The 55564-nt window shown below is 65.0% G+C and carries 57 protein-coding genes, 1 pseudogene and 1 riboswitch (1 of these 59 cut by a window edge); of the genes and pseudogenes, 36 read left to right on the plus strand and 22 right to left on the minus strand.

Annotated features, from left to right (window positions below; all coding sequences use genetic code 11):
* The 5 genes and pseudogenes from BI327_RS43795 to BI327_RS29795 all read right to left on the minus strand — a co-directional run.
* Positions 1 to 345 (minus strand): annotated as a pseudogene (locus tag BI327_RS43795) (transposase); the annotation flags it as partial.
* A 181-nt stretch (positions 346 to 526) separates the two neighbouring features.
* A complete protein-coding gene (ychF, locus tag BI327_RS29780) occupies positions 527 to 1624 on the minus strand; it encodes a redox-regulated ATPase YchF (protein WP_076864865.1) in 1098 nt (365 codons plus the stop codon).
* Between the two features lie 129 nt (positions 1625 to 1753).
* Entirely contained in the window at positions 1754 to 2359 is a 606-nt protein-coding gene (pth, locus tag BI327_RS29785; protein ID WP_076864866.1) for an aminoacyl-tRNA hydrolase, read from the minus strand.
* A 55-nt stretch (positions 2360 to 2414) separates the two neighbouring features.
* On the minus strand, positions 2415 to 3140 hold the full coding sequence (locus BI327_RS29790; RefSeq protein ID WP_076864867.1) for a 50S ribosomal protein L25/general stress protein Ctc: 726 nt from the start codon (positions 3138 to 3140) through the stop codon (positions 2415 to 2417).
* A 302-nt stretch (positions 3141 to 3442) separates the two neighbouring features.
* Complete coding sequence (locus BI327_RS29795) at positions 3443 to 3706, minus strand: accessory factor UbiK family protein (RefSeq protein ID WP_076864868.1); 264 nt, start codon at positions 3704 to 3706, stop codon at positions 3443 to 3445.
* Between the two features lie 177 nt (positions 3707 to 3883).
* On the opposite strand from BI327_RS29795, the gene BI327_RS29800 reads away from it, so the two are divergent.
* The 7 genes from BI327_RS29800 (at position 3884) to BI327_RS29830 (ending at position 10260) form a co-directional block, all read left to right on the plus strand.
* Positions 3884 to 4618 (plus strand): dienelactone hydrolase family protein, encoded by a 735-nt coding sequence (locus BI327_RS29800; protein WP_076864869.1) that lies wholly within the window; start codon positions 3884 to 3886, stop codon positions 4616 to 4618.
* A 17-nt stretch (positions 4619 to 4635) separates the two neighbouring features.
* Positions 4636 to 5478 (plus strand): prolipoprotein diacylglyceryl transferase, encoded by an 843-nt coding sequence (lgt, locus tag BI327_RS29805; RefSeq protein WP_076864870.1) that lies wholly within the window; start codon positions 4636 to 4638, stop codon positions 5476 to 5478.
* Positions 5479 to 5562: 84 nt separating this feature from the next.
* Positions 5563 to 6621, plus strand: a complete 1059-nt coding sequence (locus BI327_RS29810) for a class I SAM-dependent methyltransferase (protein WP_076865452.1) — start codon at positions 5563 to 5565, stop codon at positions 6619 to 6621.
* Positions 6618 to 7385 carry a peptidoglycan editing factor PgeF gene (gene pgeF, locus BI327_RS29815; protein WP_076864871.1) on the plus strand — a complete coding sequence of 256 codons (768 nt, stop codon included), beginning with the start codon at positions 6618 to 6620 and terminating at the stop codon, positions 7383 to 7385. Before BI327_RS29810 ends, pgeF begins: the two co-directional genes overlap by 4 nt.
* A gap of 72 nt (positions 7386 to 7457) precedes the next feature.
* Positions 7458 to 8387, plus strand: a complete 930-nt coding sequence (locus BI327_RS29820; RefSeq protein WP_076864872.1) for a MerR family transcriptional regulator — start codon at positions 7458 to 7460, stop codon at positions 8385 to 8387.
* Between the two features lie 118 nt (positions 8388 to 8505).
* On the plus strand, positions 8506 to 9126 hold the full coding sequence (locus tag BI327_RS29825) for a hypothetical protein (protein ID WP_076864873.1): 621 nt from the start codon (positions 8506 to 8508) through the stop codon (positions 9124 to 9126).
* Positions 9127 to 9306: 180 nt separating this feature from the next.
* Complete coding sequence (locus tag BI327_RS29830) at positions 9307 to 10260, plus strand: ribose-phosphate pyrophosphokinase (protein ID WP_076865453.1); 954 nt, start codon at positions 9307 to 9309, stop codon at positions 10258 to 10260.
* A 154-nt stretch (positions 10261 to 10414) separates the two neighbouring features.
* Here BI327_RS29830 and BI327_RS29835 read toward each other — a convergent pair whose 3' ends face one another.
* From BI327_RS29835 to BI327_RS29845, 3 genes are all read right to left on the minus strand, one after another.
* Positions 10415 to 11221 carry an SDR family NAD(P)-dependent oxidoreductase gene (locus BI327_RS29835; protein ID WP_076864874.1) on the minus strand — a complete coding sequence of 269 codons (807 nt, stop codon included), beginning with the start codon at positions 11219 to 11221 and terminating at the stop codon, positions 10415 to 10417.
* Positions 11222 to 11320: 99 nt separating this feature from the next.
* Positions 11321 to 12007, minus strand: coding sequence for a hypothetical protein (locus BI327_RS29840; protein WP_076864875.1), 687 nt, complete (start codon positions 12005 to 12007; stop codon positions 11321 to 11323).
* A 152-nt stretch (positions 12008 to 12159) separates the two neighbouring features.
* Positions 12160 to 12726, minus strand: coding sequence for a 6,7-dimethyl-8-ribityllumazine synthase (locus BI327_RS29845; RefSeq protein WP_076864876.1), 567 nt, complete (start codon positions 12724 to 12726; stop codon positions 12160 to 12162).
* A gap of 78 nt (positions 12727 to 12804) precedes the next feature.
* Positions 12805 to 12958: riboswitch (FMN riboswitch) on the minus strand.
* A gap of 443 nt (positions 12959 to 13401) precedes the next feature.
* On the opposite strand from BI327_RS29845, the gene BI327_RS29850 reads away from it, so the two are divergent.
* Complete coding sequence (locus BI327_RS29850) at positions 13402 to 13902, plus strand: type III secretion system chaperone family protein (protein ID WP_076864877.1); 501 nt, start codon at positions 13402 to 13404, stop codon at positions 13900 to 13902.
* 166 nt (positions 13903 to 14068) lie between these two features.
* Positions 14069 to 14899, plus strand: a complete 831-nt coding sequence (proC, locus tag BI327_RS29855) for a pyrroline-5-carboxylate reductase (protein ID WP_076864878.1) — start codon at positions 14069 to 14071, stop codon at positions 14897 to 14899.
* 176 nt (positions 14900 to 15075) lie between these two features.
* On the opposite strand, the gene BI327_RS29860 is transcribed toward proC, so the two are convergent.
* From BI327_RS29860 to BI327_RS29880, 5 genes are all read right to left on the minus strand, one after another.
* On the minus strand, positions 15076 to 15486 hold the full coding sequence (locus tag BI327_RS29860; RefSeq protein WP_076864879.1) for a thioesterase family protein: 411 nt from the start codon (positions 15484 to 15486) through the stop codon (positions 15076 to 15078).
* A 155-nt stretch (positions 15487 to 15641) separates the two neighbouring features.
* The gene (locus BI327_RS29865; RefSeq protein ID WP_018269806.1) at positions 15642 to 15845 is read right to left on the minus strand and encodes a tautomerase family protein; all 204 of its coding nucleotides are present in this window, start codon (positions 15843 to 15845) and stop codon (positions 15642 to 15644) included.
* 113 nt (positions 15846 to 15958) lie between these two features.
* Positions 15959 to 17473: a histidine--tRNA ligase gene (hisS, locus tag BI327_RS29870; protein WP_089025638.1), complete on the minus strand. Its 1515-nt coding sequence runs from the start codon at positions 17471 to 17473 to the stop codon at positions 15959 to 15961.
* Positions 17474 to 17546: 73 nt separating this feature from the next.
* Positions 17547 to 18053, minus strand: a complete 507-nt coding sequence (locus tag BI327_RS29875) for a YegJ family protein (RefSeq protein WP_083742265.1) — start codon at positions 18051 to 18053, stop codon at positions 17547 to 17549.
* A gap of 218 nt (positions 18054 to 18271) precedes the next feature.
* A complete protein-coding gene (locus BI327_RS29880) occupies positions 18272 to 19351 on the minus strand; it encodes a branched-chain amino acid aminotransferase (RefSeq protein ID WP_076864882.1) in 1080 nt (359 codons plus the stop codon).
* A gap of 331 nt (positions 19352 to 19682) precedes the next feature.
* On the opposite strand from BI327_RS29880, the gene BI327_RS29885 reads away from it, so the two are divergent.
* The 3 genes from BI327_RS29885 to BI327_RS29895 all read left to right on the plus strand — a co-directional run bounded on the left by BI327_RS29885 (position 19683) and on the right by BI327_RS29895 (position 22452).
* Positions 19683 to 20228, plus strand: a complete 546-nt coding sequence (locus BI327_RS29885; RefSeq protein WP_076864883.1) for a MarR family winged helix-turn-helix transcriptional regulator — start codon at positions 19683 to 19685, stop codon at positions 20226 to 20228.
* Positions 20229 to 20248: 20 nt separating this feature from the next.
* The gene (locus BI327_RS29890; RefSeq protein ID WP_076865454.1) at positions 20249 to 20953 is read left to right on the plus strand and encodes a response regulator; all 705 of its coding nucleotides are present in this window, start codon (positions 20249 to 20251) and stop codon (positions 20951 to 20953) included.
* 113 nt (positions 20954 to 21066) lie between these two features.
* Positions 21067 to 22452, plus strand: coding sequence for an ATP-binding protein (locus BI327_RS29895; RefSeq protein WP_076864884.1), 1386 nt, complete (start codon positions 21067 to 21069; stop codon positions 22450 to 22452).
* 28 nt (positions 22453 to 22480) lie between these two features.
* On the opposite strand, the gene BI327_RS29900 is transcribed toward BI327_RS29895, so the two are convergent.
* The 3 genes from BI327_RS29900 to BI327_RS29910 form a co-directional block, all read right to left on the minus strand.
* Complete coding sequence (locus BI327_RS29900) at positions 22481 to 24706, minus strand: TonB-dependent siderophore receptor (protein WP_076865455.1); 2226 nt, start codon at positions 24704 to 24706, stop codon at positions 22481 to 22483.
* A gap of 673 nt (positions 24707 to 25379) precedes the next feature.
* Positions 25380 to 25910, minus strand: coding sequence for a DUF3617 domain-containing protein (locus BI327_RS29905; protein WP_076864885.1), 531 nt, complete (start codon positions 25908 to 25910; stop codon positions 25380 to 25382).
* Positions 25911 to 25951: 41 nt separating this feature from the next.
* On the minus strand, positions 25952 to 26251 hold the full coding sequence (locus tag BI327_RS29910; protein WP_076864886.1) for a hypothetical protein: 300 nt from the start codon (positions 26249 to 26251) through the stop codon (positions 25952 to 25954).
* A gap of 164 nt (positions 26252 to 26415) precedes the next feature.
* Between BI327_RS29910 and BI327_RS29915 the strand changes: the two genes are divergently transcribed.
* From BI327_RS29915 to BI327_RS29930, 4 genes are all read left to right on the plus strand, one after another.
* Positions 26416 to 26898, plus strand: a complete 483-nt coding sequence (locus tag BI327_RS29915) for a hypothetical protein (protein WP_076865456.1) — start codon at positions 26416 to 26418, stop codon at positions 26896 to 26898.
* Between the two features lie 114 nt (positions 26899 to 27012).
* The gene (locus BI327_RS29920) at positions 27013 to 27699 is read left to right on the plus strand and encodes a ribonuclease T2 family protein (RefSeq protein ID WP_076864887.1); all 687 of its coding nucleotides are present in this window, start codon (positions 27013 to 27015) and stop codon (positions 27697 to 27699) included.
* A gap of 240 nt (positions 27700 to 27939) precedes the next feature.
* A complete protein-coding gene (locus tag BI327_RS29925) occupies positions 27940 to 28800 on the plus strand; it encodes a 23S rRNA (adenine(2030)-N(6))-methyltransferase RlmJ (protein ID WP_076864888.1) in 861 nt (286 codons plus the stop codon).
* Positions 28801 to 29061: 261 nt separating this feature from the next.
* The gene (locus tag BI327_RS29930) at positions 29062 to 29274 is read left to right on the plus strand and encodes a cold-shock protein (protein ID WP_016844477.1); all 213 of its coding nucleotides are present in this window, start codon (positions 29062 to 29064) and stop codon (positions 29272 to 29274) included.
* Between the two features lie 273 nt (positions 29275 to 29547).
* Here the strand turns inward: BI327_RS29930 and BI327_RS29935 are convergent, their stop codons facing one another.
* Positions 29548 to 30174, minus strand: coding sequence for an outer membrane protein (locus tag BI327_RS29935; protein WP_076864889.1), 627 nt, complete (start codon positions 30172 to 30174; stop codon positions 29548 to 29550).
* A 268-nt stretch (positions 30175 to 30442) separates the two neighbouring features.
* On the opposite strand from BI327_RS29935, the gene uvrC reads away from it, so the two are divergent.
* From uvrC to BI327_RS29970, 7 genes are all read left to right on the plus strand, one after another.
* On the plus strand, positions 30443 to 32536 hold the full coding sequence (gene uvrC / locus BI327_RS29940; RefSeq protein ID WP_076864890.1) for an excinuclease ABC subunit UvrC: 2094 nt from the start codon (positions 30443 to 30445) through the stop codon (positions 32534 to 32536).
* A gap of 191 nt (positions 32537 to 32727) precedes the next feature.
* Positions 32728 to 33342 carry a CDP-diacylglycerol--glycerol-3-phosphate 3-phosphatidyltransferase gene (gene pgsA / locus BI327_RS29945; RefSeq protein WP_016844474.1) on the plus strand — a complete coding sequence of 205 codons (615 nt, stop codon included), beginning with the start codon at positions 32728 to 32730 and terminating at the stop codon, positions 33340 to 33342.
* On the plus strand, positions 33339 to 33590 hold the full coding sequence (gene moaD / locus BI327_RS29950) for a molybdopterin converting factor subunit 1 (RefSeq protein WP_076864891.1): 252 nt from the start codon (positions 33339 to 33341) through the stop codon (positions 33588 to 33590). Before pgsA ends, moaD begins: the two co-directional genes overlap by 4 nt.
* 8 nt (positions 33591 to 33598) lie before the next feature.
* Positions 33599 to 34066: a molybdenum cofactor biosynthesis protein MoaE gene (locus tag BI327_RS29955; RefSeq protein ID WP_076864892.1), complete on the plus strand. Its 468-nt coding sequence runs from the start codon at positions 33599 to 33601 to the stop codon at positions 34064 to 34066.
* Positions 34066 to 35025, plus strand: coding sequence for a 50S ribosomal protein L3 N(5)-glutamine methyltransferase (prmB, locus tag BI327_RS29960; protein WP_076864893.1), 960 nt, complete (start codon positions 34066 to 34068; stop codon positions 35023 to 35025). The genes BI327_RS29955 and prmB overlap by 1 nt, the downstream gene beginning before the upstream one ends.
* A gap of 153 nt (positions 35026 to 35178) precedes the next feature.
* Positions 35179 to 36591: an EAL domain-containing protein gene (locus BI327_RS29965; RefSeq protein WP_076864894.1), complete on the plus strand. Its 1413-nt coding sequence runs from the start codon at positions 35179 to 35181 to the stop codon at positions 36589 to 36591.
* A 15-nt stretch (positions 36592 to 36606) separates the two neighbouring features.
* Positions 36607 to 37461 (plus strand): TIGR01459 family HAD-type hydrolase, encoded by an 855-nt coding sequence (locus tag BI327_RS29970; RefSeq protein ID WP_076864895.1) that lies wholly within the window; start codon positions 36607 to 36609, stop codon positions 37459 to 37461.
* Positions 37462 to 37694: 233 nt separating this feature from the next.
* Here the strand turns inward: BI327_RS29970 and BI327_RS29975 are convergent, their stop codons facing one another.
* Entirely contained in the window at positions 37695 to 38090 is a 396-nt protein-coding gene (locus BI327_RS29975) for a response regulator (protein WP_016844467.1), read from the minus strand.
* Positions 38091 to 38302: 212 nt separating this feature from the next.
* Between BI327_RS29975 and BI327_RS29980 the strand changes: the two genes are divergently transcribed.
* The 8 genes from BI327_RS29980 (at position 38303) to arfB (ending at position 48254) form a co-directional block, all read left to right on the plus strand.
* Positions 38303 to 39286 carry a bifunctional riboflavin kinase/FAD synthetase gene (locus BI327_RS29980; protein ID WP_076864896.1) on the plus strand — a complete coding sequence of 328 codons (984 nt, stop codon included), beginning with the start codon at positions 38303 to 38305 and terminating at the stop codon, positions 39284 to 39286.
* Entirely contained in the window at positions 39283 to 39843 is a 561-nt protein-coding gene (locus BI327_RS29985; protein WP_167386917.1) for a sugar O-acetyltransferase, read from the plus strand. The genes BI327_RS29980 and BI327_RS29985 overlap by 4 nt, the downstream gene beginning before the upstream one ends.
* Before the next feature lie 412 nt (positions 39844 to 40255).
* Positions 40256 to 43255, plus strand: a complete 3000-nt coding sequence (gene ileS / locus BI327_RS29990) for an isoleucine--tRNA ligase (RefSeq protein ID WP_076864897.1) — start codon at positions 40256 to 40258, stop codon at positions 43253 to 43255.
* On the plus strand, positions 43228 to 43749 hold the full coding sequence (lspA, locus tag BI327_RS29995; RefSeq protein WP_076864898.1) for a signal peptidase II: 522 nt from the start codon (positions 43228 to 43230) through the stop codon (positions 43747 to 43749). The genes ileS and lspA overlap by 28 nt, the downstream gene beginning before the upstream one ends.
* A 102-nt stretch (positions 43750 to 43851) precedes the next feature.
* A complete protein-coding gene (locus tag BI327_RS30000; protein WP_076864899.1) occupies positions 43852 to 44583 on the plus strand; it encodes a hypothetical protein in 732 nt (243 codons plus the stop codon).
* 168 nt (positions 44584 to 44751) lie between these two features.
* Positions 44752 to 46140: a M16 family metallopeptidase gene (locus BI327_RS30005; protein ID WP_076864900.1), complete on the plus strand. Its 1389-nt coding sequence runs from the start codon at positions 44752 to 44754 to the stop codon at positions 46138 to 46140.
* Positions 46137 to 47501 carry a M16 family metallopeptidase gene (locus BI327_RS30010; RefSeq protein ID WP_167386918.1) on the plus strand — a complete coding sequence of 455 codons (1365 nt, stop codon included), beginning with the start codon at positions 46137 to 46139 and terminating at the stop codon, positions 47499 to 47501. Before BI327_RS30005 ends, BI327_RS30010 begins: the two co-directional genes overlap by 4 nt.
* Positions 47502 to 47834: 333 nt before the next feature.
* The gene (gene arfB, locus BI327_RS30015) at positions 47835 to 48254 is read left to right on the plus strand and encodes an alternative ribosome rescue aminoacyl-tRNA hydrolase ArfB (RefSeq protein ID WP_076864901.1); all 420 of its coding nucleotides are present in this window, start codon (positions 47835 to 47837) and stop codon (positions 48252 to 48254) included.
* Positions 48255 to 48420: 166 nt separating this feature from the next.
* Here the strand turns inward: arfB and BI327_RS30020 are convergent, their stop codons facing one another.
* Positions 48421 to 48744 (minus strand): hypothetical protein, encoded by a 324-nt coding sequence (locus BI327_RS30020; RefSeq protein WP_076864902.1) that lies wholly within the window; start codon positions 48742 to 48744, stop codon positions 48421 to 48423.
* Positions 48745 to 49125: 381 nt separating this feature from the next.
* Here BI327_RS30020 and BI327_RS30025 point away from each other — a divergent pair, with 381 nt between their 5' ends.
* The 4 genes from BI327_RS30025 to BI327_RS30040 are packed head-to-tail and all read left to right on the plus strand — an operon-like array spanning position 49126 to position 52016.
* Positions 49126 to 49446, plus strand: a complete 321-nt coding sequence (locus BI327_RS30025; protein ID WP_076865459.1) for a c-type cytochrome — start codon at positions 49126 to 49128, stop codon at positions 49444 to 49446.
* Positions 49447 to 49842: a VOC family protein gene (locus BI327_RS30030; RefSeq protein WP_076864903.1), complete on the plus strand. Its 396-nt coding sequence runs from the start codon at positions 49447 to 49449 to the stop codon at positions 49840 to 49842.
* A 32-nt stretch (positions 49843 to 49874) separates the two neighbouring features.
* Complete coding sequence (locus BI327_RS30035; protein WP_076864904.1) at positions 49875 to 50423, plus strand: Twin-arginine translocation pathway signal; 549 nt, start codon at positions 49875 to 49877, stop codon at positions 50421 to 50423.
* A gap of 24 nt (positions 50424 to 50447) precedes the next feature.
* Positions 50448 to 52016 carry a GMC family oxidoreductase gene (locus BI327_RS30040; RefSeq protein WP_076864905.1) on the plus strand — a complete coding sequence of 523 codons (1569 nt, stop codon included), beginning with the start codon at positions 50448 to 50450 and terminating at the stop codon, positions 52014 to 52016.
* 88 nt (positions 52017 to 52104) lie between these two features.
* Here the strand turns inward: BI327_RS30040 and BI327_RS30045 are convergent, their stop codons facing one another.
* The gene (locus BI327_RS30045; protein ID WP_076864906.1) at positions 52105 to 52428 is read right to left on the minus strand and encodes a ribbon-helix-helix domain-containing protein; all 324 of its coding nucleotides are present in this window, start codon (positions 52426 to 52428) and stop codon (positions 52105 to 52107) included.
* A gap of 232 nt (positions 52429 to 52660) precedes the next feature.
* Between BI327_RS30045 and mutL the strand changes: the two genes are divergently transcribed.
* Positions 52661 to 54481, plus strand: a complete 1821-nt coding sequence (gene mutL / locus BI327_RS30050; protein WP_076864907.1) for a DNA mismatch repair endonuclease MutL — start codon at positions 52661 to 52663, stop codon at positions 54479 to 54481.
* Between the two features lie 211 nt (positions 54482 to 54692).
* Here the strand turns inward: mutL and BI327_RS30055 are convergent, their stop codons facing one another.
* Positions 54693 to 55307, minus strand: coding sequence for a hypothetical protein (locus BI327_RS30055; protein WP_076864908.1), 615 nt, complete (start codon positions 55305 to 55307; stop codon positions 54693 to 54695).
* 112 nt (positions 55308 to 55419) lie between these two features.
* Positions 55420 to 55564, minus strand: partial view of a 16S rRNA (guanine(966)-N(2))-methyltransferase RsmD gene (rsmD, locus tag BI327_RS30060; RefSeq protein ID WP_076864909.1) — the 3' end only. The gene runs 413 nt beyond the window's last position; 145 of the gene's 558 nt are visible here — the last part of the coding sequence; the start codon falls outside the window, past its right edge; the stop codon is at positions 55420 to 55422.

The following is a 55564-nucleotide window of genomic DNA, read 5'->3' on the forward strand; positions in this document are numbered from 1 at the left end:
TAGATGCTCTCATAGGAGATCACCCTGCGGCCGTGCTCGCGAGCCAGCCGGCCGGCGACCTGCTCGGGCGACCAGCCGCGGCCAAGACGTTCCAACACCGCACGGCGCAGGCCGGGCTCCCGTTCGAGGCGAGAGCCCGTCCAGCGCCGCGCTCGCATCTGTTGCTGGGCATAGCTCGGCTTGTAGCCGACCTGAGCGCCGGAATTACGGTTCAGCTCCCGAGAGATCGTTGATGGCGGGCGATCCAGAGCTGCCGCGATTTGCCGGATCGAGCTGCCACTGGCCGAAAGCCGGGCAAATCTCGCATCGCTCCTCCAGGGAGAGCTGCGTGTAAGTCCGCCCCATGGCAACACCTCCTGTCGGAAATGTTGCACTTCGTTTGTGAACTCAGGGGACCCATAACCACAAGACGTCGGGATGGAACGAGCTGGGGCCACAAGCAACAACTGCGCCCTGTGGTTATGGGTCCCGGCTCGCGCTTCGCTTGGCCGGGACGACAAGTCGAGAAACCGAAGCTAGAACCTGGTCAGGTATTGAACCTGAAATGCATGACGTCGCCGTCGGCGACGACGTAGTCCTTGCCTTCAAGCCGCAGCTTGCCGGCATCGCGCGCGCCGGCTTCGCCGTTGCCGGCAATGTAGTCATCATACGCGATGGTCTCGGCGCGGATGAAACCCTTCTCGAAATCGGTATGGATCACGCCGGCGGCTGCCGGCGCCTTGGTGCCGCGGTCGATGGTCCAGGCGCGGGCTTCCTTGGGGCCGACGGTGAAATAGGTGATGAGATCGAGCAGCTGGTAGCCGGCACGGATCAGCCGATCGAGCCCGGCCTCTTCGAGACCGAGCGTCTCCAGGAAGTCGACACGCTCCTCGCGCGACAGCGTCGCGATCTCGGATTCGATCTTGGCCGAGATCACGACCGCGACCGCGCCCTCCTCCTTCGCACGCTGGAACACCGCCTTGGAGAAATCGTTGCCGTCCTTGGCCGAGCCTTCCTCGACGTTGCAGACATAGAGCACGGGCTTCGAGGTCAAGAGCCCGAGCATGCGGAACGCACGCTCCTCCTCCGGCTTGCGCTCCATCCCACGCACCGGCTTGCCATCCCGCAGCAGCACCAGCGCGCGGTTGACGAGCTCGAGCTGCTCCTTGGCTTCCTTGTCGTTGCCCTTGGCCTTCTTCGAGAGATTGTCGACGCGCTTCTCGAGGCTGTCGAGGTCGGACAGCATCAGCTCGGTCTCGATGGTCTCGATGTCGGCGAGCGGCGCGATCTTGCCTTCGACATGGGTGATGTCGGAATCCTCGAAGCAGCGCACCACATGGGCGATGGCGTCGACCTCGCGGATGTTGGCGAGGAACTGGTTGCCGAGGCCCTCGCCCTGCGAGGCGCCGCGGACCAGGCCCGCGATGTCGACGAAGGTCAGCCGGGTCGGGATGATCTGCGCCGACTTCGCGATCGCCGACAGCTTGTCCAGCCGCGGATCGGGCACCGCCACCTCGCCGACATTCGGCTCGATGGTGCAGAACGGATAGTTCGCCGCCTGGGCGGCCGCCGTCTCGGTCAGCGCATTGAACAACGTCGACTTGCCGACATTAGGCAGCCCGACGATCCCGCATTTGAATCCCATGTTCGTCCCGATCTCTCGCGCACACGCTGCGCGGCTGAACTGAGTGAGGTCGTCATACGCGGGCTTGACCCGCGTATCCATCCCACTTGAAAGATGGATCGCCGGGTCGAGCCCGGCGATGACGAGGGTCTACTTCGGCCCCTCGTCTTTGGTGTCGAAAAATCCCTTGGCCTGCATCGTCAGATGCACCTTGTTGGCGAACGACGCGTCGTGCCCCGCTGCCAGCAGGCCGGCATTGTCGGCGACGGCCTGGCACAAGGCCTCCACCCACGCCCGGTCGCTTTTGGCGAAGTCCGACAGCACGTGGCTGTGCACGAGCTCCTTGACGCCGGGATGACCGATCCCGAGCCGCACCCGCCGATATTCGTTGCCGATATGTGCGGAGATCGAGCGCAGCCCGTTATGGCCGGCGATCCCGCCGCCGATCTTGACCCGCACCTTGGCCGGCGGCAGTTCGAGCTCGTCCTGGAACACGGTGATGTCGGCGGGCGCGAGCTTGAAGAAGTTCGCCGCTTCCTGCACCGCGCGCCCGGACTCGTTCATGTAGGTGGTCGGCTTCAGCAGCACGACCTTCTCACGATCGACGACGCCTTCGGAGGTCTCGCCCTGAAAGCGACGGCGCCATGGTGCGAAACCATGACGCCGTGCAATCTCATCGACCGCCAGGAAACCGATATTGTGCCGGTTGCTGGCGTATTTCGCACCGGGATTACCGAGACCAACAAAAAGGCGCATGGCACGGCATCCCGCGTCGGCGCGCCATCAGAGGATCGCGCGCCGACCTGATCGATTACTTCTTCTTGTCGCCACCGCCGGCGGGAGCCTTGGCACCCGCGGCCGGAGCCGCAGCACCCGCAGCCGGAGCCGCCGCAGCGGCCGGAGCTGCAGCACCCGCAGCCGGAGCAGCGCCACCGGCAGCCGCCGCAGCCGCGGCCTTCTGCTCTTCGGCGTAGCCGGACGGCGGCACGATGGTGACGAGCGTCGCGTCCTCGCGGGTCAGCGACTTCACGCCCTTGGGCAGCTTCACATCGGAGAGATGCAGCGAATAGCTGATCTCGAGGCTGCCGACGTCGGCCTCAATGTATTGCGGAATGTTGTCGACCGCGCACTCGAGCTCGAGCGTGTGGGTGACGATGTTCACGGTGCCGCCGCGCTTGACGCCAGGCGAGGTTTCGCCGTTCACGATGTGCAGCGGCACGCTGACGCGGATGGTGGCGCCTTCGCCGAGCCGCATGAAGTCGACATGGAGCGGGAAGTCCTTCACCGGATCGAGGTGGTAGTCGCGCGGAATCACGCGGTGCTTCTTGCCCTCGAGTTCGATATCGAACAGCGTGGTGAGGAACCGGCCGGCCAGGATGCGCTGGCGCAGGTCACGATCGTCGACCGAGATGGTGACGGGGGGCTGGTTGTCTCCGTAGATCACTCCGGGAACTCTCCCGGCGCGACGCTCTGCCCGGGCGGCCCCCTTGCCGCTCTGCGGACGCGCGGTCGCCTTCAATTCCTTGACGGTCGCCATAGCGTTAAGTCCTTGTATTTAAAAAGTTAAAGGCCGCAACGCGGCCCATGCTCAGGTCCACAGCAAGCCTCCAGGGGTGCGGGGGCCGCGGACGTGGCGGGCTTTTAGCCCCAAAGGGCCGAAATGACAAGGAAATGAAGGGATTTTTCTGCGACGTTCTCAAACTCGTCATGCCCGGGCATAGCCGTCCGAAGGACGGCGTCGCTTCCGCTCGCCTATGACCCGGGCATCCATCAAAAAAGGGCTTTTTGCAAAGCGGATGGATGGCCGGGTCAAGCCCGGCCATGACAAGGGGACCAGGCTCAGCCAACTCCGCCGATGCCGAGCTTGGCCTCCAGCGCGGCGATCCGGGCCTTCAGCGCCTCGTTCTCCTCGCGGGCTAGGCGGGCCATGTCCTTGACCGCGTCGAATTCCTCGCGCTTGACCACGTCGAGGTCGCGCAGGATCCGTTCGGCCTGGTTGCGCATGACCGTGTCGACCTCGCGCTTGACGCCCTGGGCGGCGCCCGCGGCGTCGTTCATCAGACGGCCGATCTCATCGAAAAACCGGTTGCTGGTCTGGGTCATCTCGCAAAACTCTCCGCATGCACTGAATCGCGATAAGACAATGGCGATCCCCGCCATCGGGTTCAAGTCCGCCGCGAATGGCAGGCCTCCCGGTGGCTTGCCTTGTCATGCTCCGGTTTCCTTGCAATCGTATGAACTCACAACAGAAATCGCACACATAACGCGAGCAGAAACGCCATGATCGAACAGACCGTCGAGATCCCGACCAAGGACGGCAAGACCACCACCTTCATCACCCATCCCGAGCGCGGCGGCCCCTTCCCGGTCGTCATCTTCTACATGGACGCCCCGGCGATCCGCGAGGAGCTGCGCGACATGGCGCGCCGGCTCGGCACGTCCGGCTATTACGTGATGCTGCCCAACATGTATTACCGCGCCGGCGTGATGGAGCTCGGCCCGATCAATCCCGATCCGGAATCGCCCGAGCGCAAGCGCATGTTCGAGCTGATGCACTCGCTCAACATTCCGCTGGTCATGGAAGACACCAAGGGCCTGCTCGCCTATGCCGAAACGCAGAAGGCGGCCAACACGAACATCATCGGCACCGTCGGCTACTGCATGAGCGGCCGCTATGCGGTGAACGCCGCGACGCATTTTCCCGATCGCGTGAAGGCCGCCGCCTCGGTCTACGGCACCCATCTGGCGACCGACCAGGCGGACAGCCCGCACCTTGCCGCGCAAAAGACCAAGGCCGAACTCTATTTCGCCTGCGCCGAGACCGATATCTACGCACCACAGGAGATCATCGAGAAGGTGAAGGCCGGCATGAAGGGATCGAACAACGAGGTCGAGATCTATCCCGGCACGCATCACGGCTTTGCGTTCCCGAAGCGCCCGGTCTATGACCGCGACGCCGCCGAACGCCACTGGGAGCGGCTGCTGGCGCTCTACCGCCGCAACCTCGTGAGCTGAAGTCCTAAAGACGCACGATGCCGTTCCTGCTGATCGACTTTCCGGTATTCAACCCCGTCGCGCTCGCGCTCGGGCCGATCGTAATCCGCTGGTACGCGCTGGCTTACATCGTCGGCATCGTGCTGGGCTGGATCTACGCCCGCTCGCTGATCAAGAAGGAACGGCTGTGGCGCGGCGAGGTGCCGATCACGCTGCCGCAGCTCGATGATTTCATCCTCTGGGTGACGATCGGCATCATCGTCGGCGGCCGCACCGGCTATGTGCTGTTCTACAATCTGCCGTTCTTCATGGCGCATCCGTCCGAGATCCTCGAATTGTGGAAGGGCGGCATGTCGTTCCACGGCGGCTTCCTCGGCTGCGTCGCCGCGGTGATGCTGTTTGCCCGCCGCAACAACATCCCGATCCTGTCGCTCGGCGACATCACCACCGCGGTCGCGCCGATCGGGTTGTTCCTCGGCCGGCTCGCCAATTTCATCAACAGCGAATTATGGGGCCGCCACGCCGATCCGAGCCTGCCCTGGGCCATGATCTTCCCCAATGGCGGACCGCTGCCGCGGCATCCGAGCCAGCTCTACGAGGCCGGGCTCGAGGGCATCGTGCTGTTTACGGCGCTGGCGATCATGATCCGGATGGGCGCACTGAAGCGGCCCGGCCTGATCCTCGGCAGCTTCATTGCGATCTACGGCATCGCTCGAATCATCGGCGAGCATTTCAGGGAGCCCGACCCGCAGCTCGGATTCCTGTGGGGCGGATTAACCATGGGGATGCTGCTGTCGGTGCCAATGATCATCGTGGGCGCTATCATCATCACGGCTGCCGTTCGCCGCAAGGCGAACGGCACGGCGCCGACTTCAACCTAAAGCAAGTGCAATCCAAGGAAGGCCGTGAGCGAACCCTCCCCGCTGCTGGATGAGATCAGGAAGCTGATCAAGCTGTCCGGGCCGATGCCGGTCTGGCGCTATATGGAATTGTGCCTGGTGCATCCGCAGTATGGCTACTATCTGTCGCGCGATCCGCTCGGCCGCGAGGGCGATTTCACCACGGCGCCCGAGGTCAGCCAGATGTTCGGCGAACTGCTTGGGCTGTGGAGCGCCTCGATCTGGCGCGCGATCGGCTCGCCGGACACGCTGCGCCTGATCGAGCTCGGGCCCGGTCGCGGCACCATGATGGCCGACGCGCTGCGTGCGCTGCGCGTGCTGCCGCCGCTCTACCAGTCGCTCAGCATCCACCTCGTCGAGGTCAATCCGGTGCTGCGCGAGAAGCAGCGCGCCACGCTCACGGGCGTGCGCAACGTCACCTGGCACGACAGCATCGACGACGTGCCCGAGGGGCCGGCTGTGATCCTCGCCAACGAATATTTCGACGTGCTGCCGATCCATCAAATGGTCCGCCGCGAGACCGGCTGGCACGAGCGCATGGTCGGGATGGATGCCAACGGCAATTTGTATTTCGCGCCCGCGCCCGAGCCGACCCCGCACTTCGAGGTGCTGCTGCCGCCGCTGGTGCGTGCCGCCCCGCTCGGCGCGGTATTCGAGTGGCGGCCCGACAACGAGATCATGAAGCTCGCAACGCGCCTGCGCGACCAGGACGGCGCCGCGCTGATCATCGATTACGGCCATCTGCGCAGCGACGCCGGCGATACCTTCCAGGCGATCGCGCGCCACAGCTTCGCCGACCCGCTGAAGAACCCGGGCCAGGCCGACATCACCGCGCATGTCGATTTCCAGGCGCTGGCGCGGGCCGCCGAGGATGTCGGCGCGCGGGTCCACGGGCCGGCGACACAGGGCGACTTCCTCAAGCGTCTCGGCGTCGAGGCGCGGGCCGCCGGGCTGATGGCGAAAGCCAGCCCCGAGGTCTCCGCCGATGTTGCCGCCGCCCTGAAGCGCCTGACCGATTCCGGACGCGGCGGAATGGGCTCGATGTTCAAGGTCATGGCGATCTCCAACCCGCACCTCACCTCGATCGCCGGCCTCAGCGATCAGCCTGACGAGACCGAACAATGACATTGGGATCACCGCTGCTGTCGGCTATTCCGGGCCTGCGCCATGCCTTCTTCTCTCGCGAGGGCGGCGTCTCCGAAGGCATCTATGCCGGCCTCAATGGCGGGCTCGGCTCGCGCGACGATCCGGCCAGGGTCCTGGAGAACCGGCGGCGGATGGCCGAGCAGCTCGGCGTCGCGCCCGACCATCTGATCAGTGTGCATCAGGTCCACTCGCCCGACGTCGCGGCCGTGACCGGCCCGTGGAACGGCGCCGCGCGCCCGAAGGCGGATGCGCTGGTCACGCGCACCGAGGGCCTGGCCATCTCGGTCACCACCGCCGACTGCGGTCCGATCCTGTTGGTCGATCCCAACGCACGGGTGATCGGCGCGGCGCATGCCGGCTGGAAGGGCGCGCTGACCGGCGTGCTGGAATCGACCATCGATGCGATGGAGAAGCTCGGCGCCGAGCGCGGCGGCATCGTCGCCGCCATCGGCCCGCTGATCCGCACGGAGTCCTACGAGGTCGGAAACGAATTCGTCGAACGCTTCATCGAGGCCGATGCCGAGAACGGCATGTTCTTCATGCCCGCCGAACGCGACGGACATGCGATGTTCGATCTCGCCGGCTTCATCCGCATGCGGCTGGAGAATGCCGGCGTGCTGATGATCGACGATCTCGGCATCGACACCTATTCCGACGAGCGCTGTTACAGCTACCGCCGCTCCGTGCACCGCAAGGAGGCCGATTACGGCCGGCATGTCCACGCCATCGTGCTGGAAACCTGACGCCACCTCCTCTCGATTTTTGTGCGACAAGCGCCTTGACTCTCCACCTGCTGGAGACCGGACAAGCGGCGCATGACACAACGCACCTACAGCATCGGCGAGGCGGCGCGGCTCAGCGGCATCAGTGTCCGCAAGCTCCGCTTCTATTCGGACCAGGGGTTGCTGCCGGCCGGCCGCACCGCGAGCGGCTATCGCGTCTTCACCGACGACGAGCTGGTTCGCCTCGACCTGATCCGTTGCCTGCGCGAAGCGGGGCTCGGTCTCGACGCCATCCGTGAGGTCCTGACCAAGGAACTCTCGCTGGTCGAGGCGCTGAAGCTGCGCCTCGAGACGCTGGAAGCGGAGATCGCGGCGCAACGCCGCGTCGCCTCGGCCCTGCGGGCTGCGTTGCGCTCACCGCAACTCACCGAAGCAGATCTGAGGAGATTCCTGACCATGACGCAGCTGTCCCGCACCGAGCGCCGCAACGTCGTTGAACGCTTTTACGAGAAGGTGTCCGACGGCATCAACATCGACCGGCAGTGGATCCGGCAGATGATCGAGACCAGCGTTCCCGAATTGCCGGACGAGCCGACACCCGAGCAATGCGATGCCTGGATCGAGTTATCGGAGATGCTGGGGGATCCCACCCTCGTCGCCAACATCCGCGCCAACGCGGAGGACGTCTGGAATCATCACGTGCTAGATCTCGCCGCCTGGCAGGAGGCCAACGAAGCCGTGCTGGCCAGGGCGAAAGAGATCATCGCGCGCGATCTCGACCCGGCGTCGGAGGCCGGCCAGGCGCTGGCGCGCGACTGGCTGGAGACGTCGGCGCGGCTGCTGAAGCGTGAGCCCGACCTGGAATTCCGCGACTGGATCCGCGGCAAATATGCGCTGCACGACGCGCGTGCCGCCCGTTATTGGGAACTGGTCGCCATCATGCGCGGACAGAAGCCGGACGCGAGCCCGAACCGTGAATGGGCCTGGATCACCGAAGCCATGCGGCATCATCTGGCTGGCTGAGCCGGAAACATCGAGCAAGGAATTCGGTCCTCACCGGGGCGCCGCCGTCCGGATCGGTTAAGGGCTGTGGCCGTCCTGCCCTAGACGTTAAGCCGTTTTAACGATATCGCAGGACGCAATGAGGGAAGCGTCGAACCACCAGTTTCAAACTGGGACAGCCGTGCGTGCCGCGATCGGAGCCACCTGGCTCGCGATCGCCTGCGCGCTCGGCGGCTGCGCGGCCGGCGGCAATGTCGCCGACTCCTATGCCATGGCCACGCCGGCAGCGAGCGGCGCGACCGTCGCGTTCGAATCGATCGACGGCCCGCCGCCCCAGGTGTTCGACCGCATGGTCGGCGTGCTCGACAGCGAATCCAAGCTGCGCAGCCTGTCGATCGTGTCGCGCGAGGGCACCGCGGCGTATCGCGTGCGCAGCTATCTGTCGGCGCAGGTGGTGCGCGGCCGCACCATGATCGCGTGGGTGTGGGACGTCTACGACAGCAACCAGCAACGCGCGCTCCGCCTCTCCGGCGAGGAGCCCGCCGGCAAGGCCGGCCGCGATGCCTGGGCCGCCGCCGACGATCTGGTGCTGCGCAAGATCGCCCAGGCCGGCCTCAGCGGCCTGTCGAGCATGATCAATGGCGGCCCGGCCGATGGCCCGGCTCCCGCGCTCGCCCCCGACCTCCGCGGGCCGACGGTGGCGAGCGCCCCGGCCCCCACAGCGTCCGAGACCGTGGCGCTCGGCTATTCCGCCGAATAAAACCCCCGTTATCTCCCGGAGAAGGGGGATTTTTGCCCAGGAAAACCGCTGCAAGGGCAGCTAATGGGTTGCCAGCGGATGCGCCTGCCTGATATTCCCTCGCGCACCGAAAACCCGCCGGTTCTGTAAGGACTTGAGATGCTGAACGTCGTATCCAGCAAGGCGCGGGGGGAAGCATCGATGTCGGCAAAAAACGGATCAATCAAGCTCGTCGCCGGCAACTCCAATCCTGCGCTGGCGCAGGAAATCGCCAAGGGCCTCGGCATCGAACTGACCAAGGCCGTGGTCAGGCGTTTCGCCGACATGGAGATCTTCGTCGAGATCCAGGAGAACGTCCGCGGTTCGGACATGTTCATCCTGCAGTCGACGTCGTTTCCGGCCAACGACAATTTGATGGAGCTGTTGATCATCACCGACGCGCTGCGCCGCTCCTCGGCGCGCCGCATCACGGCAGTGATCCCCTATTTCGGCTATGCCAGGCAGGACCGCCGCTCCGGCTCGCGCACGCCGATCTCGGCCAAGCTCGTCGCCAACCTGATCGCCCATGCCGGCGTCGACCGCGTGATGACGCTCGACCTGCATGCCGGCCAGATCCAGGGCTTCTTCGATATCCCGACCGACAATCTGTTCGCGGCACCCCTGATGGTGCGCGATATCAGAGAGAAGTTCGACCTCGCCAAGGTGATGGTGGTGTCGCCCGACGTCGGCGGCGTGGCACGTGCCCGCGGCCTCGCCAAGCGCATCAACACCCCGCTTGCGATCGTCGACAAGCGCCGCGAGCGCCCCGGTGAGTCCGAGGTGATGAACGTGATCGGCGACGTCGCCGGCTACAATTGCATCCTGGTCGACGACATCGTCGATTCCGGCGGCACGCTGGTGAACGCGGCCGAGGCGCTGATCGCGCACGGCGCCAAGGAAGTCTCGGCCTACATCACCCACGGCGTGCTGTCCGGCGGCGCCGCCGCACGCATCGCCTCGTCGCGGCTGAAGGAACTGGTCATCACCGACTCGATCCTGCCGACCGAGGCCGTCAACAAGGCCCCGAACATCCGCCAGATCTCGATCGCCGGCCTGATCGCCGAAGCGATCGGCCGCACCGCGGCGGAAGAGTCGGTTTCGAGCCTGTTCGATTAACTCGCTGCTGTCGTCCCTGCGAAAGCAGGGACCCATAACCACCGGCCGTTCTTGTTGCGAAGGCTGTGGGTCCAGCATTGCAAATCAATTCGCACTTATGGCTATGGGTCCCGGCTTTCGCCGGGACGACACCGAGTGTGTGGATGCGGCGTCCTTAAAATCCCGGCCGCGGCACGTGGCTCATCAGCGTCCGTGCGTAGCCGCCATCGACGATGATCTCCTCACCATTGACGTAAGACGACCTGTCGCTCGCCAGGAACAGGGTCGCATCCGCCATGTCCTGCGGCGCGCCGATCCGGCGCATCGGCACCACGGCGGTGCGCCGCTCGGTGACCCCGGGCGTATCGTAGAACGCCTGGCTCATCGGCGTGACGACGAGGCCGGGGCTGACCACATTGCTGCGGATGCCGTGCGGTCCCCATTCGGCGGCGAGCTGCTGCGAGAGCATGACGACAGCGGCCTTGCTGACGCTGTAGGCGCCGCTCTGCCCCTGCGCGTTGCTGGCGGCGATCGAGGCGACGTGAATGAGGCTGCCGCGTCCAGTTTGGCGCATCTGCCGGCCGAACGCCTGCGCGCAGATGAAGTAGCCGGTGAGATTGATCGCGAGCACCGCGTTCCATTCGGCGAGCGGCAGCGTGTCGAGCCCGCCGGGGCGCAGCACCGCCGCGGCGTTGACGAGGATGTCGCAGGCACCGAGCGTGCGCATGACGGCGTCAGCGGCGGCCGCGACGTCGTCCTCGCTGGTCGTATCGCAGGTCGCGACGAGATGGCCGTCGCCGAACTTGCGAAGCTGGGCCTTGGTTTCCGCAAGCCCGCGCTCATCGCGATCGAGCGCGGCGACTTTGGCGCCGGCGCGCGCGAAACTGACCACAGTGGCGCGGCCGATGCCGCCGCCTCCGCCGGTCACGACGGCAACGCGGCCCGACAGGCCGAGCCAGTCGGAGGAATGTTGTTCGGTCATGGTCTGATCACTCTTATTCGGTGAATTGACACTGCGCACATTATCCGAATCCGCTGGAAGACCAATGACGTCTTGCCCTGATGTCGATCGCCTTCACGTTCAGTTGAGGGAGGGATCGTCGGCCGCGCGCCGGACAAACGGAACAACGTTGCCAGCGTCGCTTCGCCTAGTCATCCAACTATCCGCTCGTGCGCGAAATTCGGCTATCTCGCGCAACGCGCTGGCGCCCCAAGCTTCGGTCTCGCTACCTGAAATCAGTTCTGAGGCCTGCGCCAGAGCTTGCAGGTCATCGGCAGGATCATTGATGTAGGCATATGGCAATTCGTGCTGATTATAATCGACAGCGCCGAGTATCCACTCGATCAACGTTTGGCGCGCCAATATACAGGACGGGTCGAGTTCGAGAGCCCCTTCCAAGTGGTGCGCGGGATCGGCGCCGCTTCGAAGGACTCCTAGCCAAAGATGAGGCTCGGCCTCCTTGGGTGATATCTCACACCAACGGCGGAGCGTCGGGACGATTAGGCGTTCGCGGATCGGATGTGGCAGCACGACTCGGCCGTCATTGAATCGTCGACTGCCGGAAAGAACCCATTGTGAGAAAGCCCGCTGTCTTTCGAACGACCAAGAATCGGTGGTTCGAATAAATCGATCAAGTTGCTCCATCGCAGCCGCCCGGACACCTCGGGCTCTCAACCCGCAGAACTGCGAGAACTCAAGCCACGAATGCTCCTTCTTGGCCTCCTCGGCCAAGTAGAGCAACGCATCCATATCGCTGTGGTACGGCATGGATCAAGCTATGCTCTCCACCTGACCGCGAGGCAAGCATCAAAGCACCCGCTTGACGAGCAGCCCTCCCCCCTTGGTCGCGGAGGGAGGAGGACCTTGTGCCGAGGCATGGCGCTGCCAGACGCGATAAGCCGCAGCCCCTTGCCCGTCGCCTATCCGGGAATTCCCGCCGCGACCTGGCCGCGCAGACGTTCCAGGCTGAGCAACGTGTTGGCGCAGGCTTCCGCGACCTCGATTCCCTTGATCACGAAGTGCTTGCGGAAGAAGTCGTAATGCACCTCCGTCTCGTGGAATTGCTGCGGCGTCAACACCGCCGAGAACACCGGCACCTCGGTGCGCAATTGCACATCCATCAGCGCCTTGATCACGGTGTCGGCGACGAATTCGTGGCGGTAGATGCCGCCATCGACGACGAGCCCGGCCGCGACGATCGCGGTGTAGCGGCGCGTCTTCGCCAACAGCTGCGCATGCAGCGGGATCTCGAACGAGCCCGGCACCTCGAACACGTCGACATTGGTAATGTGACGCGCCTCGATCTCCTTCAGGAAGGAGATGCGGCACTCTTCCACCACGTCGCGATGCCAGGACGATTGCACGAAGGCAACGCGCTGCGGCTTGGCGAAGTGCGGATGCTCCGGCGCCGGCGGATGTGCCGGCGTATCGGGAGCATTTTCTGCTTGGGAGATTTGGACTTCGGCATCTTGCAACATCTGATTCATGGCTTTCCTCTTTCAGGACCAGAATCAGGGCACACGGACAACGACACGAGCCCACGCGAAAATTGCGTTGGCTGCCGCAACCGTTCTCTTTCATCCGGACTGTAACCGTCGGCTTCGGAATCACACCGAATCTGCTGACCCTTCTCCCGGCTTCGCGGAAGAAGGCGCTCGCGGGCTTGGGCTCATCACCCTTACCGCCGGTGGGGATTTTCACCCCGCCCTGAGAACATCGGCACGCCCGGAATGGACGTGCCTGAGATGAAATATGACCAAACCGCGACAGCCGGGCAAGGCCTTTGGCATGGGGAAACGGCATGTCCCCATGAGCACGCCGCGGCTCTTGCAGAGTGATTGGAGCGCCGAAAAGGCTGATTCACGCACGCGGCGAAGCGCCGGCAAATGGTTAACAAATCGTTTACCGACCACGAAGATTCCGATTTGTTCGCAAAATCACAAGTGTGGCGGAGATCAGCTGTGGACGATGCGCGCTTTGGCTGTGGACGGACTCGGCGTGCGGTTGCGCGGATTCCGCAAATCACATCACTTCATCGGCGTCAGGTCCAGGGGCATCCGGAAGCCCGGTCAGGGAACTGCACTCGGCCACGACGCAGTATGTCGCAAGTGCCGGCTTCCGTGTGCGTATCAAGCGATCATAAGAACAAGGTCCGAGACGGCATGTCCCTCCTCGAAAGCATTATCGATTCCCGGAACAACCCGCTTGCGGTGGTCGAAGATATCGCCACCGACAACAACTGGGCGTTCGAGCGTTCCGGCGAAGACGAGGTGACGATCGTCTCCAAGGGAGACTGGATCGACTATCAGCTCTCCTTCACCTGGATGGGCGAGATCGAAGCGCTGCATCTCGCCTGCGCCTTCGACATGAAGATGCCGCAAGCGCGGCGCGCCGAGGTGCAGCGACTGGTCGCCGCGATCAACGAGCAATTGTGGGTCGGCCATTTCGATCTGTGGACCCACACCGGCATGGTGATGCATCGCCAGGCGCTGGTGCTGCCCGGCGGCCTCACCGCCTCCACCGCGCAATGCGAGAGCATGGTGGTCAACGCGATCCACTCCTGCGAGCGCTACTACCCGGCATTCCAGTTCGTGGTGTGGGCCGGCAAGTCGACCGCCGAGGCGATGGCTGCTGCGATGTTCGATACCGAGGGCGAGGCGTAAGCACATCCGCATACTCAGCGTCGTCCCTGCGAAAGCAGGGACCCATACTCTGCGGCCCCAGTAGTTGAGCAAACTGCTTGTGGCTGGCGTCACGCTTCACTAGAACCGCCTGTGGTTATGGGTCCCGGCTCAAGGCCGGGACGACACAGAGTTTGCGGAGCCGCCTGTGAGCACATCCAGCAGCGCATTGACGAACACTTCCGGCACCATCGCGCTCGCGGGCGCGGGCAAGATGGGCGGCGCGATGCTGACCGGCTGGCTCGCGCAGGGTCTTGCCCCCACGCAGGTCGCGGTGATCGATCCGTATCTGTCGCCGGAGATCTCCGCACTCGCGGCGAAGGGCGTACGGCTCAATCCGCAGGCGAAGGATCTCGGCACCGTCGACACGCTGGTCGTCGCGGTGAAGCCGCAATCGTTCCGCGACGCCGGCGCTGCGCTGAAGGCATTGGTCGGCCCGTCCACTCTCGTGGTCTCGATCATGGCCGGCACGACCGTCGCAGCGCTCGAGGAAGTTGTTGGCGGCGCGGTGGTGCGCGCGATGCCGAATACGCCGGCGGCAATCGGCCGCGGCATCACGGTGGCGGTGCCGTCAAAGCGCGTCACTGCCGCGCAGCGCGCCATGACCGACGCGCTGCTGAAGGCAACCGGGCTCGTCGAATGGGTCGACGACGAGAGCCTGATGGACGCGGTGACCGCGGTCTCCGGCTCCGGACCGGCCTATGTCTTCCTGCTCGCCGAGGAACTGGCCCGCGCCGGCGTCGCGGCCGGCCTGCCGGAGCAGCTCGCGACCACGCTGGCGCGCGCGACCGTCGCCGGCTCGGGCGAATTGCTGCATCGCTCGGAGCTGCCGTCGGCAACGCTGCGGCAGAATGTCACCTCGCCCGGCGGCACCACGGCCGCGGCGCTGGAGGTGTTGATGGCCGATGACGGAATGCAGCCGCTGATGACCCGCGCGATCGCCGCCGCGACAAGGCGCTCGAAGGAATTGGCGAAGTAGTTCGCCCACCCGTTCACCGTCACCCCCGCGCATCGGCGTAGCCGATGTCGCTGGAGGCGCGAGCCCTTGCGAGCCTCGAAGGGTGCACGGCCCGCGGCCCATCCTTCGAGGCTCGCTTCGCGAGCACCTCAGGATGGCATTCGAGCAAGTGGATCCGGCCGCACGAACACCTTCAGCTACTGCCCCTGGCCCGACGTCCCGGCCAGCCGCTTATTAAAACTCTCGACATTGATCAGCCCACGCGCGTGGCGGCCTTCGCCGAGCTTGCGCGTGCCCTCAAAGGCCTCGACCTGGAAGCGGATCACGCGGCGTTCCACCGCGATCACCTTTGCGGTGGTCCGCACCGTGGCCCCGACGAGCGCGGCCGCGAGATGGCGGATGTCGACCTCGGTCCCGACCGTGACCCAGCCGGGCTGCAACGCGGCGCGGATCGCATCGCCCGACGCCATCTCCATTTCGAGGATCATCATCGGCGTCGCATAGACCATCGGCATGCCGGGCACGAAATGCCCGACCGTGCGCTCCGGCGGCACCACCAGCATACGCTCGGCGCTCATGCCGATCTTGATGAAGTCGCGTGCGTCCATGTGGCCTCGAAAACACTGTCGTCCCGGCCTTGAGCCGGGACCCATAACCACCAAAGCTTGACGTTGCAAAGGCTGGAGCCCCAGCGAGCGCAATGACCGGCATTAGTGGTTATGGGTCCCTGCTTGCGCAGGGACGACGCGTGGAGAGATAGGGGCTACTTCTTCGCGGCAGCGGCGCGCTCGACGAAGGACTTGCCGCCCTTCATCTTGTGATGCAGCGGCGCTTCGTTGATCTGGATCACGACCGCATCGGCATCGACGCCGAGATTCTTGACCAGCGCCTGGGTGATGTCGCGCATCATGCCGAGCTTCTGCTCGTCGGTGCGGCCGGCGGCCATGCTCACGGTGATCTCAGGCATTGGAATGTCTCCCTGGTTGTCGTTGACGCGCAAGCCGGTCATTTGCCGGTCTGGCGGGCGCTGCATCTTTTTGAAGATGGCTGCGCGGGTCAAGCCCGCGCATGACAAACCAGCTATCCCCAGTTCACGTCATGCCGCGCCAGCACCTCGCGGACCTTGGCGACCAGATCGGCCTCCGCGCAGGAGAACTGCGCAGGCCGCGTCTCGCGCCATTCCTGGTTGGACGCGATCGCAGCCGCCGCCTTGGCGCCCTCGATCAGATCCTTGATCTGCACCTCGCCGCGCGCCTTCTCGTCCGAGCCCTGGATGATCACGCAGGGCGAGTTGCGGCGGTCGGCATATTTGAGCTGGTTGCCCATGTTCTTCGGATTGCCGAGATAGAGCTCGGCGCGGATGCCGGCCTGGCGCAACTGCCCAACCATCTTCTGGTAATCGGCGACGCGGTCGCGATCGAACACGGTGACGACGACGGGGCCGAACTCGGCCTGGGTGTCGAGCTGACCGAGCATCGTCAGCGCGGCCTGCAGGCGCGACACGCCGATCGAGAAGCCGGTTGCCGGCACCGGCTCGCCGCGGAAGCGCGACACGAGGCCGTCATAGCGGCCACCGCCGCCGACCGAGCCGAACCGCACCGAGCGGCCCTTCTCGTCCTTGGTGTCGAGCAGCAGCTCAACCTCGTAGACGGGACCCGTGTAGTATTCGAGGCCGCGCACGACAGTGGGATCGATGCGGATGCGATCCGCGCCATAGCCGGACGCAGCGACCAGTTTTGCAATTTCTTCGAGCTCGCTCACGCCGGCCTGGCCAACTTCGCTTTTCGCCAAATAAGTCTCGGCCGCTGTGATCGCCTGTTTCCAATCGTCGCGCTGTTGCGTGACGGCGAGCACGATATCGGCGTCCGCCGGGCTCAGCTCGGCGCCCTTGGTGAAGTCGCCCTTGCCCTCTTCGCCGCCGTCCCATCGCCCGGGACCGAGCAGCTTGCGAACCTCGTCGGCGGGAAACTTGTCGAGCTTGTCGATCGCGCGCAGCACGGTGAGCCTGCGGCCGGCATTCTCTTCGCCGCCGAGGCCGATCGCCTCGAGCACGCCGTCGAGCACCTTGCGGTTGTTCACCTTCACCACATAGGAGCCGCGCGGAATACCCAGCGCTTCCATCGTGTCGGCCGCCATCATGCAGATCTCGGCGTCGGCCGCCGGCGTCGCCGAGCCGACCGTGTCGGCATCGAACTGCATGAACTGGCGGAAGCGGCCGGGGCCGGGCTTCTCGTTGCGGAAGACATAGCCGAACCGATAGGACCGATACGGCTTCGGCAACGCGTCGAAATTCTCAGCGACATAGCGCGCGAGCGGCGCGGTCAAATCGTAGCGCAGCGAGATCCACTGCTCGTCATCGTCCTGGAACGAGAACACGCCCTCGTTGGGCCGGTCCTGGTCCGGCAGGAACTTGCCGAGCGCGTCGGTGTATTCCATCGCCGGCGTCTCCACCGGCTCGAAGCCGTAGAGCTCGTAGACGGCGCGGATCTTCTCGACCATCGCCCGCGTGGCGTTGATCGCGGCCGGGCCGCGATCTTCCAGCCCGCGCGGCAGGCGCGCCTTCAGTTTCTGGGGTTTTTTGGGTTTTTCGGCCATCGCGGGCATTTACCAGCGGACACGCAAGGCGGCAACCTCGCTCTGCGCCTCCGCTGCGGCCGAACAACGGCCCTCAGGGCTGCTCCATCCGCGCGCGAAGCGCGTCGGCGTCGGCCTTCGGCATCGATTTCAGCAGCGGCTTGATGGTCTCGCCGCCGACGATCTTGCCGTTACGCATGAACATCCAGTCGGAGATGTCGGCCTCCTTGAATTCGACGAGATCGCCGGCCCGTTTGCCCGGCAGGTCGCGCGGCTGGTTGGCGAACCGGCCGGAATAGCCGCCGTTCGGCAGCTTCTTCACGTCGCTCATCCAGATGTGCTCGCCCTCGTTGCGATGGGTCGGAAAGCGGACCTTGAGGGAATGCTGGGTCTCGGACGGCTTCGGGGCCTCGTAGGAAGCCCAGAACGCCGGCTGCGTCTCGCGCGCATGGGTGATCGCGGCGTTCATGTCGGGGTCGGCCGTGCGCACATCGATCACCGGCGAGCGGTCCTCGGCGCGGAGCGTGCTCGTTCCACCGAGCACGGAGGCAGCCGCGATCAGCACGGCACAGGTGAGACGGGTTACGGAAGTTTTGGTCATGTGATCACGCAGGATGGGGGATGGTTTGAAGCGGGAGGCGAGACTTTGTCGCGCGCTCGCGGCAGCCCGTTCATGCGATGACGGCTGATCACACGGAAAAATGACAGAAGAGGCGGAGCGCCGGCGTGCTCGCCGCTGTTCCAAAAACGATGGCGCCTCTCCCTTGCACAGGAAGAGGCGCCCAATCGAAGCACGTCAGCTAAGGAACCCGCCCCGCGTCAGGCGACGTTTCTGATCCAGTTATGCGGGTCGTTGGTGCGACCGTACTGGATGTCGACCAGCTTCTTGCGCAGGCCCATGGCGACCGGGCCGGCGACACCGCCGCTGATCTGGAAATCGCCGCTCGCCGAGCACACCTTGCCGATCGGCGAGATCACGGCGGCGGTGCCGCAGGCGAACGCCTCCTTCAGCTTGCCGCTCGCGGCATCCGCACGCCACTGCTGGATCGTGTAGGGCTCCTCGCGCACGCGCGTGCCGGCATCCTTGGCGAGCGCGATGATCGAATCGCGGGTGATGCCGGGGAGGATGGTGCCGAGCGGCGGCGTCAGCAGCGAGCCGTCATCGAAGGCGAAGAAGACGTTCATGCCGCCGAGCTCCTCGATGTAGCGGCGCTCGACCGCGTCGAGGAACACGACCTGGTCGCAGCCGCGATCGATCGCCTCGGCCTGTGCGCGCAGGCTGGCGGCATAATTGCCGCCGCACTTCACCGCGCCGGTGCCGCCGATCGCGGCGCGCGTGTAATTCTCCGACACCCAGATCGACACCGGCGCAGGGCCGCCCTTGAAATAGGAGCCGACCGGAGAGGCGATGACCGAGAAGATGTATTCGGCCGACGGCTTCACGCCGAGGAAGATCTCGCTCGCGATCATGAACGGCCGCAGATAGAGACTGCCCTCGCCGCCCGGGATCCAGGCGCGATCGATCCGCACCAGCTGCTCGACCGCATCGATGAACACATCCTCGGGCAGCGGCGCCATTGCCATGCGCTCGGCCGAATCATGGAAGCGGCGGGCATTGGCATCCGGGCGGAACAGGTTCACGCCGCCATCGTCGCGCTTGTAGGCCTTGAGGCCTTCGAAGATTTCCTGGGCGTAGTGCAGCACCGCGCCGGCCGGATCGAGCGGAAAGTTCGCGCGGGCCTCGACGCGGGCGCTGTGCCAGCCCTTGCCCTGGCTGTAGCGGACGATCGCCATGTGATCGGTAAAGACGCGGCCGAAGCCCGGGTCCACGAGCTTCGCCGCGCGATCCTTGTCGGACGTCGCATTCGGAGAAGGCTGGATGTCGAATTTCAAAGTCATTTTTCTTGCTTTCCGCTGTCGGAACCGGCGCCATACCGGGCGCCGGCCTGTTTCCCCCGGAGCCGTCAGGCTCGGCTGGTCCGGACTTCACCACCGCCGGCAACCCGGCCGGTTTCCATCGCCAACATGCCCGTTCAGACATGCTTTTGCGGAATGCTGAAGTCCAGTATGTTTGCCGAAATGCCGCTCGACAATCGCACGGTAGTCCAATTTGCGGCCCAAACCGCCTCACAGGCTCTTTCAGGCCGCCTTAAACGCTGTCGAGGACAAAACGACCTAATGTTTCGTCGTGATAGGCAGTTTTGTAACATTGAACCCAAGATACGTCAATATGACTGACATAAATTTCTCAGGCATGGCTGCCAAGCCCGATTCGCAGGGAGATGACCACGCTCCCGCAGCGGGGCGCGATCTGCGCTGGGACATCATCGAGCTGTTGTTCTTCGCCTATCGCGACTTTGTCGGCGACGCCGACCAGGAGCTGGAGGCGTTCGGCTTCGGCCGGGCCCACCACCGCGTCATCCACTTCGTGACCCGCTATCCGGGCCTGAAGGTCGCCGACCTGCTCGACGTCCTGCGCATCACCAAGCAGTCGCTCGGGCGTGTGCTCAAGCAGCTGCTGGACGAGGGCTACATCGTGCAGAAGACCGGCAACAATGACCGCCGGCAGCGCCTGCTCTACGCCACGCCGAAGGGCGAGGCCCTGGTCGCCAAGCTCGCGGGGTTGCAGACCGACCGCATCAACCGCGCGGTCGCCGGCATTGATCCGGCCGGCGTCGAGACGGTTCGCCAATTCCTCCGCGCGATGATCGACCGCGACGATCCCGACAAGGTGCTCGAAGCGATCTTCGGCGGCGGCAGAAAAACAAGGGAGTGAACCCGGTGCAGGCTGCAACCATGATGCGCGCGCCGGTCGAACCGGCCGACGACGCGCCGCATCTCCTCCTGGTCGACGACGACCGCCGCATCCGCGACCTGCTGTCGCGCTTTCTGTCCAGCGAGGGCTATCGCGTCACGACGGCAATGAGCGCCACCGACGCGCGCGCCAAGCTGCTCGGGCTGCATTTCGACCTGCTGATCCTCGACGTGATGATGCCCGGCGAGAACGGCTTCGACCTCGCCCGCTTCATCCGGACGTCCTCGACGGTGCCGATCATCATGCTGACCGCGCGCCATGAGGCGGAGGCCCGCATCGAGGGCCTGCAAATCGGCGCCGACGATTATGTCGCCAAGCCGTTCGAGCCGCGCGAGCTGGTGCTGCGCATCGGCAATATCCTCAAGCGCACCGCGCCGCCGCAGGTCGTCACCGTCGAGCAGATCGCGTTCGGCCCCTACATTTTCCACATCGAGCGCAGCGAACTGCGCCAGGGCGAGGAGATCATCCATCTCACCGACCGCGAGCGCGAGATGCTGCGCATCCTTGCCAGCGCACCCGGCGAGACCGTGCCGCGCGCCGAGCTGACCTCTGGCGGCACCGTCAACGAGCGCGCGGTCGACGTGCAGATCAACCGCCTGCGCCGCAAGATCGAGCACGATCCCGCCAATCCGCTGTTCCTGCAGGCGGTGCGCGGCATCGGCTATCGCCTGGTGGCCTCGCCCTGAAGCGCGATGAGATTGATGAGATGAATCGTCATCGCGCTTCAGGTCCTTATTTGAGCATGATCTTGTCGGAAAACCGCTACGCACTTTTCCGGATCATGCTTTAGAGCATCCGCATGAGCACGCTCGACTCCGGCCTGACCCTGATCAAGAACGCCTCGCAGCGCGTCTCGAAGGCGAACGGCTGGATGGGCAATGCGTTCAAGAGCTGGATGCCGACCGGCCTCTACGCCCGCGCGCTCTTGATCATGATCGTGCCGATGGTGATCCTGCAGACCGTGGTCGCCTTTGTGTTCATGGAGCGGCACTGGAACACGGTGACGCGGCGCCTGTCGGCCGCGGTGGTGTCGGACATCGCCGCGCTGATCGACGTCTACAAGACCTATCCGCAGGACAAGGACCGCGCGCACCTGCGCGGCATCGCCCAGAAGCTGCAGCTGGTGGTCGATTTCCTCCCCGCCGGCGACATGCCGCCGCCGGGACCAAAGCCGTTCTTCTCGCTGCTCGACCAGACGCTCTCGGTGCAGCTCGGCCGCCAGATCAGCCGTCCGTTCTGGATCGACACCGTCGGCAAGTCCAACCTGGTCGAGATCCGCGTCCAGCTCGACGACTCGGTGATGCGGATCTTCGCCCAGCGCAGCGCGGCCTACGCCTCCAATTCGGAGATCTTCATCTTCTGGATGCTCGGCACCTCGACGATCCTCCTGATCGTCGCCGTGCTGTTCCTGCGCAACCAGATCAAGCCGATTCTGCGGCTGGCCGACGCCGCCGAAAGCTTCGGAAAGGGCCGCGAGGCGCCGAACTTCCGGCCGCGCGGCGCGCGTGAGGTGCGGCGCGCGGCGCAAGCCTTCATCGAGATGAAGGCGCGCGTCGAACGCTCGATCGAGCAGCGCACCGCGATGCTGGCCGGCGTGTCGCATGATCTGCGCACCATCCTGACCCGCTTCAAGCTCGAACTCGCCCTGATCGGCGAAGGCCCCGAGATCGACGCGATGCGCAAGGACGTCGACGAGATGTCGATGATGCTGGAAGATTATCTCGCCTTCGCGCGCGGCGATTCCGGCGAGGTCGCACAGCCGACCGACATGGCGGCCGCGCTGGAGGAGTTGCGCAGCGACGCCGAGCGCCACGGCCACACCGCGACCGTCGCATTCCACGGCCTGCCCGTCGTCACGGTCAAGCCGGCCTCATTCAAGCGCTGCCTCGCCAACCTCGTCTCCAACGCGGCGCGCCACGCCAACACGATCTCGATCACCGGCCATCGCGACCACCGCTATCTCAACATCACGGTCGACGACGACGGGCCCGGCATCCCGGCCAATATGCGCGAGGAAGTGTTCAAGCCGTTCCTGCGGCTCGATGATGCCCGCAACCAGGACGAAGGCGGCAGCGGCCTCGGGCTTGCGATCGCGCGCGACATCGCGCGCTCGCATGGCGGCGACATCATGCTCGGCGAAAGCCCGATGGGCGGCCTGCGCGCGCAGGTGCGGGTGCCGGTCTAGTGAAGGCCAATCCTTCGGCCGCCTTGAGCTACCAGCGGTAGGACAGCGTGCCGATCACCTGACGCCGCTCGCCGGCATAGCAATAGCCGGACTGGCAGGTCTGGTAGCGCGTGTCGAACAGATTGGTCGCGTTGACGCGCATGGTGGCGCCGAGCAAGCGGCGGTCGAACTTGCCCAGATCGTAATCGATCACCGCATCGAACAGCGTCGTCGCGGCGTTCTCGAACGTGTTCTGGTCGTTGCCGAAGTTGGTCCCGATATAGCGGACACCGAGACCGAGCCCGAGCCCTTCGACGGGGACGCCGGACTGGAAGGTGTATTTGCCGAAGGCGGCGAAGGAATTCCGCGGAATCCCGGAGAGCTGGTTGCCGGTCGTATCGGGATTGCCCTGCGTGATCACGACGTTGAGATGGGTGTAGGCGGCGGTGAGATCGAATCCCTGCTTGAGCGCCAGCTTCGCCTCGAGCTCGACGCCCTTGGATTCGACCTGCCCGGTTGCCGCCTGGAAGGCCATGTTGTTGGGATCGGTGCGCAGCACGTTGTCCTGCGTGATGTCGAACACCGCGGCGGTCAACAGCACCGGAAGCTGCGGCATCTGGTACTTGATGCCGACCTCCTTCTGCTCGCCGGTGGTCGGCTTGAATGGTGTCCCGGACACGTCGACACCGACCTGCGGAGCGAAGGACGTCGCGTAGCTGACATAGGGCGCAACGCCGCTGTCGAAGACGTAAGCGAGACCCGCGCGGCCCGTGAAGGCGTTGGCCTTCTGCGTTGCGGGCACGCCGTCGAGACCCGCCGTCGTCGTCTGCGACACCCAGCTCTGGCGCCCGTTGAGCGTCAGAACGAAGCCGCCGAGCCTGGCCTGCTCCTGCGCATAGACCCCGACCTCGTCGGTCGACTGCTTGTTGAAGATCGAGAAGGCCGGCGTCGCGATCGCCTGGGCACCGTAGTTCATCGTCAGGAGGTTGAGATCCGGAGCCGCACCGTAACCGATCTTGTCGTTGTAGTAGGAGTGGCCGTAGTCGACGCCGAACAGCACCGTGTTCTTGATCGCGCCGAGATTGAACTTGGCCTCGGCCTGATTGTCGAGGCTCACGGTGTTGAAACTGTCGAGGATCCGCCAGGCGGAGCGCGACGCGAGATTGGTGCTGCTGTCGATGGAATCGATCTGGGTGTATTTCGCGTCGGTATCGACCTGATAGAAGCGGAAGTTCTGCCGCACCGTCCAGACGTCGTCGACATTGTGCTCGAACGCGTAACCGATGCGATACTGCTTCTGATCCATGGCGCTGAAGGCCGGATCGTTCGAGTAGATGTTGGTCAATTGTCCGTCGGGCGTGCGGAAATTGCCGATGCTCGCGGCGGTCCGGCTGCTTTGATATTCGCTGAGGATCGTGAACGACGTATCGGCGTCCGGCCGCCAGGTCAGCGCCGGCGCGATATAGGTGCGATCATCGTCGTTGCCGGGATACCAGGTCTTCGCCTCGCGCAGCAAACCCGTCAGCCGGTAATATAGTTGATCGCTGCCGGGCACCGGGCCACCGATATCGAAACTGCCTTGATAACGATCGTAAGTGCCGGCTTGCAGCTGCACCTCGCCGAACGGCGTCAAGGTGGGCCGCTTCGTCGTGACGTCCACGATGCCGCCTGGAGAGCCGAGGCCGTAGAGGCCCGAGGCCGGGCCGCGGAGGATCGACACGCTGTCGAGACCATAAGGCTCGATCTTGGGAATGGCGAAGTTGCCGCCGCCCTGGCGCAGGCCGTCGCGATAGATCCCGGTATAGGTCGCATCGAAGCCGCGGATGTAGAAACTGTCGAACCGGGGATCATAGCCGAACGCCGTGGTCGTCACGCCGGGCGTGTAGCTGACCGCATCCTTGAGCGTCTGAACGTTGCGATCCCTGAGCTCCTTTTGCGTGACGACCGACAGCGACTGCGGCGTCTCGATCAGCGCCGTGTTGGTCTTGGTGCCGGCGGTGCTGCCGGTCGCGACATAGCCGGTCGTTGTGCCGATATTGCCCGCGGAGCCCTGCGATCGCGGAGCCTGGCTCTGAGTGGGCGTAGCGACACGACTGTGTCGGTTCGCCGCGACCGCGCGCGAAGACCTGGTGTTCTGACTTGAAGCGGCGGCAGCGCGCTTCTTCGCCGCGCCGGGCTGATCCACCGTCACTGCCGGAAGCACGCTGACATTGTTCGACGGAGGACTGGTTTGCGTCTGAGCGCTGGCGACGTTCGCCCCCGATGCTCCGAGCATCACCGAACCAAGAAACGCTGCATTGATCGCAGCCGTTGATCCAAGCAAGCCGCGCTTGCTTCGATACGAAGTCATTCCCACCGAACAACACCCCACACGCCCAGACTGATCTTGATCGAGCCGCGTCTTCCTCATGAAGCGGACATCGATTGGGGCGGACTTCTATCGACGGGGTGCGTGAAATTCCACACGCGCAAAATAGAATCGCTTGAAGCGCGCACGACGCGCAACATTGGAGCGATTCAAGATGTGCGACACTGGAACGATTCAAAGCGAAGCGCTGTTGTGGGATGCTTTCAGTGCGAAAAATTTTATGTGCGTCAACGTCCTCTCAGATGGACTGGCGGATGACGCACGCAGCGATCGTTCAACGCGAGCGAGCGGCGTGAGCCCGTCATCCTGAGGAGCCGCGAAGCGGCGTCTCGAAGGATGCACGGCCACCAGCCGGGCCGTCGACCCTTCGAGACGCGCTTCGCGCTCCTCCAGCGACAAAGACAAAGCCTTTGCGCGGGGGTGACGGGGAGAGATCAGATGATTGCGCGTCAGTTCAGTGCAAGACTGCCTTGCACGTATGTCGCCAGCCGCGCGCAACGATGATGGCCAAAAGCATCACGGCCTCTCCGCATGGGAGAGGCCGTGTTCAAACGCGCGGCAGCGGTCGAATAGGTGGGCGCTACTTCTGCTTGGGCAGCAGGCCCTTCAGCTTTTCCATGTCCTTGACGTTCATCTTCATGCCGCCGGGCATGATGATGTCGCCGGGCTTCTGGTCGCTCTTGCAGGCGCCGAGCCATTTCGCCTCGATGGTCATCGTGGTGTCGCGGGAGCCGGCCGCGCCACCCTCGGCATGCGAGGTGCTCTTGACCGTGTAGGCGGAATTGAAGTCGCCGACGATCTCGGCGTGGCTCTGCATCGACATGCCGGCGACGCTGCACACGCTGTCGCTGACATAGCCCGTCGCGGTCTTCTGGACGTCCTGCTTGGAGCAGACTTCCTTGGCCATCGGCGAGGCCGCCGCGCTCATCTCCTTGTCGGTGGTCTCGTCGGTGCAGTGCTGCATGGTGATTTCCGGCATCGGCCCACCGGTACGCACCATTTTCATCTCCCACAGACCGGCCTTGCGGATCGGCAGGTCGACGGCGCAGGCGGCGCCGGCGGACAGGACAAGGCAAACAGCCGAACCAAGCAAGGCAAGCCGTCGGGTCATGCGGTTAGCTCCCGGCTGAACGATGAGGATATGGAGCGCGCTCAGTAGCGCGTGCGCAGCGGCCTCTCGGCCGCGCCATAGGGCACCCAGCGGCAGGCGAACGAGATGTAGCCACCCGGATAGCGCTGAACCGCAAGGAATTTGACGACCTTGCCGTAGGAGGCGCAGTGATCGACGGCGAGCTGCCGGGCGTCGGTCTGGGCCGCGAGCGAATAGGCGATGATACCGCCGGTATCGTTGCCCTTGAACGGCGGTACCGGCTGCATCCAGTCGGCTCGCGCCGGACCAACGGCCAGCATCCCGCAAACAGCAACCAGGCACGCGGCCAATTTCCTTCGCATCGCAGACTCCATTTCGCTTGAAACCAACATAGAGTGCGCCGGCGACCGTGAAAAGAACGACCGGGCTACCAATGGTGGACTTCTCGACAGGTGTTGCCGCGCTGCACTTGACCTTGCCGGGGCTTCGCGGCACCGTCCGCGGCATCGAAATCGGGTGGATTCCCATGCGCAACCTGTTCAACTCCCGTAACAAACTCGGCCAAAAGCTTGGTCTCGGCGCCGCACTCGTGGTCGGCCTGCTGGCTTTCGGGGGCTCGGCCCAGGCCGCCAATCCGTTCGAGCTGAATTTCTGGCTGTCGGGTCCGCGCTATGACGGCAATGTGGCGCCATGCGAGAAGGCCCTGACCACCATCAGCGATCAATTCCATGAAAAGGAAGCCACCTTCTGGAATTCGCCGCTCGTAATCACCGGCTTCAGCCGGGTCCACGAAACCGCGTTCCGCCCCTGGCAATCCGACAATATCCCGCGTCGCTATTGCACGGGTGATGCGATGCTGAGCGACGGAAAGGTGCGCAAGGTACATTATTCGATCATTGAGGACGGCGGCTTCACTGGAAGCGGATTCCTCGACGGCGTCGAATGGTGCGTAACCGGGCTGGACCGCAACTGGGCCTACAACCCGTCTTGCCGGGCCGCCCGGCCCTGATCTCCGACGTGATCGGTAAAATGGAAGCCGCCGTCATTTCAGCCGGCGGCTTTTGTTCTTGAAATGTTCCGGTAGCCTGCTAGGCTCCGAACGTTCGCGTCAGGGGAGCGTTTGATGCCTCGGTTGGTCACAATTTCCCGATTCCTGATTTCGGCTGCCTTTATTCTGTGTGGTGCGGCCGGGGCCTCGGCCCAGGATCGCCGCCAGAATGCGCCCGGTGAGTTCGACTTCTATGTGCTGTCGCTGTCCTGGTCGCCCTCGTTCTGCGAGGCGGCGAGCGAGCGCGGCAACAATGGCCGCGGCACCCAGGCGCAGTGCGGCGGGCGGCCGTATTCCTTCGTGGTGCACGGCCTGTGGCCGCAATATGAGCGTGGCTTCCCGGAATACTGCCAGCGCCCCTCGCCGCGTCTCGCCCGCAACATCATGACCTCGATGCTCGACCTGATGCCGGCACCCGGGCTGATCTACAATGAGTGGGACAAGCACGGCACCTGCTCCGGTCTCGGCGAGCGCGCCTATTTCGAAGCCATCCGCAAGGCCCGCGCCGCGGTGAAGATCCCCGAGGAATTCCTGCAATTGTCGGAGCCGAAGACGATCGCACCCGACGAGCTGGAAACGGCGTTCATCAAGGCCAATCCGGGGCTCAGCAACTCCGCGATCTCGGTGACCTGCGACAGCAAGCGGCTCAGCGAGGTGCGGATCTGCCTCAGCAAGGATCTCCAATTCCGCTCCTGCGAGGAAATCGATCGCCGCGCCTGCCGCCGCGATCAGGTGCTGATGCCGCCGGTCCGTGGCGGCTGAAGCCCGCCGCGTCATGACGGGCCAGACGCGCGCCGCACGTCGTCGCGCAGAATGTCCCGGCCGTCCGAACGGCGCCGTCGCGAAACAAGCGAGACAAGGTGCGGATACCCGGGAGCCGGCTGCGCCAAGGCTTCGCCGAGTTCAGACGTTAACCCCGCCGAAGCCTTGGCGAAGGCCGGGACAGACCGGGCACGACGAAGTACAACATGCGCACCCTCTGGAGCGCAGCGCGATAACCGCATGAACTACCGTCACGCCTTTCATGCCGGCAACTTTGCCGACGTCATCAAGCACATCGTGCTGGTGCGCATGCTCACCTATCTGCAGGAGAAGCAGGCGCCGTTCCGCGTCATCGACACCCATGCCGGCGCCGGCCTCTATGATCTGACGTCGAGCGAAGCGCAGCGCGGCGGCGAATGGCTTACCGGAATCGCACGGCTGATGCAGGCGCGGCTCTCCGACAAGGTGTTGCCCTTGATCGCGCCGTATCTCGACATCGTCAGGGCATTCAATCCGCGAGGCGAGCTGAAAGCCTATCCCGGTTCACCGCTGATCGCGCGGGCGCTGCTGCGTCCGCAAGATCGACTCACGGCCTGCGAGATCGAACCGACTGCGCGCAAGCAATTGATCGATGCGTTGCGCCGCGACGCGCAAGCGCGTGTCGTCGATCTCGACGGCTGGATGGCGCTGCCCGCATTCGTGCCGCCGAACGAGCGGCGCGGCCTGGCGCTGATCGATCCGCCGTTCGAAGCGAAGGATGAGTTCGAGCGGCTGGCCAGTGCATTCACGGAAGCGTATGCGAAGTGGCCGACCGGCGCGTACCTTTTGTGGTACCCCGTAAAATCCCGGAGGGCCACCGACGACCTCGCGCGCAGCGTGACCACTGCAACAGCAAGCAGCCGGCCCGCCGGCAAATGCTTGCGCTTGGAATTCAGTGTGGCGCCGCAAGAAGCGGACGCAGGCCTCGTTTCCACCGGCCTTTTGATAGTGAATCCGCCATGGACGCTGGCGAACGAACTGAAGATCATCCTGCCCGAACTCGAGAAGCCGCTCGGTCAAGGCGGCGCGGCACGCTTCAGACTCGAGACGCCTAAACCTTGATCTACAGCACCCACCGAAAAGTTCGATTTTGAGCATAGGCAATTTGCGCGGAACCGTATTATGCTCGTCCTGTTACGACTGGCTTTACGTTCCGCTTCCGCGAATGGTTGCGGCGGAGTGACAAGGCCGAAATAAAATCCAGGCAGACCGGCGGCGTGACGCCGGCCTGTTCAGGTGGCCAAGCGTCCGACAAGCGAATGTCGGTCAACCGCTACGCGGCGTGCGCGTAGCGGTGGAGCAATACGGGGGAGGAGTTTCCCGATGGCCATGACTGGGACAGTCAAGTTCTTCAACGGAGAGCGTGGCTACGGCTTCATCAAGCCTGATGATGGCGGCCGCGATGTGTTCGTTCACATCACAGCTGTCGAGCGTGCAGGATTGAAGGACCTGACTGAAGGACAGCGCATTACGTTCGAGGTTGAACCCGACAAGAAGGGCAAGGGCCCGAAGGCGGTCAACCTGGTGGTTTCATGACGAGCGCTCGCGGTGCGCGGCTCGTCGTGAACGGCGAATGAAGCGTTGCGTGTGAGTTGATTGCCGGGCGCGTGGCTCGCGCTCGCTGCATGACCGCCTGCATGATGCGGACGCGACCGGCCGTGCCGCAAGTCCTAAGCGTGCGGCCCACGGATTGGATCGCGGACGCGTGGCGTGCGTGCTGCCGCGCGCGATGTCCCGGATCGTCAGCACAAAGAAAAACCCGGCCGCGCAAGGCGCAGCCGGGAGTTGATATCGAACGTTTTCTTGTTCTCAGAAGTGATAGTTGATGCCGGCGCGAACCAGGCTGAAGCTGTAGCCGTTCGACGCGCCGCCGGTGATCGTGAAGTTGCTGTTGGCGAGGTCGACATAGAGATATTCGATCTTGGCGCTCCAGTTCGGGGCAAAGCCCATTTCGGCGCCGGCGCCGACGGTGAAGCCCGCATTGGTGCGGCTCTCCGTGACGCCGAACGTCTCGCCGCGCAGTTCGCCGAAGGCAAGACCGCCGGTCGCATAGAACAGCACGTTGTTGACCGCATAGCCGGCGCGGCCGCGCACCGTGCCGAACCACGGGTTGGAGAACTTCCAGGGCGCGAACCGGTCGTCCGCAGTCGAGCCCTGGATATCGGCCTCGATACCGAACACCCAGGGAGAGCCGTTCTGGAAATTGTAGCCGGCCTGCACGCCGCCGACGAAACCCGACGGCTTGGTCGGGTTGTTCTCGACCGAACCCCAGCCGTAGCCGGCGTTGCCGCCGAGATAGGGCCCGGCCCAGCTATAGGCGTTGAGCGGCTGATAGACGGTATAGGGCGAGCCGTAATTGTTGAGGTCCGCCGACGCCGCCGAGGTCGTCCAGCCTGCGACGATCAGTGCCAGCGCACGCGCAACAAACCGGGTCATTGGTACTCTCCACACACAACGCAACTGCCGCAGCCCGCTGGCCCAGGGCCGGCGTGGTTACGGAATTCCACTTTTTTCGCTAAGGTTTATCGAGAGTTTTAAGTTAAAGGCCTGTTAAGCCCGGTTACCGGCCCGCTCATCAATCTTAACAATGCGTTACCCGTCCGCCCCGGCAGCCGCACGGGGCCGGTAACCTGCTGCAATCGGGATTGTTTTCCGGTGCCGCCAACGCTGGCGAGCGGTCGCCCAAGCGCTTAATTTACGGCCCATGGTTCACGATTCTCCCGAGCGTCCGTCGCCGGCCCCCAAGGTTGACTCCCCCAAGCCACGGCGCGGCTCAAAGTCCGACCTGCCGCAGGACGATTTGACGCTCGACACCAGCGACGTCGATCCCGAAACCTCCGCCGCCGAGGAGGAGGATGACGCACGTCTTCCCGAGGCGTCGGAGGAGACCACCGAGGCGGTCGCCGAGGGCACGCTTTCGGTCGGGCATGCCGCGATCGAGAACGCGGTCCGCCTCGCCCCGACCTCACCCGGCGTCTACCGCATGCTCAACGCCGCCAACGATGTGCTCTATGTCGGCAAGGCGAAGAACGTCAAAAAGCGGCTGTCGTCCTATGCGCGAGCCAACGCGCCGCTGCCGGCGCGCATCCTGCGCATGATCGCGGCGACCACGCATGTCGAGATCGTCTCGACCATGACCGAGACCGAGGCGCTGCTGCTCGAAGCCAATCTGATCAAGCAGCTTCGCCCGCGCTTCAACGTGCAGCTGCGCGACGACAAGTCGTTTCCCTATATCCTGATCACCGGCGACCATTGGGCGCCGCAGATCCTCAAGCATCGCGGCGCGCAGTCGCGGCCCGGCCGCTATTTCGGCCCGTTCGCCAACGCGGGCGCGGTCAACCGCACCATCACGGCGCTGCAGCGCGCGTTCCTGATCCGCTCCTGCACCGACGGCTTCTTCGAAAGCCGCAGCCGGCCCTGCCTGCTCTATCAGATCAAGCGCTGCGCCGGCCCCTGCACCCGCGAGATCGATTTCCCCGGCTACAGCGAGCTGGTGCGCGAGGCGACCGAATTCCTCTCCGGCCGCAGCCACGCCGTGAAGGAGCTGCTCGCCGCCGAGATGGAGAAGGCTTCCGGCGAGCTCGAATTCGAGACTGCGGCGCTGTACCGCGACCGTCTCGCGGCGCTGTCGGCGATCCAGTCGCAGCAGGGCATCAATCCGCGCACGGTCGAAGAAGCCGACGTGTTCGCGATCCACCAGGAAGGCGGCTATTCCTGCGTCGAGGTGTTCTTCTTCCGCACCGGCCAGAACTGGGGCAACCGCGCCTATTTCCCGAAGGCCGAGAAGAGTTTTACGCCGGAGGAGGTGCTGTCCTCGTTCCTCGCGCAGTTCTACGACGACAAGCCGCCGCCGAAGCTGATCCTGCTGTCGCACGAGATCGAGGAAAGCGCGCTGCTCGCCGACGCGCTGTCGGTCAAGGCCGGATCCAAGGTCGAGGTCTCGGTGCCGAAGCGCGGCGAAAAGAAGGAGCTGATCGGCCACGCGCTGACCAATGCGCGCGAGGCGCTCGGCCGCAAGCTCGCCGACACCGCGACGCAAAGCCGGCTGCTGGAGGGCATGGTCACCACGCTCGGCCTGCCGCACACGCCAAAGCGCATCGAGGTCTACGACAACAGCCACATCCAGGGCACCAACGCGGTCGGCGCGATGATCGTGGCCGGCCCCGACGGCTTCATGAAGAACCAGTACCGCAAGTTCAACATCAAGTCCCAGGGGCTGACGCCCGGCGACGATTACGGAATGATGCGCGAGGTGCTGGAACGGCGCTTCAAGCGGCTCTTGAAGCCGCCGGAAGGCGAGGTTGCCAAGGTCGACGACAAGACGGACGACGAGTCGTTTCCGCAATGGCCCGACCTCGTCATCATCGACGGCGGCCGCGGCCAGCTCAACGCGGTCAGGGAAATCTTTGAGAATCTCGGGCTGACCCGGGTCTCGCTGATGGCGGTGGCCAAGGGACCGGACCGCGATGCGGGGCGCGAAACCCTGTTCATGCCGGACCGCGAGGCCATCAAGCTGGAGCCGCGCGACCCGGTGCTCTATTTCATCCAGCGGCTGCGCGACGAGGCCCACCGCTTCGTGATCGGCTCGCACCGCAAGCTGCGCAAAAAGGACATCCGCGAGGCTGGTCTGCAGGAGATCCCGGGCATCGGCCCGTCGCGCAAACGCGCCTTGCTGCACCACTTCGGAACGCTGAAAGAGATCGAGCGGGCCTCGATCGCCGACCTCGGCAAGGTTCCCGGCGTCAGCGCCGAGAGTGCCCGCAAGATTTTCGAGTTTTTCCATGCCCAGCCGGGTTAAACCAAAGGCTATTCATCAGGGCGTCGCCTGCGACAGGGCATCTAGGGCATGATGCGGAAAGCATGAGCCAAGGTTACGAAAAGGTCATGCTTAAACAACGAGCTAAGGCGCCATGACGATTCCGCGTAATCTCGCCGCGCTTTGGCGCCCGCACGGTTGACCTTCTCGCTTCAGCGGTATTGGTAGAACGGATGAACATCGCCACGACCCGGGGACAGACCAAGACCATGTCCCTCCCGAATATCCTGACCTACGCCCGGATCGCCGCCATCCCGGTGGTGATCGGTTGCGTCTACTGGCAGTCGATCCTGGACGGCCCGTTGTGGCTGCGCTGGGTGGCGCTGGCCGTGTTCATTGCGGCAGGGATCACCGATTATCTCGACGGCTATTACGCCCGGATGTGGGACCAGCAGTCCGCCTTCGGCCGGATGCTCGACCCGATCGCCGACAAGCTGCTGGTCGCCTCCAGCCTCTTGATGCTGGCCGCCGACAACTCGATCCATGGCTGGACGCTGTGGGCGGCGATCGTGATCCTGTGCCGCGAGATCCTGGTCTCGGGCCTGCGCGAATATCTCGCGGGGCTCAGGGTCAGCGTTCCCGTCACCAAGCTTGCGAAATGGAAGACGACGATCCAGCTGGTGGCGATCGGCTTCCTGATCGCCGGCGAAGCGGGCGAGCAGGTGTTCCCGGCCACCACCCTGATCGGCATCGTGCTGCTCTGGATGTCGGCGATCTTCACGATCTATACCGGCTGGGATTACTTCCGTGCCGGCATCCATCACCTCATCAAGGAGGATGAGGGATGAAGCTGAAATATTTCGCCTGGGTGCGTGAGCGCGTCGGCAAGGCCGAAGAGATCGTCGAGCCGCCGGCCGAGGTGCGCACCGTCGGTGACCTGATCGGCTGGCTTGCCGCGCGCGACGATGCCTACGCCTATGCCTTCGAGAAGCCCACGGTGATCCGCGCCGCGATCGACCACGCCCATGTCAAAGCGGATGCTGCAATCTCCGGCGCCCGCGAGATCGCGTTCTTCCCGCCGATGACCGGCGGCTAAATCTTCCCATGACGATTACCGCGACCATCCGCATCCAGGAAGCCGACTTCGACGTCGCGCAGGAGATTGCCGCTTTGAGCAAGGGCCGCACCGATGTCGGCGCGGTCGTCAGCTTCAGCGGCATCTGCCGCGGCAGCGAGCAGGGCGAGCCGATCGCGGCACTGACGCTCGAGCATTACCCCGGCATGGCGGAAGCCGAGATCACCCGTCACGCCGACGAGGCGCTTTCGCGCTGGCCGTTGCGGGGCCTCACCGTCATCCACCGCTTCGGCCGCATCGCGCCGGGCGAGAACATCGTGCTGGTCGTCACCGCCTCGGCGCACCGGCAGGCCGCGTTCGAGGCAGCCGAGTTCCTGATGGACTATCTGAAGACCAACGCACCGTTCTGGAAGCGCGAGGAAAGCGCGCGCGGCACGAGCTGGATCGAGGCGCGCGACCATGACGACGCGGCCGCGGCGCGCTGGACCAAACCCTGATGGCCAAGCGCAGCAAAGTGCCGGCCAAACGCAGCCCGGCCGCGCCAAAGGCGCCGAAGGTCGGTGCCGGCGAGCTTCTCACCTTGTTCGATTACCTCCGCTATGCGGTCAGCCGCTTCAATGCCGCAAAGCTGGTGTTCGCGCACGGCACCACCGATCCGGTCGCCGAAGCCGCGTTCCTGATCTGCGAGACACTGCATCTGCATCCCGACCAGTTCGAGAATTTTGCGACCGCGCGTGTCACGATCGCTGAGGGCAAGCAGATCCTCGATTTGATCGAGCGCCGGATCGCGACGCGAAAGCCGGCCGCCTATCTCGTCAACAAGGTCTATATGCGCGGCCTGCCGTTCTATGTCGACGAACGCACCATCGTGCCGCGCTCCTTCATCGGTGAACTGCTGGATTCGCACTTCGGCGGCGACGAGGACGGCACGTCGCTGATCGGCGATCCCGAGGAGGTCGGCAGCGTGCTCGACCTCTGCACCGGCTCCGGCTGCCTTGCGATCCTGGCCGCGCGGCACTTCGCCAACGCCGCGGTCGACGCGGTGGATATTTCCAAGGATGCGCTGGAAGTTGCCGCGCGCAACGTCACCGATCACGGCCTCGACGATCGCCTGACGCTCTATCGCGGCGACCTGTTCAAGCCGCTCGGCGACAACAGCTACGATCTCATCATCTCGAACCCGCCCTATGTCGACGCCGAAGGCATGGCGGCGCTGCCGCGCGAGTGCCGCGCCGAGCCGAAGATCGCGTTCGACGGCGGCACCGACGGGCTCGACATCGTCCGCCGCCTGCTCGACGAGGCCAGGCAGCATCTGACCCCGCAGGGCGGGTTGCTGTGCGAGATCGGCCGCGGCCGCGACAATCTCGAAGCCGCCTATCCCAACCTGCCGCTGCTCTGGCTCGACACCGAGGACTCCGAGGGCGAGGTGTTCTGGATCGCCGCCGCCGACCTCTGACCGGCGGCCGCGGGCCGGCTCCGGTTTAGTGCTGGGCGAAGCGAAAATCGTGTGCAGTTCCAGCCGGTTCCGAAGATCGCTGGCCCGCCGAATCAACAATGGTGCTAAGGTTGCGCTCCGGGGACGTTCGGACAGAGGGCGCGGGCGCGCGACATGATTCGCATTTCGACGATCTTCATCGCCATCTGCATGGTGCTGGTCGCAGCCTCGCTCGGCTTCGTGCTGTATTCGGTGGCCGGCATCAGCGGATCTGAATCGGCGATCGTGGCGCTCACCGCCCTCACCTGCCTGATCCTCTACAACGCCGTTTCGATGCGGTTGCGCGACCGCAGCGACGTCGGCGGCCAGATCGCGGACCTGTCGCGCGGCACCGCCGATCTCGCCCGCCAGGTCGCCGAATTCGGCCGCCGGCTGGCCGCAGTCGAGGGCCGCGTCGCCTCGGCCAACTCCGCCGGCGCCGACCGGATGCAGGGCATGGCCGGCGAGATCAACGAGCTCGGCGGACTGGTGCGGCAGCTCGCGGCGTCCGTCGCCCATCATGAGGACCTGCTGGCGGCAGGCCCGGCAGTGCCACCAACCGCCTCGCCGCGCGACGATCTGCTGCAACCGGTCGCGCCGGCCCCGACCGTCGTGTTCGCGGCCCCGCCGCCGCCGACACCACCGCCGGCGATCTCACGCAGCCAGGCCCAGCTCGTCGGCGCGATCAGGCACGCCATCGATGCGAACCGCCTCGACATCTACCTGCAACCGATGGTGACGCTGCCGCAGCGCAAGGTGCGCTATTACGAGGCGGTGACGCGGCTGCGCGACGAGCGCGACCAGGTGCTTGCCGCCGACGATTTCATCGAGGCGGCCGAGGCCGGCGGTCTGATCGGCCGCATCGATCACATGGTGATGCTTCGCTGCGTCCAGGTGCTGCGCCGCCTGATGATCCGCAGCAAGGATGTCGGCGTGTTCTGCAACGTGTCGGCAGCGACGCTGTCCAGTCCGGAGCATTTCACCCAGTGTCTCGATTTCCTCGAAGCCAACCGCGCGCTGGCGCCGTCCTTCGTGCTCGAGTTCAAGCAGGCGACCTTCCGCAATCTCGGTCCGGTTGAAAGCGAGAACCTCGCGGCGCTGTCGCAGCGCGGCTACCGCTTCTCGATCGACCATGTCAGCGACCTCCGGCTCGAACCGCGCGAGCTCGCCGATCGCGGCGTCCGCTTCATCAAGGTCCCGGCCGCACTGCTGCTCGATGCCAAGCAGAGCGCGACGTCGGATATCCATCCTTCCGATCTGTCCGACCTGCTCGGCCGCTTCGGCATCGACCTGATCGCCGAGCGGATCGAGGGCGAGCGCTCGGTGGTCGACCTGCTCGACTATGATGTCCGGTTCGGCCAGGGCTTCCTGTTCGCGCCGCCGCGGCCGTTGCGGCCGGAAGGGGCATCTGCTACCGCCGAGGCTCCGCAGGCCAACCCCCAGGACGTTAATGGCGCCGGCACTTCAGCACCCGTCTCCAGCCCCGCAGCGCCACCACGCGCAACCGGCAGCGCCGCGCTGGCGCGCCGCGCCCTCGGCCCGAACTAACCAACGGAACGGATCATGACTTCGTTGCGCTTCGTGGAGCAGCTGCGCGACCTCGTCGGCGGTGTCGATGTGGTGCTGTCGGATATCTGGGGCGTCGTGCACAACGGGCTCGAGTCCTTTCCCGAGGCCTGCGAGGCATTGCACACATTCCGCAAGCAGGGCGGCACGGTGATCCTGATCACCAACGCGCCGCGGCCGGCCGATTCCGTGCAGCGCCAGCTCCGCAAGCTCGGCGTCGCCGACGAGACCTATGACGCGATCGTCTCCTCGGGCGACCTGACGCGCCACTTCGTGGCCGATCATCCTGGCCAGAAGATCTTCTGGATCGGTCCGGAGCGCGACAGCTCGATCCATCGCGGCCTCGACGCCACCTTGGTGCCGCTGGAGCAGGCGGACTACATCATCTGCACCGGCCTGTTCGACGACGAGACCGAATCCGCCGAGGACTATCGCGACACGCTATTGAAAGCTCTCGCACGCAAGCTCACGCTGGTCTGCGCCAATCCGGACATCGTGGTCGAGCGCGGCGACCGGCTGATCTACTGCGCCGGCGCGGTCGCCGAACTGTATCGCGAGCTCGGCGGCGAGGTGATCTTCTACGGCAAGCCGCACCGGCCGATCTACGAGCGCGCGATGGCGCTGGCTGCCGAGCGCCGCGGGCGCCCCACCGAACTCAGCCGTGTGCTCGCGATCGGCGATTCCGTGCGCACCGATCTGACCGGCGCCCTTGGGTTCGGCATCGACCTGTTGTTCGTCACCCGCGGCATCCATTCCGAGCAGTTCGAGGGCATCGAGCAGCTCGATGCGGCCTCGATCAAGGAATTGTTCGGCCATCCGCCGCGTGCGCTGATGCGCGAGCTGAAGTGGTAGCGGCGCGTCGCGGGGCGCGCTGCCAAAATATCGAAAACAACCCCATGCAAAGCAGCCGGCGGCGGCCGGTGTTCGACTTGGCAACTTGACACGTCGGGCAACTCAGGCGCATACTTCTAATATTCCGAAATCACACGCATCCGCCCGCCTTACCGTCGACCTCAAAGGCGCAAATGCCCGGGACAAGCCCGGGCATGACGTAAATTCCGTTGATGCGATGATGGACGAGCGTCTTACGCCGTCGCCATGTCCGGGAACACGGCCTCGATCTTGGTCTTCAGCGTCGCCGCATTGAACGGCTTGACGATGTAGTTGTTCACGCCGGCCTTCTTGGCCGCGATCACGTTCTCGGTCTTGGATTCCGCGGTGATCATGATGAAGGGCGTGGTCGCGAGATTGGGATCGGCGCGGACTTCCTTGAGCAGGTCGTAGCCGGTCATCGGCTCCATGTTCCAGTCGGAAATCACCAGGCCGTATTTCTTGCCGCGCATCTTGTTGAGCGCTGCCGAGCCGTCGGAGGCATCGTCGATATTCTCGAATCCAAGCTGCTTGAGGAGATTCCGGATGATGCGGATCATGGTGCTGTAATCATCAACCACCAGAACCGGCATGGACAAATCAACCGCCATCTTTCCCCCCAAAACGACTAACGCAACTTGGCTTCTGCACAAACGCAGCTTTCCGCCAACGACTAACAGCAGGCGTTAAACAGCGCGTTAACCGGCTGAATCCGGATTGTTACGGATTTGACGCGATTTTCGCTAAGCTTGACTTCCACGCCGCCGCCGCGTCACGGTCCGGCGCAACAATCATGCTTAAAAATCCTTGAAGAATCCCTGACATGAGCACCGGCTTTACCGTTATCCGCGACAACACCCCCGAAAGCGCCATTCCGAAGGGCGCCGTGGTCGCGATGGGAAATTTCGACGGCGTCCATCTCGGTCACCGCGCCGTGATCGGCGCGGCGCTGGCGATGGGCAAGGCGCACGGCGTGCCCGCGCTCGCGGTGACCTTCGAGCCGCATCCGCGCAGCTTCTTCAGCCCTAACACCCCGCAATTCCGCCTCACGGACGAGACCAACAAGCTGCGGCTGCTCGCGGCCACCGGACTCGCCGGCGCTGTCGTGATGACATTCGACAAGGCGCGCGCAGGGACCTCGGCGCAGGATTTCATTCACCATGACCTGATCCGCCGGCTCGGCATCAGCGGGATCGCGGTCGGCTACGACTTCCATTTCGGCAAGGGCCGAGTCGGCTCGCCGAGCCTGCTCGTCAGCGAAGCGCCGCGGCTCGGCATCGAGGTCGATGTGCAGGCCCATGTCGACATCGAGGAGCGCCCGGTGTCCTCCAGCGCCATCCGCATGGCGCTCGCCGAGGGCGAGGTGACTGAAGCCATCACGATGCTGGGCGGGCCGTGGTTCGTCACCGGCAAGGTGATCCATGGCGAGAAGCGCGGTCGCGACCTCGGCTATCCCACTGCCAATATCCGCCTCGACAAGCATTGCGGCCTGAAGCACGGCATCTATGCGGTGCGGGTCGGCAAGGCACAGGGCAACGACAAGGTACGGTTCGACGGTGTCGCAAGCTTCGGGCGCCGCCCGACCTTCGACAACGGCGCGCCGCTGCTCGAAGTGTTCCTGTTCGATTTCAAGGGCGATCTCTACGACACGGTCCTTGATGTCGCATTCATCGGTTTCATTCGCGAAGAGCTGAAATTCGACACCATCGAGGCGTTGATACGCCAGATGGATGACGACAGCGCCAAGGCGCGCGCGCAACTCGCCGCCGCGCCCGACGCGTTCCCGCAGCTCGGAGTGATTGGTTGAACAAGACTGAGAAGCAGAAAATGCTCGCGGGCGAGCTGTATCGCCCGGATGCAGAACTCGCCGCCGACCATACCGCGGCGGAACATTGGATGGCGCGCTACAATGCGTCGGGTGCTTCGTCCGCAGCCGAGCTGCACGCGCTGCTCGCCGAGCGCTTCCGCAAGGTCGGCAAGGACGCCGTGATCCGTCCGCCGTTCTTCTGCGATTACGGCAGCAATATCAGCCTCGGCGACGGCGTGTTCCTCAACTTCAATTGCGTGATCCTCGACGTCGTCGAGGTCGTGATCGGTGAACGCACCCAGATCGGACCCGCGGTGCAGATCTATACGGCCGACCACCCGCGCGATGCCGAAACCCGCCGCGCCGGGCTCGAATTCGGCCGCCCGATCCGGATCGGCAGCGACGTCTGGATCGGCGGAGGTGCCATCATCCTGCCCGGCGTCATGATCGGCGACGGCGCCCTGGTCGGGGCCGGCAGCGTGGTGACGCGGGACGTCGCCCCCGGGACGATCGTGGCCGGAAATCCGGCCCGGCGGCGGCAGCCTAGCGCGGGATGAGGCTTGGTTGAGCTGGAGCGGCGGCGGTGAGGTCACCTCTCCCTTGGGAGAGGTCGGCGCGCAGCGCCGGGTGAGGGGTTAAGGTCTCTCGGTGGAGCTGCGGCCCCTCACCCGATTTGCTGCGCAAATCGACCTCTCCCCGCCGGGGAGAGGTGAACCGTACCCCGCGGTCAAACCGATTTGACTTCATCCCGATCCGGGGCGATCCCCCGGAACGGCCCCGCCGGCCAACCGGGGCTTTGCGATTTCCCGCTCGGCTGCTATGGAAACCCCATGTTTTCGCGGCGCATCATACGGATTAGCGGCCCGGCTTCCGCCTGAGCCTGAAGGCTCGGCGCAAGACCGGGACTTCGCCGTTTTCACCCGCGATTGATCGCGTATCCGCGCCCGCACCTGCCAAATCAGAGCTTTCATGTCCGACAAGCCGCAAAAGACCGACGCTAACGACTATTCCAAGACCCTTTACCTGCCGCAGACGGAATTCCCGATGCGCGCCGGCCTGCCCCAGCGCGAGCCGGAAATCCTGAAATACTGGAACGACATCGGCCTCTACGACAGGCTGCGCCGGGAAGCCGAGGGCCGCGCCAAATTCGTGCTGCATGACGGCCCGCCCTACGCCAACGGCAACATCCATATCGGGCACGCGCTGAACAAGATCCTCAAGGACGTCGTGACCAAGAGCCAGCAGATGCTCGGCTTCGACTCCAACTACGTGCCGGGCTGGGACTGCCACGGCCTGCCGATCGAATGGAAGATCGAGGAGGAGAACTACCGCTCCAAGGGCAAGCAGAAGCCCGATTTCCGCGACTCCGCCGCGATGGTCGCGTTCCGCAGGGAATGCCGCGCCTATGCGACGCACTGGATCAACGTGCAGCGCGAGGAATTCAAGCGGCTCGGCATCATCGGCGACTGGGATCATCCCTACCAGACGATGAGCTATCCGGCCGAGGCGCAGATCGCCCGCGAGCTGATGAAGTTCGCCGCCAACGGCACGCTGTATCGCGGCTCGAAGCCGGTGATGTGGAGCGTGGTCGAGAAGACCGCGCTTGCTGAAGCCGAGGTCGAGTACGAGGACTACACCTCCGACATGGTGTGGGTGAAATTCCCGGTCACCTCCCCAGCGCATGGCGCACTGGCCAATGCCTCGGTGGTGATCTGGACCACCACGCCGTGGACGCTGCCCGGCAACCGCGCCATCTCGTTCTCGCCGAAGATCGCCTACGGCCTCTACAAGGTCACGGGCGCGCCGGCGGACAATTGGGCGAAGACCGGCGACCTCCTGATCCTGGCCGATGCGCTCGCCGCGGAAGTCTTCAAGCAAGCGCGCGTCACCTCCTATGAGAAGGTCCGCGATATTCCCGGCGACACGCTGGACGCCGTGGAATGCGCGCATCCGTTGAAGGGCTTCGGCGGCGGCTACGAATTCGTCGTGCCGCTGCTGGCAGGCGAACACGTCACCGACGACACCGGCACCGGCTTCGTGCACACCGCGCCGAGCCACGGCCGCGAGGACTTCGACGTCTGGACGGCCAACACCCGCGAGCTCGATGCGCGCGGCATCCCGACCGCGATCCCCTACACGGTCGACGAGAACGGCGCCTACACCGCGCAGGCGCCGGGCTTCACCGGAAAACGCGTGCTCAACGACAAAGGCGAGAAGGGCGACGCCAACGAAGCGGTGATCAAGGCGCTGATCGAGGCCGGCAGACTGCTCGCGCGCGGCCGGCTCAAACACCAGTATCCGCACTCCTGGCGTTCCAAGAAGCCGGTGATCTTCCGCAACACGCCGCAATGGTTCATCGCGATGGACAAGGACATCGCGGAGCACGGCCACGCGAAGAAGGGCGACACGCTGCGCGCCCGCGCGCTGCACGCGATCTCGGTGACGCAATGGGTGCCGCCGGCCGGCGAGAACCGCATCAACGGCATGATCGCCAACCGCCCGGACTGGGTGATCTCGCGGCAGCGCGCCTGGGGCGTGCCGATCGCCGTGTTCGTGCGCGAGAACAGCGACGGCTCGGCCGAGATCCTGCAGGATGAGGTCGTCAACCAGCGCATCACCGAGGCGTTCATGGAGGAAGGCGCCGACGCCTGGTACATGGACGGCGCCCGCGAGCGTTTCCTCGGCTCCCGCGCGTCCGAGAACTGGAAGAAGGTCGACGACATCTGCGACGTCTGGTTCGATTCCGGCTCCACGCACGCCTTCGTGCTGGAAGACCGCCAGAACTTCCCGCAGCTCGGCAACATCGTCCGCAAGGTCGATGGCGGCGACGACACCGTGATGTATCTCGAAGGCAGCGACCAGCATCGCGGCTGGTTTCACTCGTCGCTCTTGGAAAGCGCCGGCACGCGCGGCCGCGCGCCCTACGACATCGTGCTGACCCACGGCTTCACGCTCGACGAGAACGGCCGCAAGATGTCGAAGTCGCTCGGCAACACGGTCGAGCCGCAGAAGGTGATCAAGGATTCCGGTGCCGACATCCTGCGTCTGTGGGTCTGTGCCACCGACTATGCCGACGACCAGCGCATCGGCCCGGAGATCCTCAAGAACACCATCGAGACCTATCGCAAGCTGCGCAACTCGATCCGCTGGATGCTCGGCACGCTGCATCACTTCAAGCCGAGCGAGAAGGTCGCTTTCGCCGAGATGCCCGAGCTCGAGCGGCTGATGCTGCACGAGCTGGCCGGCCACGCCGAGACCATCCGCGAGGCCTATGCCGCATTCGACTACAAGACCGTGGTCGCAAGCCTCGCGGCCTTCATGAATTCCGAGCTGTCGGCGTTCTACTTCGATATCCGCAAGGACACGCTGTATTGCGATCCGCCGTCCTCGGTGGCGCGCAAGGCGGCGCTGACCACGATCGACCTGCTGTGCGACGCGATCCTGAAATGGCTGGCGCCGATCCTGAGCTTCACGTCAGACGAAGCCTGGCGGATGTACCGGCCGAACGCCGAACCGTCGGTGCATCTGACGCTGTTCCCGGAGGGTCTCGCCCAGTTCCGCAACGACGCGCTTGCCGCGAAGTGGGAGACGATCCGCGACGTCCGCCGCGTCGTCACCGGCGCGCTTGAGCTCGAACGCGCCGCCAAGCGGATCGGCTCCTCGCTCGAGGCATCGCCGGTGATCTACGTCGCCGATCGGGAGATGCTCGCAACGCTGTTCGACATCGACCTCGCCGAGGTCTGCATCACCTCGAACTACGAGGTGCGCGAGGGCGAGGCGCCGGCGGGCGCCTTCCGCCTCGATGCGGTGCCCGGCGTTGCGGTCGTGGTCGAGAAGGCGATCGGCACCAAATGCGCGCGCTCGTGGAAGATCCTGCCGACCGTCGGGGAGGATCCCGAGTATCCCGACGTCTCGCCGCGCGACGCCCAGGCGCTGCGCGAATGGAAGGCGCTGGGGGCCACGGCTTGAGCTCGCCCGTTCGCGCCGGCGTGCTGGCGGCGGTCATCACCCTGATCGCCGACCAGGCCTCCAAGCTCTGGCTGCTCCATGTCCTCGACATCGTGCACCACGCCCCGGTGACGGTGACGCCGTTCTTCGACCTGGTGCTCGCCTGGAACCCCGGCATCAGTTTCGGCTGGTTTCAGAGCGAGACCCCGGCGGCCCAGATTCTGCTGATGGTGATCAAGGCCGCCGCCGTGATCGCGCTGGCGATCTGGATGGCGCGGTCGCGGACCTGGCTGGCGACGGTGTCGCTCGGCCTGATCATCGGCGGGGCCATCGGGAACGGCATCGACCGCTTCGCCTATGGCGCGGTGGTCGATTTTGCCCTGTTTCATGTCGAGATCGCCGGAAAAACCTATAATTGGTACATCTTCAACCTCGCCGACGTGGCCATCGTTGCCGGTGTGGCGGCCCTATTGTATGATTCCGTCATGGGGACCCCCGCCGTAAAAGCGCCCTGATCCCGGCCGATACGAGCCGGTCGGCGCGGTTGACCTGCACCCAGCGGAACTGAGCGCTAAGCCAGTGATCGCCTTGGCGAATTTTGAGATGGGAATAGCGCGATGCGCAACACCAAAGCCCGCTTGTACCTGATCGAGACCTCCCAGCTGTCGCTGATGCGCGGCCTGCGTCTGGCGTTCGTTGCGGCCGGGATCGGCCTCGTCATGGCGGCCGGCCCGGTGCGTGCCGGCGACGACGAGGATGACGGCGACGACGGCCTGACCTTCGAAGAGCGGATCGTCGACAATCTGATGACCGGCCTCGGCGCCAAGAGCGCGGCCAGCAAGGGTATCGACTACCGCGAGCGCTCGCCGCTGGTGGTGCCGCCGAAGCTCGACCTGCCACCGCCCTCCTCGACCGCCCAGGTCAACGCGCCGAACTGGCCGAAGGACCCTGATATCGCCGCCCGCAAGGCTGCGATCGCGGCGCGCAAGAAGGAAGTCAAGAAGGAGCCGTGGCAGTCAGCGGTGGCGTTGACGCCGGCCGAGATCGAGGCGGGCCGCAAGCAGCAGACGGCCACCGACGGCCGCAAGGAGCCGCTGGAGCCCGGCACCAACACCAATCCGTCGCTGATGCCGAGCCAGCTCGGTTACACCGGCGGCCTGCTCGGCATGTTCAAGGGAAACAGCAGCGAGTCCAAGCCGTTCAAGGGCGAGCCGACCCGCGAATCCCTGACCGAGCCGCCTCCGGGCTACCAGACGCCGTCCTCCGGCTTTGCCTATGGCACCGGACCGATGCAGCCGATGGCGAAGGAAGGCCAGTACGACGTCATGACCGGAAAACCGGTGCAGTGACCGCTTGGCCTCGGCGAACGAAGGCTGACAACGAAGGCTGACATGGGCAAAGCTTAATGCGGGGCGACGTGCGTCTCTCCGCTTCGTGACGACGGGCACGGGTATGACCGTGTACGATGGCCTGCTTTCGCGTCCCGGCCGTGTGTCCGGGCTTTCATAAGGATTGTGATGCGCTCTCGTCGATCGATTGCCCTGTTCGCTGCCGCATTTGTTTCAACAATCCCGCTGTCGGGCGCCAGCCTCCGCGCCCAGACCACCGTCACCTCGGAGCGCCCCGCCAGCTTCACGCTCGACAACGGATTGCAGGTCGTGGTGATCCCCGATCATCGCACGCCCGTCGTGACGCAGATGATCTGGTACAAGGTCGGCTCCGCCGACGAGACGCCCGGCAAATCGGGGCTGGCGCATTTCCTCGAGCATCTGATGTTCAAGGGCACCGCCAAGCACCCGGCCGGCGAGTTCTCGCAGACCGTGCTACGCGTCGGCGGCAATGAGAACGCCTTCACCTCCACCGATTACACCGGCTATTTCCAGCGCGTGCCGCGCGAGCAGCTGCCGACCATGATGGAGTTCGAGGCCGACCGCATGACCGGCCTGATCCTGAAGGACGAGAATGTGCTGCCCGAGCGCGACGTCGTGCTCGAAGAGTACAACATGCGGGTCGCCAACAACCCGGATGCGAGGCTCACCGAGCAGATCATGGCCGCGCTCTATCTCAATCATCCCTACGGCCGGCCGGTGATCGGCTGGCACCAGGAGATCGAGAAGCTGGACCGCGAGGATGCGCTCGCCTTCTACCGGCGCTTCTACGCGCCGAACAATGCGATCCTGGTCATCGCCGGCGACGTCGACGTCAAGGATATCCGCCCGCTGGTCGAGAAGAATTTCGGCCCGATCCCGGCGCAGCACGCGATCCCCGAGAAGCGTGTGCGGCCGCAGGAGCCGACGCCGGCCGCGCCGCGCACCGTGACGCTGTCGGACCCGCGTGTCGAGCAGCCGAGCCTGCGCCGCTATTATCTGGTGCCGTCGGCAACGACCGCGGCGGCCGGCGAGAGCCAGGCGCTCGACGTGCTGGCGCAATTGATGGGCGGCGGCGCCAACTCCTATCTCTATCGCGCGCTGGTGATCGACAAGGGCCTCGCGATCTCGGCCGGCGCCGGCTATCAGGGCACCTCGCTCGATCCGTCGCAATTCTCGATCTCGGCGACGCCGAAGCCGGGCGTCGAATTCGCACAGATCGAGGACGCGATCGACAAGGTGATCGCGGACCTCGCGCAGAACCCGGCGCGCGCCGAGGATCTCGAACGGGTCAAGACCCAGCTCATTGCGGAAGCGATCTACGCCCAGGACAACCAGGCGACGCTGGCACGCTGGTATGGCGGCGCGCTGACCACGGGCTTAAGCATCGACGACATCAGGAGCTGGCCGGATCGCATTCGCGCCGTCACCGCCGAGCAGGTGCGTGCCGCAGCCGCCACCTGGCTCGACAAGAAGCGGTCGGTGACCGGCTATCTGATCAAGGATACTGCGCCGAAACGCGAGGAGAAGCGCTCGTGATCTACTCCCTCACCCGCCGTGCGGCGCTGATCGGCGGCGCCTGCGCCGCGCTGCTGACGCTGACGTCAGTGCCCTCGCAGGCCGCGGCCAAGATCCAGCGGCTGGTGTCGCCCGGCGGCATCGAGGCGTGGTTCGTGCAGGATGCGACCGTGCCGCTGATCGCGATGGAATATGCCTTCAGCGGCGGCGCCAGCCAGGATCCGCCCGGCAAGCCCGGCGTCGGCAATCTGGTCGCCGACCTGCTCGACGAGGGCTCCGGCGACCTCGATTCCAAGACCTATCACGAGCGGCTCGAGCGCCGCGCCATCGAGCTCAGCTTCGCGTCGAACCGCGACCAGTTCCGCGGTTCGCTGCGCATGCTCAAGGACAACAAGGACGAGGCCTACGACCTGTTGCGGATGGCGCTGACCTCGCCGCATTTCGAGCCCAAGGACGTCGAGCGCATCCGCGCCCAGGTGATCTCGAACCTGCGCCGCGAATCGACCAACCCCTCCTCGCTGGCCGGCCGCAAGTTCCTCGAGCTCGCATTCGGCGAGCATCCCTATGGCAGGACGGCAACCGGCACGCTCGAGAGCGTGCCGACGATCGAGATAGCCGACCTGAAGGAATATACCCGCCGCATCATCGCCAAGGACACGTTGCGCATCGCCGTGGTCGGCGACGTCGATCCCGAGACGCTCGGCAAGCTGCTGGACAAGACCTTCGGCAGCCTGCCGGCGAAGGCCGAGCTGACGCCGATTACCGACGTCGTGGCGACCAAGCCGCCGCAGCGCGCCTTTGTGCCGCTCGACGTGCCGCAAACCGTCGTCACCTTCGGCGGCCCCGGTATCAACCGGCATGACCCGGACTTCATGGCCGCCTATGTGGTGAACCACATTCTCGGCGGCGGCGGGCTGTCGTCGCGGCTCTACAAGGAAGTGCGCGAGAAGCGCGGGCTGGCCTATTCGATCTACGAAGCGCTGCTCTGGATGGACCACTCCGCGCTGTTCATCGGCAACACCGGCACCCGCGCCGACCGCGCCGGCGAGACCGTCGATGCGATCGATGCGGAAGTCCGCCGCATTGCCGAGGAAGGCCCGACGCAGCAGGAGCTCGACGAGGCGAAGTCCTATCTGAAGGGCTCGCAGATGCTGGCGCTCGACACCTCCTCCAAGCTCGCGCAGGCGATGCTGCAATACCAGCTCGACAAGCTGCCGATCGATTACATCGAGAAGCGCAACGCCATCGTCGATGCGGTGACGCTCGACGACGCCAAGCGGGTCGCCAAGAAGCTCTGGGGCAACGGCCTGCTCACCGTGATCGTCGGCCGCGCCCCGCAAGCCGCCGCACAGCCGGCCTCGGCGCCGCCGAAGGCGAACTGACGCGTTCTCGGCGCGTATTTGCTCCCTACGCGCACTTCCGTTGCGGCCACCCCTCTCCCCCAACCCTCCCCCGCAAGGGGGGGAGGGAGCCTGAGAGGTGTGCTCGCCTTACATCGTATCCTCGCGCGGGTCGCGTCGGACGCTGATGTTTCGATCGTCAGGGACGCGCAAGCGGTAGGGCTCCCTCCCCCCTTGCGGGGGAGGGTTGGGGAGAGGAGTGGCCCCACACACCGGCCCCGGACGTAGCCGACGCGACATCAATCCCGCCCGAGCACACGCAACGCAAACCCGCTATCCTGCGGCCGCCGATTCTTCCCTCCACCGGGTGATGTCATGCTGCGGGTGTCCCGCGACCTTACGATCGACGAGAACGACATTGAGATCGTCTTTGTCCGCGCCTCCGGTCCGGGCGGACAGAATGTCAACAAGGTCTCGACGGCGGCACAGTTGCGCTTCGACACGCACAAGATCGCGCTGCCAGCGGATGCCGCCGAGCGGTTGGCGCGGCTCGCCGGCAGCCGCATGACCAAGGACGGCGTGATCGTGATCCAGGCGTTCCGGTTTCGCACCCAGGAACGCAATCGGGCCGACGCGATCGAGCGGCTGCTCGAGATGTTGAAGGAAGCGATGGTGCGGCCGACGCCGCGGCGGCCGACCAAGCCGACGCTCGGCTCCAAGCAACGCCGGCTCGAAGGCAAGAAGCACCGCAGCGATATCAAGGCCGGCCGCGGCACGCGCCGGTTCGACGATTAAGGAACACCGGACTAAAGAGCACCGGACGCAGCGCACGCACGGCGCTGCATCCGGGATCCGATCATCGCGGGACGAGAGCAGACAAACGCGGATTGCGCGTTTGCGCGGAGATCATGTTCAAACAAGACGCGAAGCGCGGTGACGCTTCAACACATCTCATTGCGCATTAGTACTTCTTGGTTCCTGCGGCGCCCGGCGCCATCTCGGAACCGCCGGACTTCGGGGTCGTCGCGCGGCCGCTGCTGCTGCCCACCGTTCCCTTGCTGCCCGACTTGGCGGCGGCACTGCCCTTCTGTGTCGCCGTGCCGGGCTGCGCCGCCATTTCCTCATCGCCGCTGCCGGACATGCCGCCGCCCTGCTGCATGGTACCGCCGCCCGCTGCACCGCCGCGAAGCTGGGGACCCGGTGTAGCCGCCCCCTGCGCCAGGACGGGGCCGGCCATCGCGGCCGAGATGGCAAGAGCGAGCACGCTGGTTTTTGCAAACGTCATCCATTTCTCCTGGACTTTGATTTGACGATGGAGGGAGCGGCGCTGAGTGTGCGCCGTTTGCCGCGCCGATCCTAAAACCCCATCGCGCGAGACTGAATTTTCCGCAAACGGCGCACACGCAATGCAAGCTGCGCCGTGTGGTGATCGTGCAGGGATTTCGCGGTCATTTTGCGGATTTGTCGTCCGCATATTTGGCGGCGCCGGTTCCGCTGCCCGCTTTTGTTCTGCCGTGAAACAGCCCGCTACTACCAACGGCCGATTTCAGCCTCCTACAGTCACCGCACAGAGGCGGTGATGTAGATGACAAAGCTGCGCGCAAGGTGGACGTTGGCGCTTGGATTTTGCAGCGCAATGCTTGCAGTGCAAATGGCCGGCGCGCAGATGCCCCTGCCCGCCGCCAAGCCGCCCGATGGGGCGACGCTGTTCAAGCAGCAATGCGCGACCTGCCATACGACCAACGCGTCGGATCCCGCCCGGCAAGGACCCTCGCTCTACAAGATCGTCGGCCGCCATGCCGGCAAGGCGGACGGCTTCAAATATTCCGCAGCTTTCGCCAAGGCGGATTTCGTCTGGGACGACGCGAAGCTCGATGCCTGGCTGACCAATCCGCAAGAATTGATCCCCGGCAGCGTGATGGCCTATCGGCAGGCCAAGCCGGAAACCCGCGCCATGATCATCGCCTATCTGAAGGAGCTGAACTGAATGGCGAAACCCGTGCATTCGATGATCCGCGTGTTCGACGAGGCGAAGGCGCTCGACTTCTACCACCGCGCGTTCGGCCTCGAGATCGCGGACAATCTGCGATTTCCCGATTTCGCGCTGATCTATCTGCGCCATCCGTCGTCGCCGTTCGAGGTCGAACTGACGGTCAATTTCGATCGCAAGGAGCCCTACACGCTCGGCGACGGCTACGGCCATCTCGCCGTCGTCGTCGATGACGTCGATGCCGAGCATGCGCGCTTCGAAAAGGAAAAACTGTCGCCCGGGCCGCTGCGCGACTTCAAGCATGACGGCAGGACGCTGGCGCGCTTCTTCTTCGTCTCCGATCCCGACGGCTACAAGATCGAGGTGATCCAGCGCGGCGGGCGCTTCGGCTAATTCAACTACAAAATAATTGATGGAGGAAACCCATGAGAGAAATCGATCGACGCAGCAAATATGACCGGCGTGTGTTTCTCAAAGGCGCGGCCGTCACCGCACCCGCCGTCGCGATTGCGACCTCGACGGGGCTCGGCATCACCGATGCGTGGGCCGATGACGCCTCGACGCTGACGCCGGCCACGATGAAGACGCTGCTCAAGGTGGCGCGCGATATCTATCCGCACGACTTCCTCGGCGACAGCTATTACATCACGGCGGTCAAGCCGTGGGATGACAAGGCGGCCAAGGATCCGGCGGTCAAATCGCTGATCAATGACGGCGTCGCGAGACTCGATGCGGCGGCCAATGACCGCCACAAGATGCCGTATGCCCAGCTCGCCTGGGAGAACGATCGCGTCGCGCTGCTGCAGCAGATCGAGACCAGCGTGTTCTTCCAGAAGATCCGCGGCGACCTCATCGTCTCGCTCTACAACAACAAGGAGGTGTGGCCGCGGTTCGGCTACGAGGGCTCCTCCGCCGAGCATGGCGGCTATCTCAAGCGCGGCTTCGCCGACATCGACTGGCTGCCTAAGGCCTGAACCGGACAACGTCGGGAGGAAACAATGGCAAAATTCGATCTGAATGACAGCGGCGTTGTCGTGATCGTCGGCTCCGGCGCCGGCGGCGGAACGCTCGGCAACGAGCTGGCGCAGAAGGGCGTCAAGGTCGTGATCCTGGAGGCCGGTCCGCGCATCGAGAACCAGGACTTCATCAACGATGAGTGGGACAGCTTCACCCAGCTCGCCTGGTCCGACGCGCGCTCGACCTCGGGCAGCTGGCGTGTGCATCAGGATTTTCCGGGCCTGCCGGCCTGGATCGTCAAAGCGGTCGGCGGCTCGACCACGCACTGGGCCGGTGCCTCGCTGCGCTTCGACGAGCACGAGTTCAAAATCAAGTCGGCCTATGGCGGCATTTCCGGCGCCAACCTTCTGGACTGGCCGATCACGCTCGCCGAGATGGAGCCGTGGTACGCCAAGGCCGAGGACAAGATGGGCGTCACCCGCACCAACGGGATTCCTGGCCTGCCCGGCAACAACAACTTCAAGGTCATGGAGGCCGGCGCCAAGAAGCTCGGCTACAAGGAGGTGCACACCGGGCGAATGGCGATCAACAGCGAGCCGCGCGACGGCCGCGGCTCGTGCCAGCAGATCGGCTTCTGCTTCCAGGGCTGCAAGTCGGGCGCCAAATGGTCGACGCTCTACACCGAGATCCCGAAGGGCGAAGCTACCGGCAATCTCGAAGTGCGCCCCGGCAGCATGGTGATCAAGATCGAGCACGACCCGTCCGGCAAGGTCACCGGCGTGGTCTATGCCGATCCGACCGGCGCGATGCAGCGCCAGAAGGCCCGCGTGGTGGCGGTCGCCGGCAACTCGATCGAGAGCCCGCGGCTGCTGCTCAACAGCGCCTCCAGCATGTTCCCGGACGGGCTCGCCAATTCATCCGGCCAGGTCGGCCGCAACTACATGCGGCACATGACCGGCAGCGTGTATGCGAGCTTCGAGAAGTCGGTGCACATGTATCGCGGCACCACGATGGCCGGCATCATCCGCGACGAGGCCAAGAATAATCCGAGCCGCGGCTTCGTCGGCGGCTACGAGATGGAGACGCTGTCGCTCGGCCTGCCCTTCATGGCCGCGTTCCTCAATCCCGGTGCCTGGGGCCGCAGCTTCACCAGCGCGATCGAAGGCTATCCGCGGATGGCCGGCATGTGGCTGGTCGGCGAGGACATGCCGCAGGAGACCAACCGGATCACGCTCGACCCGAAGATCAAGGACAAGTTCGGCATGCCGGTCGCGAGCGTGCATTTCGACGATCATCCGAACGACGTCGCGATGCGCGATCACGCCTACAAGCAGGGCTCCGCGGTCTATGAGGCGGTCGGCGCCACCGTGACCTATCCGACGCCGCCCTATCCCTCGACCCACAACATGGGCACCAACCGGATGAGCGAGAAGCCGCGCGACGGCGTGGTCAACAAGTTCGGCCAGACCCACGACATCAAGAACCTGTTCGTCTCCGACGGCAGCCAGTTCACATCGGGCGCGGCGTGCAACCCGACGCTGACGATCGTGTCGCTGGCGATCCGGCAGGCCGACCACATCGCCGGCGCGATGCAGCGCAAGGAGATCTAGCAAGAAAATACAGTTCCCCTCTCACTGAAGCGGCCTTGCCCAACAGGACAAGGCCGCTTTTCTCTTGCGTGATGGATTTGCGCGAGGCCTATTCGGCGGCATCCATGATCGCCGCAGCCGCGGGGCGATAATCCGGAACCACCGCCGGCGCAGTGGCCTTGGCGCGGTAGATCAGGCAGGAGCAGCGCAAGAGCGATGCGAAATTGTTCACCTCGCCGTGATGATCGAGCACCTCGTTGTGCAGGGTGGTGAGGAACTTGGCCAGCGTCATGCCTTCCTTGGCCGCGATTTCCTCCAGCGTATCCCAGAACGACATTTCCAGCCGGATCGAGGTGCAATGGCCGTCGATCCGCAACGATCGGGTTTGCGATTCATAGTCGCGTTGCGGCTGGTGCGCGAAAAGGTGGCACATGGCGTTCCTCCGGCGAGAACTTATAATTTTTCTAAACGATATACCCGCGCGCGCGGCCCCACAATCGGGACGTAGGGCGTAACGCGCCGACCGCCGAAGATCAGCGTCTTCAAGGCGATAGGGCGGAATCGTCCCCAACCTGTGGCGGGCGGTCCAAGCGGTCCCATGCATTTGCCGGCGGGCCGACTTATAGTAGCTGCCAGCCTCGAATCGCTTTTCCGACATCCAATCCATGCCCGTCCGCCAGCTTCCCGAACAGCTCGTCAACCGCATCGCCGCCGGCGAGGTGGTCGAACGCCCTGCGAGCGTCGTCAAGGAACTGGTCGAGAACGCGATCGACGCCGGCGCCAGCCGGATCGACGTGTTCACCGATGGCGGCGGACGGCGCCGGATCGGCATCACCGACGATGGCGGCGGCATGACGCGATCAGACCTCGCGCTTGCGGTCGACCGCCACGCCACCTCCAAGCTCGACGACGAAGACTTGCTGCGCATCCGCACGCTCGGGTTCCGCGGCGAGGCGCTGCCGTCGATCGGCGCGGTCGCCAAGCTCGGCATCACCACGCGCCATGCCAGCGAGCCGCACGCCTGGTCGCTGTCGGTCGAGGGCGGCGAGAAGTCGGAGGTCATGCCGGCTGCGCTCGGCCAGGGCACCCGCGTCGAGGTCAATGAGCTGTTCTACGCAACGCCGGCGCGGCTGAAATTCCTCAAGACCGACCGCACCGAGGCGGAGGCGATCCGCGAGGTGGTGCGGCGCCTCGGCATGGCGCGCCCCGACATCGCCTTCACGCTGGCCGGCGAGGAGCGCGCGCCCGTCACCTGGGCTGCGGCGCTGCCGGGCGCGGCCGGCCGCCTGACGCGGCTCGGCGATATCCTGGGCGCCGACTTTCGCGCCAGCGCGATCGAGGTGCGCGCCGAGCGCGAGGGCGTCGTGGTCGAGGGCTTCGCCGCCGCGCCGTCGCTGACCCGCGCCAATGCCCTCGGGCAGTATCTGTTCGTCAACGGCCGCCCGGTGCGCGACAAGCTGATCCTCGGCGCCGTGCGCGCGGCCTATTCCGACTATCTGCCGCGCGACCGCCATCCCGTCGTGGCGCTGTTCGTGACCTGCGACCCGCAAGAGGTCGACGCCAATGTGCATCCCGCCAAGACCGAGGTGCGTTTCCGCAATGCCGGCCTGGTGCGCGCGCTGATCGTGCACGCTCTGAAGGAGGGCCTCGCACGTGAAGGCAAGCGCACCGCGGCCAACACCGCCGACGGCGCCACGCTCTCGGCGTTCCGCCCCGCCTTCACCACGCCATCACGCCCGAGCAATTGGGACTGGCGCAGCTCGCCGACCTATCCGGTCAATCCGGTGCGCGCGTTCGAGGGCGCGGCGGCGCCCGCCTTCGCCGAGCCCGGACAGGCCGCCTTCGACGTCGGCACGCCGACCGCGGATGTACGATTCGAGGCGGCGCCCGCCCCCGACCTGCTCGACCGGCCGCTGGGCGCCGCGCGCACCCAGATCCACGAGACCTACATCGTCTCGCAGACCCGCGATGGCCTCATCGTGGTGGACCAGCACGCGGCGCATGAGCGCATCGTCTATGAGCGACTGAAGGCCTCGCTGGCGAAGAACGGCGTGCAGCGGCAGATCCTCCTGATCCCCGAGATCGTCGAGCTCGACGAAGCGACCGTCGAGAAGCTGCTCGACCGCGCCGAGGAGCTGTGCGCGTTCGGGCTCGCGATCGATTCCTTCGGCCCCGGCGCGGTCGCCGTGCGCGAGACGCCCTCGCTGCTCGGCAAGGCGAATGCGGCCGGCCTGTTGCGCGACCTCGCCGAACACATGGCAGAGTGGGACGAGGCGCTGCCGCTGGAACGCCGGCTGATGCACGTCGCGGCCACCATGGCCTGCCACGGCTCGGTCCGCGCCGGACGGCGCCTCAAGCCGGAAGAGATGAACGCGCTGCTGCGCGAGATGGAAGACACGCCGAACTCCGGCCAGTGCAACCACGGCCGCCCGACCTATGTCGAATTGAAGCTGAGCGATATCGAGAAGCTGTTCGGGCGGCGGTAGCCACCGCACACGCAACTGTCATCGCCCGGCTTGACCGGGCGATCCAGTACGCCGCGGCCTCTCGATTCAAGCGCGAACGCCTCTGGAATACTGGATCACCCGCCTTCGCGTTCGCGGGTGATGACAGTATGCCGTAGGATGGGTAGAGCGCAGCAAATCCCATCCGCGGCACGATGATGGGTATCGCTTCGCTCTACCCATCCTACGAATGCTACCGGGTGAAAGCCGCCAGCGCCGTACGCAGCTGCGCGATCCACGCGTCGCCGTTCTCGACCCTGCCTGCCGCGATCCGCTCGCAGACCTGATCGAGGTCTTCACCATGGGATGACGCCTGGTCGCCGGCCAATTGCCGCGCGATCGCGACATAGCCGTCCGTCAGCAGCACCAGGCCAGGTGCGCTCGCGGCGACATAGTTCTGACGCGCACCGCGAAAGATGTCGATCGCCTCGTGATATCGACCAAGCGCCAGATCGAAGGCTCCCACCAGCCAGGCGCCGGTTCCGAGCCGCAACGGTCCGAGCCCCAGCTCCTGCACGATATCCAGCGAGCGCTCTGCAAGGTCGCGCGCCGCCAGCAGATGATCCGGGTCGATCGGCTTTTCCGAGACGCTCCAGCCCGGCCAGCAATCGGCCGCGGCATTGAACGTCAGGCGCATGGCCGCCTTGAGCGCTTCGCGCCTGTCATCGCCTGGCGCATCGCGATGGCGCTCGATCTGATCGGCGGCGTCGCGCGCGGCGGCAAGCAGCGCCCTATCATCGCCCGCACCGCGCAATGCCTTGACGCGCGTCTCCAGCTGACCTGCGAGCCCGGCGAGAGTGTCGGTCATGGTTCGCTCCGAAAGCGACAATGAATCGGTCGTATAGGGTTAGCCTCTCGGGTCCGGGCCCGATGACAGGCACCGCCGGACGGAGCATAGGGTCGACGGACGCCGGTTCGCGCTACACTTTTTCGCGAAGGAAGACGAATTCCGTGTCGTCATAGGCGCGCCGCTCGAGCTCCTCGAAGCCCTCCGGCGCCGCAAACGCCGCGGCCCTGGCCTCCTCCACCACGAGCAGCGCACCCGGCGTCAGCCAGCCGCCGTCG

The sequence above is a fragment of the Bradyrhizobium mercantei genome (genome assembly GCF_001982635.1).
Lineage (GTDB): Bacteria > Pseudomonadota > Alphaproteobacteria > Rhizobiales > Xanthobacteraceae > Bradyrhizobium > Bradyrhizobium mercantei.

Bases quoted from the DNA above. Each gene is read 5' to 3' on its own strand.
- BI327_RS29965 (WP_076864894.1), top strand. From the start codon at position 35,179: ATGATTCGCATTTCGACGATCTTCATCGCCATCTGCATGGTGCTGGTC.
- BI327_RS29820 (WP_076864872.1), top strand. From the start codon at position 7,458: ATGACACAACGCACCTACAGCATCGGCGAGGCGGCGCGGCTCAGCGGC.
- BI327_RS29895 (WP_076864884.1), top strand. From the start codon at position 21,067: ATGAGCACGCTCGACTCCGGCCTGACCCTGATCAAGAACGCCTCGCAG.
- BI327_RS29835 (WP_076864874.1), bottom strand. From the start codon at position 11,221: ATGACCGAACAACATTCCTCCGACTGGCTCGGCCTGTCGGGCCGCGTT.
- BI327_RS29915 (WP_076865456.1), top strand. From the start codon at position 26,416: ATGCGCAACCTGTTCAACTCCCGTAACAAACTCGGCCAAAAGCTTGGT.
- BI327_RS29900 (WP_076865455.1), bottom strand. From the start codon at position 24,706: ATGCTCGGAGCATCGGGGGCGAACGTCGCCAGCGCTCAGACGCAAACC.
- BI327_RS29955 (WP_076864892.1), top strand. From the start codon at position 33,599: ATGACGATTACCGCGACCATCCGCATCCAGGAAGCCGACTTCGACGTC.
- BI327_RS29930 (WP_016844477.1), top strand. From the start codon at position 29,062: ATGGCCATGACTGGGACAGTCAAGTTCTTCAACGGAGAGCGTGGCTAC.
- BI327_RS29790 (WP_076864867.1), bottom strand. From the start codon at position 3,140: ATGGCGACCGTCAAGGAATTGAAGGCGACCGCGCGTCCGCAGAGCGGC.
- BI327_RS29860 (WP_076864879.1), bottom strand. From the start codon at position 15,486: ATGGACGCACGCGACTTCATCAAGATCGGCATGAGCGCCGAGCGTATG.
- BI327_RS29840 (WP_076864875.1), bottom strand. From the start codon at position 12,007: ATGCCGTACCACAGCGATATGGATGCGTTGCTCTACTTGGCCGAGGAG.
- BI327_RS30025 (WP_076865459.1), top strand. From the start codon at position 49,126: ATGCCCCTGCCCGCCGCCAAGCCGCCCGATGGGGCGACGCTGTTCAAG.
- pth (WP_076864866.1), bottom strand. From the start codon at position 2,359: ATGCGCCTTTTTGTTGGTCTCGGTAATCCCGGTGCGAAATACGCCAGC.
- BI327_RS30045 (WP_076864906.1), bottom strand. From the start codon at position 52,428: ATGTGCCACCTTTTCGCGCACCAGCCGCAACGCGACTATGAATCGCAA.
- BI327_RS29920 (WP_076864887.1), top strand. From the start codon at position 27,013: ATGCCTCGGTTGGTCACAATTTCCCGATTCCTGATTTCGGCTGCCTTT.
- moaD (WP_076864891.1), top strand. From the start codon at position 33,339: ATGAAGCTGAAATATTTCGCCTGGGTGCGTGAGCGCGTCGGCAAGGCC.
- BI327_RS30000 (WP_076864899.1), top strand. From the start codon at position 43,852: ATGCGCAACACCAAAGCCCGCTTGTACCTGATCGAGACCTCCCAGCTG.
- arfB (WP_076864901.1), top strand. From the start codon at position 47,835: ATGCTGCGGGTGTCCCGCGACCTTACGATCGACGAGAACGACATTGAG.
- BI327_RS29885 (WP_076864883.1), top strand. From the start codon at position 19,683: ATGACTGACATAAATTTCTCAGGCATGGCTGCCAAGCCCGATTCGCAG.
- BI327_RS29825 (WP_076864873.1), top strand. From the start codon at position 8,506: ATGAGGGAAGCGTCGAACCACCAGTTTCAAACTGGGACAGCCGTGCGT.
- lspA (WP_076864898.1), top strand. From the start codon at position 43,228: ATGGAAGGCGCTGGGGGCCACGGCTTGAGCTCGCCCGTTCGCGCCGGC.
- prmB (WP_076864893.1), top strand. From the start codon at position 34,066: ATGGCCAAGCGCAGCAAAGTGCCGGCCAAACGCAGCCCGGCCGCGCCA.
- BI327_RS29975 (WP_016844467.1), bottom strand. From the start codon at position 38,090: ATGGCGGTTGATTTGTCCATGCCGGTTCTGGTGGTTGATGATTACAGC.
- pgeF (WP_076864871.1), top strand. From the start codon at position 6,618: ATGACATTGGGATCACCGCTGCTGTCGGCTATTCCGGGCCTGCGCCAT.
- BI327_RS30055 (WP_076864908.1), bottom strand. From the start codon at position 55,307: ATGACCGACACTCTCGCCGGGCTCGCAGGTCAGCTGGAGACGCGCGTC.
- BI327_RS30030 (WP_076864903.1), top strand. From the start codon at position 49,447: ATGGCGAAACCCGTGCATTCGATGATCCGCGTGTTCGACGAGGCGAAG.
- mutL (WP_076864907.1), top strand. From the start codon at position 52,661: ATGCCCGTCCGCCAGCTTCCCGAACAGCTCGTCAACCGCATCGCCGCC.
- ychF (WP_076864865.1), bottom strand. From the start codon at position 1,624: ATGGGATTCAAATGCGGGATCGTCGGGCTGCCTAATGTCGGCAAGTCG.
- BI327_RS29795 (WP_076864868.1), bottom strand. From the start codon at position 3,706: ATGACCCAGACCAGCAACCGGTTTTTCGATGAGATCGGCCGTCTGATG.
- BI327_RS30040 (WP_076864905.1), top strand. From the start codon at position 50,448: ATGGCAAAATTCGATCTGAATGACAGCGGCGTTGTCGTGATCGTCGGC.
- BI327_RS30005 (WP_076864900.1), top strand. From the start codon at position 44,752: ATGCGCTCTCGTCGATCGATTGCCCTGTTCGCTGCCGCATTTGTTTCA.
- BI327_RS29910 (WP_076864886.1), bottom strand. From the start codon at position 26,251: ATGCGAAGGAAATTGGCCGCGTGCCTGGTTGCTGTTTGCGGGATGCTG.
- BI327_RS29875 (WP_083742265.1), bottom strand. From the start codon at position 18,053: ATGACCAAAACTTCCGTAACCCGTCTCACCTGTGCCGTGCTGATCGCG.
- pgsA (WP_016844474.1), top strand. From the start codon at position 32,728: ATGAACATCGCCACGACCCGGGGACAGACCAAGACCATGTCCCTCCCG.
- hisS (WP_089025638.1), bottom strand. From the start codon at position 17,473: ATGGCCGAAAAACCCAAAAAACCCCAGAAACTGAAGGCGCGCCTGCCG.
- BI327_RS29850 (WP_076864877.1), top strand. From the start codon at position 13,402: ATGTCCCTCCTCGAAAGCATTATCGATTCCCGGAACAACCCGCTTGCG.
- BI327_RS29800 (WP_076864869.1), top strand. From the start codon at position 3,884: ATGATCGAACAGACCGTCGAGATCCCGACCAAGGACGGCAAGACCACC.
- BI327_RS29865 (WP_018269806.1), bottom strand. From the start codon at position 15,845: ATGCCTGAGATCACCGTGAGCATGGCCGCCGGCCGCACCGACGAGCAG.
- uvrC (WP_076864890.1), top strand. From the start codon at position 30,443: ATGGTTCACGATTCTCCCGAGCGTCCGTCGCCGGCCCCCAAGGTTGAC.
- BI327_RS29890 (WP_076865454.1), top strand. From the start codon at position 20,249: ATGATGCGCGCGCCGGTCGAACCGGCCGACGACGCGCCGCATCTCCTC.
- BI327_RS29970 (WP_076864895.1), top strand. From the start codon at position 36,607: ATGACTTCGTTGCGCTTCGTGGAGCAGCTGCGCGACCTCGTCGGCGGT.
- BI327_RS30020 (WP_076864902.1), bottom strand. From the start codon at position 48,744: ATGACGTTTGCAAAAACCAGCGTGCTCGCTCTTGCCATCTCGGCCGCG.
- BI327_RS29925 (WP_076864888.1), top strand. From the start codon at position 27,940: ATGAACTACCGTCACGCCTTTCATGCCGGCAACTTTGCCGACGTCATC.
- lgt (WP_076864870.1), top strand. From the start codon at position 4,636: ATGCCGTTCCTGCTGATCGACTTTCCGGTATTCAACCCCGTCGCGCTC.
- BI327_RS29905 (WP_076864885.1), bottom strand. From the start codon at position 25,910: ATGACCCGACGGCTTGCCTTGCTTGGTTCGGCTGTTTGCCTTGTCCTG.
- BI327_RS29880 (WP_076864882.1), bottom strand. From the start codon at position 19,351: ATGACTTTGAAATTCGACATCCAGCCTTCTCCGAATGCGACGTCCGAC.
- ileS (WP_076864897.1), top strand. From the start codon at position 40,256: ATGTCCGACAAGCCGCAAAAGACCGACGCTAACGACTATTCCAAGACC.
- BI327_RS29810 (WP_076865452.1), top strand. From the start codon at position 5,563: ATGCCGGTCTGGCGCTATATGGAATTGTGCCTGGTGCATCCGCAGTAT.
- BI327_RS30035 (WP_076864904.1), top strand. From the start codon at position 49,875: ATGAGAGAAATCGATCGACGCAGCAAATATGACCGGCGTGTGTTTCTC.
- BI327_RS29845 (WP_076864876.1), bottom strand. From the start codon at position 12,726: ATGAATCAGATGTTGCAAGATGCCGAAGTCCAAATCTCCCAAGCAGAA.
- BI327_RS29830 (WP_076865453.1), top strand. From the start codon at position 9,307: ATGTCGGCAAAAAACGGATCAATCAAGCTCGTCGCCGGCAACTCCAAT.
- BI327_RS29935 (WP_076864889.1), bottom strand. From the start codon at position 30,174: ATGACCCGGTTTGTTGCGCGTGCGCTGGCACTGATCGTCGCAGGCTGG.
- BI327_RS29980 (WP_076864896.1), top strand. From the start codon at position 38,303: ATGAGCACCGGCTTTACCGTTATCCGCGACAACACCCCCGAAAGCGCC.